This is a genomic window from Martinezella lusitana, assembly GCF_016901135.1.
Lineage (GTDB): Bacteria > Pseudomonadota > Alphaproteobacteria > Rhizobiales > Rhizobiaceae > Rhizobium > Rhizobium lusitanum_D.
Window position 1 is genome coordinate 283,464 of sequence record NZ_JAFEVL010000073.1, and the last position, 56,335, is coordinate 339,798.

Annotated in this window: 55 protein-coding genes and 4 tRNA genes (2 of these 59 only partly in view); 46 read left to right on the forward strand and 13 right to left on the reverse strand. The window is 59.3% G+C overall.

The features are described 5' to 3' along the window. Positions 1 to 1,339 carry the 3' portion of an Asp-tRNA(Asn)/Glu-tRNA(Gln) amidotransferase subunit GatA gene (gatA, locus tag JTP94_RS31010; protein WP_204854223.1) on the forward strand. The gene continues 143 nt to the left of window position 1, outside the view, so the window shows 1,339 of its 1,482 coding nt (coding positions 144-1,482); the start codon falls outside the window, past its left edge; the stop codon is at positions 1,337 to 1,339. A gap of 73 nt (positions 1,340 to 1,412) precedes the next feature. On the opposite strand, the gene JTP94_RS31015 is transcribed toward gatA, so the two are convergent. Then, the gene (locus JTP94_RS31015; protein WP_204854224.1) at positions 1,413 to 1,670 is read right to left on the reverse strand and encodes a YjhX family toxin; all 258 of its coding nucleotides are present in this window, start codon (positions 1,668 to 1,670) and stop codon (positions 1,413 to 1,415) included. A gap of 301 nt (positions 1,671 to 1,971) precedes the next feature. Here JTP94_RS31015 and JTP94_RS31020 point away from each other — a divergent pair, with 301 nt between their 5' ends. The 6 genes from JTP94_RS31020 (at position 1,972) to JTP94_RS31045 (ending at position 6,119) form a co-directional block, all read left to right on the forward strand. Next, complete coding sequence (locus JTP94_RS31020) at positions 1,972 to 2,481, forward strand: GNAT family N-acetyltransferase (RefSeq protein WP_204854225.1); 510 nt, start codon at positions 1,972 to 1,974, stop codon at positions 2,479 to 2,481. Between the two features lie 87 nt (positions 2,482 to 2,568). Beyond that, positions 2,569 to 4,074, forward strand: a complete 1,506-nt coding sequence (gene gatB / locus JTP94_RS31025) for an Asp-tRNA(Asn)/Glu-tRNA(Gln) amidotransferase subunit GatB (RefSeq protein ID WP_204854226.1) — start codon at positions 2,569 to 2,571, stop codon at positions 4,072 to 4,074. A gap of 3 nt (positions 4,075 to 4,077) precedes the next feature. Then, a complete protein-coding gene (locus tag JTP94_RS31030) occupies positions 4,078 to 4,581 on the forward strand; it encodes a GNAT family N-acetyltransferase (RefSeq protein WP_204854227.1) in 504 nt (167 codons plus the stop codon). 21 nt (positions 4,582 to 4,602) lie between these two features. Then, on the forward strand, positions 4,603 to 5,070 hold the full coding sequence (locus tag JTP94_RS31035) for a GNAT family N-acetyltransferase (RefSeq protein ID WP_204854228.1): 468 nt from the start codon (positions 4,603 to 4,605) through the stop codon (positions 5,068 to 5,070). Between the two features lie 106 nt (positions 5,071 to 5,176). Next, positions 5,177 to 5,575, forward strand: a complete 399-nt coding sequence (locus JTP94_RS31040) for an NADH:ubiquinone oxidoreductase subunit NDUFA12 (protein ID WP_204854229.1) — start codon at positions 5,177 to 5,179, stop codon at positions 5,573 to 5,575. A 103-nt stretch (positions 5,576 to 5,678) separates the two neighbouring features. Further along, a complete protein-coding gene (locus tag JTP94_RS31045) occupies positions 5,679 to 6,119 on the forward strand; it encodes a DUF2155 domain-containing protein (protein ID WP_204854230.1) in 441 nt (146 codons plus the stop codon). Positions 6,120 to 6,186: 67 nt separating this feature from the next. Here the strand turns inward: JTP94_RS31045 and JTP94_RS31050 are convergent, their stop codons facing one another. From JTP94_RS31050 to JTP94_RS31075, 6 genes are all read right to left on the reverse strand, one after another. Continuing rightward, on the reverse strand, positions 6,187 to 6,738 hold the full coding sequence (locus tag JTP94_RS31050) for a DUF1062 domain-containing protein (RefSeq protein ID WP_246755430.1): 552 nt from the start codon (positions 6,736 to 6,738) through the stop codon (positions 6,187 to 6,189). A 435-nt stretch (positions 6,739 to 7,173) separates the two neighbouring features. After that, complete coding sequence (aat, locus tag JTP94_RS31055; protein WP_204854232.1) at positions 7,174 to 7,803, reverse strand: leucyl/phenylalanyl-tRNA--protein transferase; 630 nt, start codon at positions 7,801 to 7,803, stop codon at positions 7,174 to 7,176. Positions 7,804 to 7,806: 3 nt separating this feature from the next. Beyond that, positions 7,807 to 9,159, reverse strand: coding sequence for an acetyl-CoA carboxylase biotin carboxylase subunit (gene accC / locus JTP94_RS31060; protein WP_204854233.1), 1,353 nt, complete (start codon positions 9,157 to 9,159; stop codon positions 7,807 to 7,809). A gap of 4 nt (positions 9,160 to 9,163) precedes the next feature. Then, positions 9,164 to 9,625, reverse strand: coding sequence for an acetyl-CoA carboxylase biotin carboxyl carrier protein (accB, locus tag JTP94_RS31065; RefSeq protein WP_204854234.1), 462 nt, complete (start codon positions 9,623 to 9,625; stop codon positions 9,164 to 9,166). Positions 9,626 to 9,648: 23 nt separating this feature from the next. Further along, the gene (gene aroQ, locus JTP94_RS31070; RefSeq protein WP_204854235.1) at positions 9,649 to 10,086 is read right to left on the reverse strand and encodes a type II 3-dehydroquinate dehydratase; all 438 of its coding nucleotides are present in this window, start codon (positions 10,084 to 10,086) and stop codon (positions 9,649 to 9,651) included. A 184-nt stretch (positions 10,087 to 10,270) separates the two neighbouring features. Further along, entirely contained in the window at positions 10,271 to 11,038 is a 768-nt protein-coding gene (locus JTP94_RS31075; RefSeq protein WP_204854236.1) for a DsbA family protein, read from the reverse strand. Between the two features lie 212 nt (positions 11,039 to 11,250). On the opposite strand from JTP94_RS31075, the gene JTP94_RS31080 reads away from it, so the two are divergent. Further along, positions 11,251 to 12,408 carry a pyridoxal phosphate-dependent aminotransferase gene (locus JTP94_RS31080; protein ID WP_204854237.1) on the forward strand — a complete coding sequence of 386 codons (1,158 nt, stop codon included), beginning with the start codon at positions 11,251 to 11,253 and terminating at the stop codon, positions 12,406 to 12,408. Positions 12,409 to 12,663: 255 nt separating this feature from the next. Here the strand turns inward: JTP94_RS31080 and JTP94_RS31085 are convergent, their stop codons facing one another. Then, positions 12,664 to 15,555 carry a ribonuclease E/G gene (locus JTP94_RS31085; protein ID WP_204854238.1) on the reverse strand — a complete coding sequence of 964 codons (2,892 nt, stop codon included), beginning with the start codon at positions 15,553 to 15,555 and terminating at the stop codon, positions 12,664 to 12,666. Positions 15,556 to 16,198: 643 nt separating this feature from the next. Here JTP94_RS31085 and JTP94_RS31090 point away from each other — a divergent pair. The 3 genes from JTP94_RS31090 to prfB all read left to right on the forward strand — a co-directional run bounded on the left by JTP94_RS31090 (position 16,199) and on the right by prfB (position 21,425). Continuing rightward, positions 16,199 to 17,449 carry an N-acetylmuramoyl-L-alanine amidase gene (locus JTP94_RS31090; RefSeq protein ID WP_409456645.1) on the forward strand — a complete coding sequence of 417 codons (1,251 nt, stop codon included), beginning with the start codon at positions 16,199 to 16,201 and terminating at the stop codon, positions 17,447 to 17,449. A 258-nt stretch (positions 17,450 to 17,707) separates the two neighbouring features. Further along, a complete protein-coding gene (locus tag JTP94_RS31095) occupies positions 17,708 to 20,167 on the forward strand; it encodes a penicillin-binding protein 1A (protein ID WP_204854239.1) in 2,460 nt (819 codons plus the stop codon). 126 nt (positions 20,168 to 20,293) lie between these two features. Beyond that, positions 20,294 to 21,425 (forward strand): peptide chain release factor 2 gene (gene prfB / locus JTP94_RS31100; RefSeq protein WP_204854240.1). Its coding sequence is split into 2 segments (ribosomal slippage): positions 20,294 to 20,362 and positions 20,364 to 21,425, totalling 1,131 coding nucleotides; the frame shifts between segments, so codons are not numbered across the junction. A 70-nt stretch (positions 21,426 to 21,495) separates the two neighbouring features. Here prfB and JTP94_RS31105 read toward each other — a convergent pair. Continuing rightward, a complete protein-coding gene (locus JTP94_RS31105) occupies positions 21,496 to 22,269 on the reverse strand; it encodes an NAD kinase (RefSeq protein ID WP_034507412.1) in 774 nt (257 codons plus the stop codon). A gap of 168 nt (positions 22,270 to 22,437) precedes the next feature. Here JTP94_RS31105 and JTP94_RS31110 point away from each other — a divergent pair. The 6 genes from JTP94_RS31110 (at position 22,438) to JTP94_RS31135 (ending at position 25,000) form a co-directional block, all read left to right on the forward strand. Further along, positions 22,438 to 22,513 (forward strand) — tRNA-Thr (locus JTP94_RS31110). 71 nt (positions 22,514 to 22,584) lie between these two features. Continuing rightward, the gene (locus tag JTP94_RS31115; protein WP_204854241.1) at positions 22,585 to 22,743 is read left to right on the forward strand and encodes a hypothetical protein; all 159 of its coding nucleotides are present in this window, start codon (positions 22,585 to 22,587) and stop codon (positions 22,741 to 22,743) included. Positions 22,744 to 22,824: 81 nt separating this feature from the next. Further along, positions 22,825 to 23,034, forward strand: coding sequence for a hypothetical protein (locus JTP94_RS31120; protein WP_204854242.1), 210 nt, complete (start codon positions 22,825 to 22,827; stop codon positions 23,032 to 23,034). Positions 23,035 to 23,172: 138 nt separating this feature from the next. After that, positions 23,173 to 23,949 (forward strand): hypothetical protein, encoded by a 777-nt coding sequence (locus JTP94_RS31125; protein ID WP_204854243.1) that lies wholly within the window; start codon positions 23,173 to 23,175, stop codon positions 23,947 to 23,949. A gap of 332 nt (positions 23,950 to 24,281) precedes the next feature. Continuing rightward, positions 24,282 to 24,551 (forward strand): hypothetical protein, encoded by a 270-nt coding sequence (locus JTP94_RS31130; RefSeq protein ID WP_204854244.1) that lies wholly within the window; start codon positions 24,282 to 24,284, stop codon positions 24,549 to 24,551. Between the two features lie 152 nt (positions 24,552 to 24,703). Further along, positions 24,704 to 25,000, forward strand: a complete 297-nt coding sequence (locus JTP94_RS31135) for a hypothetical protein (RefSeq protein ID WP_204854245.1) — start codon at positions 24,704 to 24,706, stop codon at positions 24,998 to 25,000. Here the strand turns inward: JTP94_RS31135 and JTP94_RS31140 are convergent. The 3 genes from JTP94_RS31140 to rlmB all read right to left on the reverse strand — a co-directional run bounded on the left by JTP94_RS31140 (position 24,997) and on the right by rlmB (position 27,549). Next, entirely contained in the window at positions 24,997 to 25,791 is a 795-nt protein-coding gene (locus JTP94_RS31140; protein WP_204854246.1) for a class I SAM-dependent methyltransferase, read from the reverse strand. The two genes, JTP94_RS31135 and JTP94_RS31140, sit on opposite strands and share 4 nt — an antisense overlap. Before the next feature lie 120 nt (positions 25,792 to 25,911). Then, positions 25,912 to 26,601: a protease inhibitor Inh/omp19 family protein gene (locus tag JTP94_RS31145; RefSeq protein WP_204854247.1), complete on the reverse strand. Its 690-nt coding sequence runs from the start codon at positions 26,599 to 26,601 to the stop codon at positions 25,912 to 25,914. Positions 26,602 to 26,640: 39 nt separating this feature from the next. Then, complete coding sequence (gene rlmB, locus JTP94_RS31150) at positions 26,641 to 27,549, reverse strand: 23S rRNA (guanosine(2251)-2'-O)-methyltransferase RlmB (RefSeq protein ID WP_204854248.1); 909 nt, start codon at positions 27,547 to 27,549, stop codon at positions 26,641 to 26,643. Positions 27,550 to 27,748: 199 nt separating this feature from the next. Between rlmB and JTP94_RS31155 the strand changes: the two genes are divergently transcribed. The 19 genes from JTP94_RS31155 (at position 27,749) to rpoC (ending at position 48,120) form a co-directional block, all read left to right on the forward strand. Then, positions 27,749 to 27,833 (forward strand) — tRNA-Tyr (locus JTP94_RS31155). 26 nt (positions 27,834 to 27,859) lie between these two features. Next, positions 27,860 to 27,933 (forward strand) — tRNA-Gly (locus tag JTP94_RS31160). A 210-nt stretch (positions 27,934 to 28,143) separates the two neighbouring features. After that, positions 28,144 to 28,566, forward strand: a complete 423-nt coding sequence (locus tag JTP94_RS31165; protein WP_204854249.1) for a DUF3597 domain-containing protein — start codon at positions 28,144 to 28,146, stop codon at positions 28,564 to 28,566. Between the two features lie 407 nt (positions 28,567 to 28,973). Then, on the forward strand, positions 28,974 to 30,149 hold the full coding sequence (gene tuf, locus JTP94_RS31170) for an elongation factor Tu (protein ID WP_034507401.1): 1,176 nt from the start codon (positions 28,974 to 28,976) through the stop codon (positions 30,147 to 30,149). 69 nt (positions 30,150 to 30,218) lie between these two features. Further along, a complete protein-coding gene (locus tag JTP94_RS31175) occupies positions 30,219 to 30,728 on the forward strand; it encodes an AAA family ATPase (RefSeq protein ID WP_204854250.1) in 510 nt (169 codons plus the stop codon). Between the two features lie 112 nt (positions 30,729 to 30,840). Further along, positions 30,841 to 31,734, forward strand: a complete 894-nt coding sequence (locus tag JTP94_RS31180) for an NAD(P)-dependent oxidoreductase (protein ID WP_204854251.1) — start codon at positions 30,841 to 30,843, stop codon at positions 31,732 to 31,734. A 721-nt stretch (positions 31,735 to 32,455) separates the two neighbouring features. Continuing rightward, complete coding sequence (locus JTP94_RS31185; RefSeq protein WP_204854252.1) at positions 32,456 to 32,974, forward strand: YfbU family protein; 519 nt, start codon at positions 32,456 to 32,458, stop codon at positions 32,972 to 32,974. Positions 32,975 to 33,026: 52 nt separating this feature from the next. Next, on the forward strand, positions 33,027 to 33,296 hold the full coding sequence (locus JTP94_RS31190) for a hypothetical protein (RefSeq protein ID WP_204854253.1): 270 nt from the start codon (positions 33,027 to 33,029) through the stop codon (positions 33,294 to 33,296). A 577-nt stretch (positions 33,297 to 33,873) separates the two neighbouring features. Beyond that, a complete protein-coding gene (locus tag JTP94_RS31195; RefSeq protein WP_204854254.1) occupies positions 33,874 to 34,560 on the forward strand; it encodes a glycosyltransferase in 687 nt (228 codons plus the stop codon). Between the two features lie 5 nt (positions 34,561 to 34,565). Next, positions 34,566 to 35,441 (forward strand): 3-deoxy-manno-octulosonate cytidylyltransferase, encoded by an 876-nt coding sequence (locus tag JTP94_RS31200; RefSeq protein ID WP_204854255.1) that lies wholly within the window; start codon positions 34,566 to 34,568, stop codon positions 35,439 to 35,441. A 214-nt stretch (positions 35,442 to 35,655) separates the two neighbouring features. Continuing rightward, positions 35,656 to 35,731, forward strand: a tRNA-Trp gene (locus JTP94_RS31205). Between the two features lie 198 nt (positions 35,732 to 35,929). Then, complete coding sequence (gene secE, locus JTP94_RS31210) at positions 35,930 to 36,130, forward strand: preprotein translocase subunit SecE (RefSeq protein ID WP_034513461.1); 201 nt, start codon at positions 35,930 to 35,932, stop codon at positions 36,128 to 36,130. An 18-nt stretch (positions 36,131 to 36,148) separates the two neighbouring features. Beyond that, positions 36,149 to 36,679, forward strand: coding sequence for a transcription termination/antitermination protein NusG (gene nusG, locus JTP94_RS31215; RefSeq protein WP_034513460.1), 531 nt, complete (start codon positions 36,149 to 36,151; stop codon positions 36,677 to 36,679). A gap of 212 nt (positions 36,680 to 36,891) precedes the next feature. Next, the gene (gene rplK, locus JTP94_RS31220; RefSeq protein WP_204854256.1) at positions 36,892 to 37,323 is read left to right on the forward strand and encodes a 50S ribosomal protein L11; all 432 of its coding nucleotides are present in this window, start codon (positions 36,892 to 36,894) and stop codon (positions 37,321 to 37,323) included. 4 nt (positions 37,324 to 37,327) lie between these two features. Beyond that, on the forward strand, positions 37,328 to 38,026 hold the full coding sequence (rplA, locus tag JTP94_RS31225; protein ID WP_204854257.1) for a 50S ribosomal protein L1: 699 nt from the start codon (positions 37,328 to 37,330) through the stop codon (positions 38,024 to 38,026). Between the two features lie 331 nt (positions 38,027 to 38,357). Further along, on the forward strand, positions 38,358 to 38,876 hold the full coding sequence (rplJ, locus tag JTP94_RS31230) for a 50S ribosomal protein L10 (RefSeq protein ID WP_034513455.1): 519 nt from the start codon (positions 38,358 to 38,360) through the stop codon (positions 38,874 to 38,876). A 58-nt stretch (positions 38,877 to 38,934) separates the two neighbouring features. Then, positions 38,935 to 39,312: a 50S ribosomal protein L7/L12 gene (gene rplL, locus JTP94_RS31235; RefSeq protein WP_034513454.1), complete on the forward strand. Its 378-nt coding sequence runs from the start codon at positions 38,935 to 38,937 to the stop codon at positions 39,310 to 39,312. Positions 39,313 to 39,575: 263 nt separating this feature from the next. After that, on the forward strand, positions 39,576 to 43,718 hold the full coding sequence (rpoB, locus tag JTP94_RS31240; RefSeq protein WP_204854258.1) for a DNA-directed RNA polymerase subunit beta: 4,143 nt from the start codon (positions 39,576 to 39,578) through the stop codon (positions 43,716 to 43,718). Between the two features lie 190 nt (positions 43,719 to 43,908). Further along, positions 43,909 to 48,120, forward strand: coding sequence for a DNA-directed RNA polymerase subunit beta' (gene rpoC, locus JTP94_RS31245; protein WP_204854259.1), 4,212 nt, complete (start codon positions 43,909 to 43,911; stop codon positions 48,118 to 48,120). A 119-nt stretch (positions 48,121 to 48,239) separates the two neighbouring features. Here the strand turns inward: rpoC and JTP94_RS31250 are convergent, their stop codons facing one another. Then, positions 48,240 to 48,533 carry a hypothetical protein gene (locus JTP94_RS31250; protein ID WP_047562197.1) on the reverse strand — a complete coding sequence of 98 codons (294 nt, stop codon included), beginning with the start codon at positions 48,531 to 48,533 and terminating at the stop codon, positions 48,240 to 48,242. 507 nt (positions 48,534 to 49,040) lie between these two features. Between JTP94_RS31250 and rpsL the strand changes: the two genes are divergently transcribed. The 10 genes from rpsL to rpsS all read left to right on the forward strand — a co-directional run. Beyond that, positions 49,041 to 49,412 carry a 30S ribosomal protein S12 gene (gene rpsL / locus JTP94_RS31255; protein ID WP_003507760.1) on the forward strand — a complete coding sequence of 124 codons (372 nt, stop codon included), beginning with the start codon at positions 49,041 to 49,043 and terminating at the stop codon, positions 49,410 to 49,412. A 79-nt stretch (positions 49,413 to 49,491) separates the two neighbouring features. Next, the gene (rpsG, locus tag JTP94_RS31260) at positions 49,492 to 49,962 is read left to right on the forward strand and encodes a 30S ribosomal protein S7 (protein WP_204854260.1); all 471 of its coding nucleotides are present in this window, start codon (positions 49,492 to 49,494) and stop codon (positions 49,960 to 49,962) included. A gap of 30 nt (positions 49,963 to 49,992) precedes the next feature. Beyond that, complete coding sequence (gene fusA, locus JTP94_RS31265) at positions 49,993 to 52,092, forward strand: elongation factor G (protein WP_204854261.1); 2,100 nt, start codon at positions 49,993 to 49,995, stop codon at positions 52,090 to 52,092. Positions 52,093 to 52,159: 67 nt separating this feature from the next. Beyond that, complete coding sequence (tuf, locus tag JTP94_RS31270; protein WP_034507401.1) at positions 52,160 to 53,335, forward strand: elongation factor Tu; 1,176 nt, start codon at positions 52,160 to 52,162, stop codon at positions 53,333 to 53,335. A gap of 162 nt (positions 53,336 to 53,497) precedes the next feature. Beyond that, complete coding sequence (rpsJ, locus tag JTP94_RS31275; RefSeq protein WP_003547547.1) at positions 53,498 to 53,806, forward strand: 30S ribosomal protein S10; 309 nt, start codon at positions 53,498 to 53,500, stop codon at positions 53,804 to 53,806. Positions 53,807 to 53,845: 39 nt separating this feature from the next. Next, positions 53,846 to 54,487, forward strand: a complete 642-nt coding sequence (gene rplC, locus JTP94_RS31280) for a 50S ribosomal protein L3 (RefSeq protein ID WP_204854262.1) — start codon at positions 53,846 to 53,848, stop codon at positions 54,485 to 54,487. 13 nt (positions 54,488 to 54,500) lie between these two features. Continuing rightward, a complete protein-coding gene (rplD, locus tag JTP94_RS31285; protein ID WP_037199975.1) occupies positions 54,501 to 55,121 on the forward strand; it encodes a 50S ribosomal protein L4 in 621 nt (206 codons plus the stop codon). After that, positions 55,118 to 55,411 (forward strand): 50S ribosomal protein L23, encoded by a 294-nt coding sequence (locus tag JTP94_RS31290; protein WP_007690755.1) that lies wholly within the window; start codon positions 55,118 to 55,120, stop codon positions 55,409 to 55,411. Before rplD ends, JTP94_RS31290 begins: the two co-directional genes overlap by 4 nt. 11 nt (positions 55,412 to 55,422) lie before the next feature. Beyond that, positions 55,423 to 56,259, forward strand: coding sequence for a 50S ribosomal protein L2 (rplB, locus tag JTP94_RS31295; RefSeq protein WP_204854263.1), 837 nt, complete (start codon positions 55,423 to 55,425; stop codon positions 56,257 to 56,259). A gap of 15 nt (positions 56,260 to 56,274) precedes the next feature. Next, positions 56,275 to 56,335, forward strand: partial view of a 30S ribosomal protein S19 gene (gene rpsS, locus JTP94_RS31300; protein WP_015339602.1) — the 5' end (the start) only. Its footprint extends 218 nt past the window's final position; 61 of the gene's 279 nt are visible here — the first part of the coding sequence; the start codon lies at positions 56,275 to 56,277; its stop codon lies beyond the right edge, outside the window.

Genomic DNA, 56,335 nt, shown 5'->3' on the forward strand with positions numbered 1-56,335 from the left:
GCCGGAAAAGGCGCGCGAGATGGCCAAGGCTTCGGACGCGCGGCTTGCCGCCGGCAACGCCGGTGCGCTCGAGGGCATTCCGCTTGGGATCAAGGACCTGTTCGGCACCGAAGGCATCCACACCCAGGCCTGCAGCCACATCCTCGACGGCTTTAAGCCGCGTTATGAATCGACTGTTACGCAGAACCTCTGGAACGACGGCGCCGTCATGCTCGGCAAGCTCAACATGGATGAGTTTGCCATGGGCTCCTCCAACGAGACCTCCTATTACGGCCCAGTCATCAACCCGTGGCGGGCCGAGGGCTCGAACCAGCAGCTGGTTCCGGGCGGCTCGTCCGGCGGCTCGGCCGCTGCCGTCGCAGCGCACCTCTGCGCCGGTGCAACGGCGACGGACACGGGCGGCTCGATCCGCCAGCCCGCTGCCTTCACCGGCACCGTCGGCATCAAGCCGACCTATGGCCGTTGCTCGCGCTGGGGCATCGTCGCCTTCGCTTCGTCGCTGGATCAGGCCGGCCCGATCGCCCGCGACGTGCGCGATGCCGCCATCCTCCTGAAGTCGATGGCAAGCGTCGATGCCAAGGACACCACTTCGGTCGACCTGCCGGTTCCGGACTACGAAGCCTCGCTCGGCCAGTCGCTGAAGGGCATGAAGATCGGCATCCCCAACGAATATCGCGTCGATGGCATGCCGGAAGAGATCGAGGCGCTCTGGCAGCAGGGTATCGCCTGGCTGAAGGACGCCGGTGCCGAGATCGTCAACATCTCGCTGCCGCACACGAAGTACGCGCTGCCGGCCTACTACATCGTCGCGCCGGCTGAAGCATCTTCGAACCTCGCCCGCTACGATGGTGTCCGCTACGGCCTGCGGGTTGACGGTGACAATATCGTCGACATGTACGAGAAGACGCGCGCTGCCGGCTTCGGCCAGGAAGTGAAGCGCCGCATCATGATCGGCACCTACGTTCTCTCGGCCGGCTATTACGACGCCTATTACCTGCGCGCCCAGAAGGTCCGCACGCTGATCAAGCGCGACTTCGAGCTTGCCTTCCACGCCGGCGTCGACGCCATCCTGACGCCCGCCACGCCATCTTCGGCCTTCGGCATCGCCGACGAAGACCTCGCTTCCGATCCGGTGAAGATGTACCTCAACGACATCTTCACGGTGACGGTCAACATGGCTGGTCTCCCCGGCATCGCCGTCCCCGCCGGCCTCGACCCGAAGGGCCTGCCGCTCGGCCTGCAGCTCATCGGCAAGCCGTTCGACGAAGAAACGCTGTTCAAGACCGCCCACGTCATCGAGCAGGCCGTCGGCAGGTTCACGCCGGCAAAGTGGTGGTAAGAGCGATACCCTCCCCATGAAGGAAGCAGTTTTGTTGCTGCGTTTCACTTCAAGGGAAGGAATTTCAGCCGTTTTACCTATTATCCAACTGCGCCCTCACCAGCCTCAGGCCCCTGTCCGTGATCCGGTAGGGATGCCCTCCCGAGGATTTGATGGCCCTCAGCTGTTTGAGCTTGCGGAAGAGCTCGAGGCCGAAACCGGGATAGAGCCAGCCGTCCCGCGTGTAGCAGTTGACGGTCTCGATTTTCTTGTTTTCGGTGCGTTCGATTTCGATGCGCCCGCCCTGGGCGAGCAGATGCAGGATGCGCTGTTCGGCGCGGGAAATGTCCATGGTCTTCAAGATCCGGAAAGCGCCACAAGGCGCAACAAAACGATCCGACGCTCCCTTTAGGGAAGTCGGGGCTTCGTTTTCGGGCCCAGCACGCAAGAAGGCTTGCGGGCAGGGCCTTTACCGGGTCTGAGAAAAGGTAGACATCAAAACTCCATTGACACGGCAGTTTTAAAACAGGTTGCAGCCGGCGGTCAAGTTTCACTCTTGTTGGACTTGGGCCGCTATTGCGCGCTTGCTTTTTATCTCATCGCTGGAAAAAGCCGTTTTCTGGTGCTTTACTGCTGAAAATGGCGGGGGCCTGATGATCCATATTCGCAATGCGCATGAAGGTGAGACGGAGGTGCTGGCCAGTATCGGCCTACGCTCCTGGCAGAAGGCCATGGGCTCGATCGGGAGTCCGAGCGAGCTTCTGGAAAGCGCCAGCGACGCCTTTACGAATTTCACGCGCAATGTCTGGCTGACGATCACGGTCATCGAGCTGAATGGGGAGGTCGTCGGCTGGGCGGCGCGCGAGGGGCTGGATGAGACCATCTCCGATTTCTGGATCGACCCGGGTTTTCTCAGGCGAGGTCTCGGTTCGGCGCTCCTGGCGCGCATCGAGCAGGACGTGCGCGAACAGGGGCTGGAAAAGGTTTCCCTGCACACTCATGCCGGCAATGTCGACGCGATCGGTTTCTTCAAGGCTCGTGGCTATGAGATCAACTGGCTGTCGATCGTCTATTCTCCGAAGCTCGATAGCGACGTCCCGACCATCGGGCTTTCGAAAGCGCTGGTCGAGGATGGGGACGGCGTCTACGGTCCAGGCATATAGCGCGCCGGCGATGCCGAAAGCCTTGCGCCATCTCGCCAATTGCTCTACCTCACAGAGTTCAGAAGAACAGCATTTCAAGAGCTTCCCATGACCCTTGTCGACGTCCGTACGCCAGATCCGAAACGCTTCATTCCCGGTGCCACCGGCGATTGGGAAATCGTTATCGGCATGGAAGTCCATGCCCAGGTGTTGAGCAATTCCAAGCTCTTCTCCGGCGCCTCGACCGAGTTCGGCAAGCCGCAGAATTCCAACGTCTCGCTGGTCGATGCCGCCATGCCCGGCATGCTGCCCGTCATCAACGAGGAATGCGTCAAGCAGGCCGTGCGCACCGGTCTCGGCCTGAAGGCGCAGATCAACAATCGTTCGATCTTCGACCGCAAGAACTATTTCTATCCCGACCTGCCGCAGGGCTATCAGATCTCGCAGTTCAAGGATCCGATCGTCGGCGAGGGCAAGATCGTCATATCCCTTGGTCCGGACCGTCAGGGCCAGTTCGAGGATATCGAGATCGGCATCGAGCGACTGCATCTGGAGCAGGACGCTGGCAAGTCGCTGCATGATCAGCACGCCACCATGTCCTATGTCGATCTCAACCGTTCCGGCGTGGCGCTGATGGAGATCGTCTCCAAGCCGGACATCCGCTCGTCGGACGAAGCCAAGGCCTATATGACCAAGCTCCGATCGATCGTGCGTTATCTGGGCACCTGCGACGGCAACATGGACGAAGGCTCGATGCGCGCCGACGTCAATGTCTCCGTGCGCCGCCCCGGCGGTGAGTTCGGCACGCGCTGCGAGATCAAGAACGTCAACTCCATCCGCTTCATCGGCCAGGCGATCGAATACGAAGCGCGCCGTCAGATCGGCATTCTGGAGGACGGCGGTAAGATCGATCAGGAGACGCGCCTGTTCGATCCGAACAAGGGCGAGACGCGCTCCCTGCGCACCAAGGAAGATGCGCATGACTATCGCTATTTCCCCGATCCGGATCTGCTGCCGCTCGAATTCGACGATGCCTTCGTCACGGAGCTTGCGGCGCATCTGCCGGAGCTGCCAGATGACAAGAAGGAACGCTTCGTCCGCGAGCTCGGCCTTTCGGTCTATGATGCTTCCGTGCTCGTCTCCGAAAAGGCAATCGCCGACTATTACGAGGCGGTCACCGCCGGTCGCGACGGCAAGATGGCGGCGAACTGGGTCATCAACGACTTGCTAGGCGCCTTGAACAGAACAGGCAAGGATATTGAAGAGACTTCGGTTTCGCCCGCCCAGCTCGGCGCGATCATCGATCTCATCAAGGCCGAAACCATCTCCGGCAAGATTGCCAAGGATCTGTTCGAGATCGTGCTCACCGAAGGCGGCGACCCCGCCGAGATCGTTGAAGCCCGCGGCATGAAGCAGGTGACCGACACCGGCGCCATCGAGAAGGCCGTCGACGAGATCATCGCCGCCAATCCGGACCAGGTCGCCAAGGTCAAGGCCAAGCCGACGCTCGCCGGCTGGTTCGTCGGCCAGGTGATGAAGTCGACCGGTGGCAAGGCCAATCCGCAGGCCGTGCAGGCCCTCGTCAAGGCCAAGCTCGGCATCGAAGAAGAATAACCGGTGTTTTTCGTGCGCACCGCCGGCGAGCAGGACCTGGAAAAGGTCCGTGCTCTGTTGCGCGAGACTTGGCATGCGACCTACGACCATATCTACGGTCCCGACAAGGTCAGCGAACTGCATGCTTCATGGCACTCGCTGGCGTCGCTGAAGGCGCGGCTGGCGAACAAGAATGCCGAATTCCTCGTCGCCGACGACGGCAGGACAATTGGCGGCATGGGCTATGCCGTCATGTCCACCGAGATGGCCAAGACCGTCATGCTCTACATGCTCTATGTGAGCCCCCGCTACCAGCGCCAAGGCATCGGCCGCGATATCTTCGCGGAGCTGGAAACCTGTTTCCCCGATGCCGAAGTCATGCGCCTGGAGGTCGAACCGCAAAACGAGCCGGCGATCGTCTTCTACAGGGCGCATGGTTTCATCGAGGTTGGCCGCACGGAAAATTGTGGGCAGGGAAAATCGGGCATTCCGGCGCTGGTGTTCGAAAAGCCGCTGGCGAGTAACTAAAACAGTTGCGCGAGATCAATCATGGAAAGTGCACGCTTGATTATCCGCGAAGCCCAGGAATCTGATCTCCCTTCGTTGATCGCGCTCTTCGCCGCAGATACTATGGGCGGCCACGGCGACACCACCGATCCCTCTGCATATGACGATTACCTGCGTGCCTTTCGCGCGATCGCCGCCTCGCCGGACCAGACGCTTTATGTCGCCGAGCTCGCCGGCGGGGTCGTCGGCACCTTCCAGACGATGGTGATGACGTCGTTGAACGCCCGTGGATCATCGGTGATGATCATCGAGGCGGTGCAGACGCGCGGCGATTTGCGAGGGCAGGGGATCGGGGCTCAGATGATCAACTTCTGCATTGCCGAGGCAAAAGGCCGCGGCATGCGGCTGGTGCAATTGACCTCGAATGCGGTGCGCAAGGATGCCCACCGTTTCTACGAGAGATTGGGTTTCAAGCCGAGCCATCTTGGTTTCAAGATGGCATTGAAATGACGGCGTTTGCCCGCTGGAATCACTGGACAAGCCCGTCCGGGGGCGGCATAAGCAAACGATCGAATTCTGGTATCGCTCGCCCCTCAGCGGGTATCGAGGAAAAGACATGTGGAATCTCATCGTACAAACCTTCACCTGGTGGAATGGTCAGACAATGGGGACGCGGTTCGCGACCTGGCGTTTCGGCAAGCGCGTCGGCGAGGATGAATTCGGCAATGTCTATTACGTAGGCGGCATGTCCTCCTACGGTCTCCAGAAGCGCTGGGTGATCTACAAGGGTTACGCGGAAGCCACGGCAATTCCCCCGGGCTGGCATGGCTGGATGCATCACCGCACCGACGTTCCGCCGACCGAGGAAAACTATGTCGCCAAGGAATGGGAAAAGGGGCATCGCGCCAACCAGACCGGCACTCCGCAGGCTTACCGCCCGCCGGGTTCGCTTGCCGTTGCCGGCGAGCGTCCGCGCGTGACCGGCGACTATGACGCCTGGACCCCGGGCAACTGAGCAGAAGGGCCGGCTCGTCCTTTGGCCACAATTGGCCGTTAGGCGCGAGAGATGCCGGCTCTTGCTCGGCGCTTTGACCGAGACCAAGCGGAGATTGCCGGATATGACGTTTTTCACGCGGAGCGCTTCTTTGCGTGTAATGGCGGGAGCAGCGATCGCTCTCTTGGCTGGCATCATTTCGCCGCCTACCGCAGAGGCGGCCCGCATCGCCAATCCCGTCGCCGTTTTCTCCGGCCTCGACAAGATCACCGGCCGCATCACGACATTCGATGTTTATATGAACGAGACCGTGCAGTTCGGCGCGTTGCAGGTGACGCCGCGGGCCTGTTACTCGCGTGACGAAACCGAACAGCAGAAGGTGGACGGTTTTGTCGAAGTTGATGAGATCACGCTGGATCGCCGCATCCGCCGCATCTTCACCGGCTGGATGTTCGCCGACAGCCCCGGCCTCAACGCGGTCGAGCATCCGATCTACGACGTCTGGCTGAAAGAGTGCAAACAGAAGTCCGACGTCCCGCCGCCGGATACCGCTGGCGCGAAGTAGTCAATCCCTGGAGAATTCGCAGCCGTGCTGGCTTGTCCGCAGGAGCATCGCTCCCGCGGACGATTTGCTATTTTGCTTTCGGATTTGAGGCTGCCTCGCCGATCGCATCGCGATCATCTTCATCACACAGATCGATGACGATGCGCATGCCGGCCTTGATGCGATGACGTAGAACGTCGCTGCGGTCCGGATGACCTCTCAGCTTGCCGCAGCCATGCAGCACCTTGAGCCTGGATCTCGAAATGGCCAGCTCGGACGCAAGCAGGCGATCGAGGCGAAGGTTTAAGGCGAACACGCTCGCAAGCTCGATTTCCAGTGTTGTCCAGCTCGCTTTCCCCTGTGCTACTTCCTTCCGGACAATGGCGTCAGGCGATTCATCGATGCACAGCGCCTTGCGCTTCAGTCCGTCGAGATCGAATTCCTGAAGTCGTACCCATTCCGGATCGTTGCCTTGCAAAGCTTCCAGGGTGGCAGGGCTGAGATCACGAATGGTCCGCCGCTCGAAGAGCGTCCGATTCCACGTCTTCTCGCAATCGGAGCATTTGTAGACGAGCCAGGCATCAAGCCTTTTGCCATTGGCATTGAGCCTGATCTTGCCGCTCGATTTGAAGGGTTTCAAGCATCCGCAGCCGCTGCAGGCGATCCATGGCTGGGGTGCGGTCTGAGGATAGATGGTCCATCGGACCCGGAGAATATTGCACATACCGTCTTGGTCTTCCGTCTGGAAGTTCACCAAGCTGATGGCGGGACAAGCCCTTTACGGGCACGGTATGGCGATGTTGCGGGACGGCTTGAAGAGCTGAGACAGCAATGGCTGCGCTGGGCGCGTTGTGACAATGCCAAACCGGTCTCAGACCACCACCCGATGAACATGAACATGCATCGGACGGCGATACGCTTCCCTCATGCATGGGGTGAAACTGGATGAGACCGGTATTTACGACGGCAAAGTGGAACCTCTATGCACCAACACTCTTCGCGTCGAGCGATAGCAAATAACAACCGAAATTTGAAGTCTTCGGCGCACGAATACCCTCGATACGCTCCGCGGGGCTTAGCTCGGATCGTTTGAGAAGCTCAGATTGGGTGATTCCATCGCCTTTTCGAGCATTTTCGCATAATCGTCCTTCGGTACGTCGATCGCGCCAAACGTCTTCAGGTGCTCGGTCGTGAACTGCGTGTCGAGCAGTGTGAAGCCCCGTTGCCGCAGGCGCTCGACCAGATGGACGAGGCAGATCTTCGAAGCGTCGGTGCGGCGGGAGAACATGCTCTCACCGAAGAAGGCGGACCCCAGCGAGACCCCGTAAAGCCCACCGACCAGTTGGTCGTCCTCCCAAGCCTCGACCGAATGCGCATGGCCGATATGGTGCAGCGTCGAATAGAGCGCACGGATGGTCTGGTTGATCCAGGTGCTGGGACGACCGCTCGTCTGTTCGGCGCAGGCGGCGATGACGGCCTCGAAATCCGTGTTGAAGCGGATATCAAACGGCCGGTGGCGGATGGTCTTCGCCAGGCTCTTCGAGACATGAAAGGTATCGAGCGGCAAGACACCGCGAATTTCCGGCTCGACCCAGAAGATCTCCGGGTCGTCGGCCGATTCGGCCATCGGGAAGAGCCCGATGGAATAGGCGCGCAACAAAATCTCCGGGGTAACGCCGGGACGTCTGCTGCGCGTTCCTGGCACGGCTTAGGCCGATGTCTTGGCCAGGTAGTCTTCCAGCCAATGGATATCGTAGTCGCCGTTGGCGATATCCTGGTTGGAAACCAGATCCTGGAACAGCGGCAGGGTGGTCTTGATACCGTCGACCACGAATTCGTCGAGCGCGCGGCGCAGGCGCATCATGCATTCGACGCGGGTGCGGCCGTGCACGATCAGCTTGCCGATCAGGCTGTCGTAGTACGGCGGGATCTTGTAGCCCTGATAGGCGCCCGAATCGATACGCACGCCAAGCCCGCCGGGCGCATGGAAATGCGTGATCGTGCCGGGTGAGGGGATGAAGGTGCGCGCGTCCTCGGCATTGATGCGGCATTCGATGGCGTGGCCATGGAAATGCACTTCATCCTGCGTCACCGAAAGACCGCCGCCGGAGGCGACGCGGATCTGTTCGTGCACGAGGTCGATGCCGGTGATGGCCTCCGTCACCGGATGCTCCACCTGCAGGCGGGTGTTCATTTCGATGAAATAGAACTCGCCGTTCTCATACAGGAACTCGATCGTGCCGGCGCCGCGATACTTCAGCTTCATCATGGCGTCGGCGCAGATCTGGCCGATCTTCATGCGCTGTTCGACATTGAGCGCCGGGGAATTGGCTTCTTCCCAGACCTTCTGGTGGCGGCGCTGCAGCGAGCAGTCGCGTTCGCCGAGATGCACGGCATTGCCTTCGCCGTCGCCGAACACCTGAACTTCGATATGGCGCGGCTTGCCGAGGTATTTTTCCATATAGACAGAATCATTGCCGAAGGCAGCGCCCGCTTCCGTGCGCGCCGTCGACCATGCTTCGACCAGATCCGCTTCCGTGCGCGCCACCTTCATGCCGCGACCGCCGCCGCCGGCGGTTGCCTTGATGAGCACCGGATAGCCGATCTCGCGCGCCGTCTTCAGCGCGTCTGCCTCGGTCTTCACTTCACCATCGGAACCGGGGACGACCGGGATGCCGAGCTGCAGAGCGGTGGTCTTGGCGGTGATCTTGTCGCCCATGATGCGGATATGATCCGCCGTCGGACCGATGAAGGTGATGCCATGCGCCTCGAGGATGTCGGCGAACTTGGCATTTTCCGACAGGAAGCCATAGCCGGGATGCACGGCGTCGGCGCCGGTGATCTCACAGGCGGCAACGATCTGGTGGATGTTGAGATAGCTTTCGCGCGACGGCGGTGGGCCGATGCAAACGCTCTCATCCGCAAGCCGTACATGCATCGCATCGGCATCGGCGGTGGAATGAACCGCCACGGTAGCAATGCCGAGTTCCTTGCAGGCGCGCAGCACCCGCAGGGCGATCTCTCCGCGATTGGCTATGAGAATCTTCGAAATCATGGGCATGGGCTTACTCGATGACGACAAGAGGTTCGCCGTACTCGACCGGGCGTCCGTCCTGAACGACGATTTCGGTGACCGTACCGGATTTAGGCGCAGGGATCTGGTTCATCGTCTTCATAGCTTCGATGATCAGCAGCGTCTGGCCTTCCTTGACGACCGAGCCGACCTCAATGAAGGCGGCCGAGCCCGGGGCCGGCGCCAGATAGGCGGTGCCGACCATGGGCGCGCTGACGACGCTATCGGGATTGCGCACCTTGCCTGCGGGTGCGGCGGCCGCAGCGGGAGCAGCGGCTGCTGCATAAGCAGGTGCTGCGATCGGCGCCTGAACATACTGCGGCGTGCCGGCGCGAGACACACGAATGCGCAGATCTTCCTGCTCGACTTCGATCTCGGTCAGATCCGTCTCGTTGAGAATATTGGCGAGGTCGCGAATGAGCGCCTGGTCGATACCCGATTTCTTTTCAGCCATGGATTTCTTGCCCTGTATTTTTGTTATTGGGTGATGGATTTCAGCGCGTGCAGCGCCAGGATGTAACTATAAGGTCCGAAACCGCAGATCATGCCCTTGGCAGCGGGCGCGATCATCGATTTGTGTCGAAATTCTTCTCGCGCGTGGATGTTGGAGATATGCACCTCCACCACGGGAATGGAAATGGCGCGGATCGCATCGTGCAGCGCGATCGACGTATGGCCATAGGCGCCGGGATTGATCGCGACGCCGGCGGCGGTATCGCCGGCTTCATGCATCCAGTCGACCAGCACGCCTTCATGATTGCTCTGGCGGAAATCGATGATGAAGCCCAGGCTTTCGCCCGCGGACTTGCAGTCTGCTTCGATATCCTTGAGCGTCTTGCCGCCATAGATGCCCGGCTCGCGCTTGCCGAGAGCGTTCAAATTGGGTCCGTTGAGGACAAAAATAGTTTGCGCCATCAGAGGTTCCGTCAAAGTGCAGCGCAACCTATAGACTCCCGAGGCCTTGTAGGAAAGCCCCGGAGCGTAGGTTGCGCGTCTCTAGGTGTGGAAACGCCGCGATTTTGGCAATTTTGAGCCCTGTCGAAATCCACGTGGTTTCGATGGTGCCTCAAATGCAGCGCGCGACGCGGAGATGTTGTTATCAGCAGGTGGTCTTGCCGCAGCTGCGGACATTGGCAATCTTCTGCTGAATGGCCTCGAGCCCGATTGCGCCGGAAATGGTTTCGTTGCCAATGACATAGGCGGGCGTGCCCGTGACGTTGAGATCGGTGGCAAGCTGGTAGGTCGCCTTGATCATATCGTTGTTCGGGCTCTTTGCCATTTCCGCGCGGATGGCCGCTTCATTGACGCCGAGCGAGGCGGCAACCTCAATGGCGCTGTCCTCCGATGCACGGCCGTCGCTGCTCAGCAGCGCATGATGGAACTCGGCGTATTTTTCAGGCGCAAGCTTGCGGAATGCATCGGAAACCCGCGACGCGGCAACCGAATCCGCCCCGAGGATCGGGAATTCCTTCAGGACGAAACGCACGTCCTTGTCCTGCTTCAGCAGCGTGTCCATGTCGCCGAGCGCATGCCGGCAATAGGTGCAGTTGTAATCGAAGAACTCCACGACGGTGATGCTGCCCTTCGGATTGCCGATCGCGATATCATCCTTGGAGTTGAAGATCGCGTCCTTGTTCTGGGCGATCACCTGGGACGACTGGGCGAGGCGGGCTGCGTCCTGCTTCTTCTCGAGCGCTGCCTGCGCATCCAGCAAGACTTCCGGATGTTCGACGAGGTATTCCTTGATGAATTCCCCGATTTCCTTTTTCTGCTGATCGTCCAGCGCGGCGGCGGGCTGGATTGTGGCGAAGGACGCTGTGAGGGCAATCGCCGCAACCGTCAGCAGGCTTTTGAAAGAAAAGGTCATTGGGTCCTCGTTTGGATCTATGCGGAGACTTCATTCTCGGATGCGGCATAGCATCGTCGGGCTAACTTCCGCAAATACGGATCAGCAACTTACGGCGCAAGCTTACTTCCAGAAACAGGAATTTTCGCGACAAAGCCGCAATCGCGGGATTGTGAATGAACCGTTATTGCGGCAAATGTCGCACGGCGATCCGATCCGAGAGAGAATTGATCTTGTTTTCCCTATCCAAGCGCAGCGATGTCGAACCCTTCCACGCCATGGATGTACTGGCCGAGGCGACGCTTCGGCGTCAGGCCGGGCATCCGGTCATCTCGATGGCCGTCGGCCAGCCGTCCCATCCGGCGCCCCAGGCGGCACTTGAGGCGGCGCGTGCAGCCCTCGGCCACGGCCGCATCGGCTATACGGACGCACTCGGGACGCTGGCGCTGCGCCAGGCGCTCTCCGCGCACTACCAGGCCCGTCACGGCTTGTCGGTCGATCCGAAGCGCATCGCCATCACCACCGGCTCGTCGGCCGGCTTCAATCTTGCCTTCCTGACCTTGTTCGATGCCGGCGACAGCGTCGCCATCGCTCGCCCTGGCTATCCCGCCTATCGCAATATCCTCGCGGCATTGGGGCTCGATGTCATCGAGGTGCCGGTGACCGAGGAGACGCAGTTCACGCTGACGCCGGAAAGCCTGGAGACGGCACAGGCGGTGAGCGGCAAGCGGTTGAAGGGCGTGCTGCTTGCAAGCCCCGCCAATCCCACAGGCACTGTCACGGGCAGGGCGGCGCTGAAGGCGCTCGCCGATTATTGCGCTGATCGTTCCATCGCCTTCATTTCCGACGAGATCTATCACGGTCTCACCTTCGTCGGCGAAGAGACGAGTGCGCTGGAACTGACTGACGAAGCGATCGTCATCAATTCCTTCTCGAAATATTACTGCATGACCGGCTGGCGCATCGGCTGGATGGTCTTGCCGGAGCGGTTGGTGCGCCCCATCGAGCGTGTTGCCCAGAGCCTATATATCTCCGCGCCGGAACTGTCCCAGATCGCCGCCGAGGCAGCGCTTGGCGCAGGCGCCGAACTCGATGTCTATCGCGAAAGCTATGGGCGCAACCGCGATTTCCTGATGCGGCGGCTGCCCGAAATCGGCTTCCGTATCGCTTCTCCGATGGATGGCGCTTTCTACGCCTACGTCGATGTCAGCCGCTTCACCAATGACAGCATGATCTTCGCCCCCAAGATGCTCGCCGAAATCAACGTCGCGGCCACGCCCGGTCTCGATTTCGACCCGGCCGACGGGCATCGCGCGATGCGGATCTCCTACGCCGGCTCCAATGCAGAGATCGAGGAGGCGGTGGAACGCATCGCGGCCTGGCTGAAATAGAATCTGATATCAGTGGCTTATGATGGATTTTGAAGGTACTTTAGGAAGTCCTTGAATCAAGCCGTGAGGAGCAGGAGCAGCGCCATTTGGGCCGCTCGCCCTTCGACGCACCTCACCCTGAGCTTGTCGAAGAGCGAGGGTGGGTTCGGGAAACGAATGCTCCGTTTGCGGCACTCTTTCCGCTCCTCAAAACAAAAAAACGGCCGTGTCACCACGGCCGGTTTTTTTTGATCAATTCATTCCAAACAGCAGTGCTCAGAAGAAACCGCGGCGCTGCCACCAACCAGCCTTCTTCGGCTTGGTCGGATCGCCGTCACCGTCGCTGCCCTCGTTGGTGCGGGTGGATTTGACCACCGGCTCGGAGGACGAGACGTTCGACTCGCGATTGGCGCGTGCCGGCTTGGCCACGGCTGTTTCGGGTTCCGCCGCAGCTACCGGTTCTGGTTCTACGGGGCTGTCGAGATCAGCGGCAATTTCGGCGACCGTCTCGGCTTCGGTATCAGTTGCAGGTGCCGCTTCGGCGACCGGTGCTTCGACCGGCGATGCTTCCGCCTTCGGCTTGCGACGGCTGCGGCTCTTGGCGGGCTTCACGTCTTCGGTGACGACGGACGCCGTCTCGACGGCAGCCATGGCGGGCTGGCCTTCGACGGCTGCTTCGCCTTCGGCAACGACGATTTCGGCAACGGTCACAGCGACATCGCTTTCGCCGTCATCCTCATTATCAGCGCCTTCGTCGGAACCGGCCTCGTCGCCGGCAGCCAATTCATTGCCCTCGCCATCGCGATTGCGGCGACCGCCACGCTTGCCGCGGCGGCGGCGCTTGCGCTTCTGCTGCGCATCGTCGCTGCCGGATACGGCGGAGATTTCGGTGTCGCCGCCGTTGTCGTCTTCGTCGCCTTCATCCCCGTCCTCATCGCCATCTTCCGTAGAGGTGTCGGCGGATGATTCGGAGGCTGTCTGGGCATCGCCGCTACGGCCGCGACGACGGCGACGACGCTTGCGCTTGCGGTTGCCGTCATTGTTTTCGGAAGAGCGGGCGGCGGGCTGCTGCTCGACGCTTGCAGCCTTTTCTTCCAGCTCCTCGTCTTCATCCTCATCGGCCTCGATGACGATATCGTCGTCATCATCCTCCGGAATGGCGGCGAAGTTGAAAAGGCTCTCGATCTTCACCGGATTGGCCACCGGCTCACCGCGGTCAATCGCGAAGTGCTGTGTGCCCACGGCATTATCGGCGCCGATGACGATCGAAACGCCGAAGCGGCTTTCGTAATCGGTGATTGTCTGGCGCTTGTGATTGAGCAGGTAAAGCGCAATGTCCGGCGTCGTCCGCACGATGATGTCGTGCGTCGTGTTCTTGAGCAGGTATTCCTCGATGCCGCGCAGGACATGCAGCGCGACGGAGGACTGCGAGCGCACATGGCCGGTGCCGCCGCAATGCGAGCAGATCTGCGTGGTGCTTTCGAGAACCGATGCGCGGATGCGCTGGCGCGACATTTCCAGCAGGCCGAAATGCGAGATGCGGCCGACCTGGATGCGGGCGCGGTCGTTCTTCAGGCATTCCTTCAGCTTCTTCTCGACGGCGCGATTGTTGCGCTTTTCTTCCATGTCGATGAAGTCGATGACGATCAGGCCGGCAAGGTCGCGCAGACGAAGCTGACGGGCGACTTCATCGGCGGCCTCGAGGTTCGTCTGAAGCGCAGTGTCCTCGATCGAATGTTCGCGGGTCGAGCGGCCGGAGTTGACGTCGATCGAAACCAGAGCTTCCGTCTGGTTCATGATCAGGTAGCCGCCGGACTTCAGCGTGACCTGCGGCTGCAGCATGCGGTCGAGCTGCGCCTCGATGCCAGAGCGCGAGAAGATCGGATGGATGTCGCGATAGGGCTGAACCACCTTGGCGTGGCTCGGCATCAGCATCTTCATGAAGTCTTTCGCTTCACGATAGCCTTCCTCGCCGGAGACGATGACTTCGCTGATATCCTTGTTGTAGAGGTCGCGGATCGAGCGCTTGATCAGGCTGCCTTCTTCATAGACGAGGCAGGGGGCGGTCGAAGCGAGCGTCAGCGTGCGGACGTTTTCCCACAGGCGCATCAGATATTCGAAGTCGCGCTTGACCTCGACCTTGGTGCGGTTGGCACCGGCGGTACGCAGGATGACACCCATGCCCAACGGCACTTCGAGTAGCTTCGCGATTTCCTTGAGACGCTTGCGGTCCTGCGGATTGGTGATCTTGCGGGAGATGCCGCCGCCGCGTGCCGTGTTCGGCATCAGAACCGAATAACGGCCTGCGAGCGAGAGATAGGTGGTCAGCGCCGCGCCCTTGTTGCCGCGTTCTTCCTTGGCAACCTGCACCAGCAGGATCTGCCGGCGCTTAATGACTTCCTGAATACGGTACTGCTTGCGCGGCTTGCGCTGCACGCGGTCCGGAACCTCTTCCATCGCGTCTTCGGCGCCGACGGATTCGATCACTTCCTCTTCGTGGTCGTGATCATCATCGTCGTCATCGTCGTTGCGGCGCTTGGAAAGGTCGACATTTTCGGAGATCGAATCAGTTTCGACCATCGCGGCCATTTCGCCGGACGGGCCTTCCTCTTCTTCGCTCGGCGCGTCGACGGCGGCCGTTGCCTCGTCGGACGGAGCGGTCGCGACCGGCTTCTTGCGGCTGCGGCGAGGCCTGGCCTTCTTTGCCGGAGCCTCTCCCTCAGGGGTAGCGATTGCTTCGGCGGCAGGGGCTTCTTCGGCGATCGCGGCAGGCGCAGCGTCGTCGTCGCCGTCCTTCGCAAGGATGCCGACATCCGGCTGCTCCTGCTGGGAGAGGTCGAGCGCCGTTTCCACATGCTCGACATCGTCGTCGCGGCGATGTTCCTCTGCTTCCGCCCTCAGCAGCGCTTGCCGGTCGGCGAGGGGGATCTGGTAATAATCAGGGTGAATTTCGGCGAAGGCGAGGAAGCCATGCCGATTGCCGCCGTAATCAACGAATGCGGCCTGAAGCGAGGGCTCGACCCTCGTTACTTTTGCGAGATAGATGTTGCCGCGTATCTGCTTCTTGTGCTGCGACTCGAAGTCAAATTCTTCTATGCGGTTCCCGCGAACGACAACGACGCGCGTCTCTTCCTCGTGAGACGCATCGATAAGCATTTTGTCTGCCATGAAAGCTGTGCTCCTCGGCGCGGGCAACCGGATGGGGGCCTGCCTGTCGCTGGGACAAGCCGGACGCGATCCGCCGTTGCTGCACCGGATAATGAAAGTCGCGATTGGTTGTGCGGCGATGACAGCATCCAGACGGCAGCCGGGGCATTACTTCCCTGGGGTCTGTTCACTTCCTGAAAAAGCTGCTGCGGTAACATCCGTAACCAAGCGAGATCAACTATGCCTTAGACCCAACCGGGTCCGATGAATTTGCTCTCTAAAGAGCGTTTGGTGGCTCTCCACCGATGAATTTCCCACCTGAGGCCGAAAATTCAGATATCCACTGTTGGAGCAGAAGCTCTTGTAGACGGCGGATGACTGCCGCTTATGGCGCCTAGTACTCGAGGCGGCTGCCTTTGCGGCGACTCTATCCCGTCAACACTTCTACCCTAATATGCGTTGTATGTTTTATCTGTCACAATAGCAAGGGAAAAGCCAAGTATGCCATAATATTGATGGATTCGTCGGATGAGGAGAATGAGGGAGGGCGTCTTCCGATTCTTCTCCCGGCGCATCGCCAGGCGGCGGCCATCACGTCAGACCTGGTTCCCATTATTGGGACTTCAAAAACAACGTCGAAACCAATATGGGGCGCGTTGGACACGTGTTAAAGGGATTGCGGCATGCGGCGGAGACTGGCGTGAGGGCTTTGCGACTTGCGGTGGCGACTTTCGCCCTCATGATGCTTGCAGCGCTTTTGCCGTTCGCGGCGGCGAATGCGACGGCCGATTCCTTGCTGGCGTACGGTGCACGTATCGCAGGCGACGATGCCCGCACGCGCATCGTGATCGATATGGATCGCGAGCCGACCTTCTCGGTTCATTATCTCGACAATCCGGTTCGCGTCGTCGTCGATCTCCCGGCGACTGCCTTCGGTTTTCCGGCTGCGGATCTGAAGGCTACCGGTCTCTTCAAGGACATTCGTTACGGCACGATGGACGCAGACAGCGCCCGAATCGTTCTGACGGCGAAAAAGCCCGTGAAGCTGGTCATGGCCAAGGTGCAGGCCAACGAAAGCGGCAAGGGGAGCCGCCTCGTGCTCGATGCCGAAATGCTGCCCGCCGAGCAATTCGCCGAACTCGTGAAAAAGCAGAGCTGGACGAGCGATGATACCGCAAAGGATGTCGGCCCGGTCGAACCGGCTGAAAAGGCCGATCCGAATACCTTCCTTGTGGCTGTCGATGCCGGTCACGGCGGCATCGACGCCGGCGCGACCGGCAGCGATGGCGTCACGCAGGAAAAGGACATCACGCTCGCCTTTGCAAAGATGTTCGCCGACAAGCTGAATGCCCAGCCCGGGATCAAGGCGTTTCTGGTACGCGACAAGGATCAGTATCTGTCGCTGTCGGAACGAGTGACCATCGCCCGCCAGAATCACGCCTCGCTTTTCATTTCCCTTCATGCCGACACGCTCAAGCAGAAGGATATTCGCGGCGCGACTGTTTATACGATCTCCGACAAGGCTTCGGACAGGCTCGCCGGCGAAGTGGCCGACCGCGAAAACAATTCCGATCAGATCGCCGCCGCTGACACACAGGCTCAGCCGGCCGCCGTTACCGACATCCTGATGGACTTGACCCGGCGGGAGACGCAGGCCTTCTCCATTTCACTGGCTCAGGATGTGCTGTCGTCCTTCAATGGACAGGTCTCGATGATCAACAATCCGCATCGCCACGCGGGCTTCCGCGTGCTGCAGGCGCCGGATGTTCCGTCCATTCTGCTTGAACTGGGGTTTCTCTCCAATAAGGACGACGAGAAATTGCTGCTTGATCTCGACTGGCGGCAAAGGGTAGCCGATCGGCTGACGGAAGCCGTGAAGCAATATCGCGTGTCGATCATCGCGAATGGTGGCTAACCGCGTCATGGATCCGGTCGTGCGTGGCTTCCATGTAACAGCTGCTATTATTAGCACCTAATGAAACTGGGAATACCGGAGGCAAGCCCTATTTTGCTCACATTCCCGCCTTTACAGCGAAGTATTATCTGCTCACGAACGACGCACGGCTTTGTCTCATTGCCGTCTTGCATTAACACCGTGAGCGTGCAAAACGCCCCTGGTTATGCGATGATCTCGCAGACGTGCCGCATGAAGAACAAGCACCGGTAGTATCACATGGTCAGACTGATTGGATATTTCTTTGGGCTGGGCTGCCTCCTGTTTCTGGGTGCGGCTGCGGCTGCGGCTATCTATCTGAGCGTCGTTTCCAAGGAACTTCCCGACTACGAAGTGCTTGCGAAATATGCGCCGCCGGTGACCACCCGCATTCATGCCGGTAACGGCGCGCTGATGAAGGAATATTCGCGGGAAAATCGGCTGTTTATTCCGATCCAGGCCATTCCTGACCGCGTCAAGGCCGCCTTCCTCTCCGCTGAAGACAAGAATTTCTATAATCATCCCGGCGTCGACGTCGGCGGCCTGGCACGCGCCGTTGTGGTGAACCTGCAGAACATCGGCTCCGGCCGCCGCTTCGTCGGAGCGTCGACGATCACGCAGCAGGTCGCCAAGAATTTCCTGCTATCCGCTGACCAGACCTTCGACCGCAAGATCAAGGAAGCGATTCTCTCGTTCCGCATCGAGCAGGCCTATAGCAAGGACAAGATCCTCGAGCTCTACCTCAACGAGATCTACTTCGGTCTCAATTCCTATGGCATCGCCGGCGCTTCGCTCACCTATTTCGATAAGTCCGTCAACGAGCTGACCATCGCCGAAACGGCCTATCTCGCGTCGCTTCCCAAGGGTCCTTCCAACTATAATCCGTTCCGCCGTCCCGAGGCAGCGATCACCCGCCGCAATTGGGTGATCGACCGCATGGTGGAGAATGGTTATGTCAGCCAGAGCGATGGCGAGGAGGCCAAGAAGCAGCCGCTCGGCGTCGTACCGCCAAAGAGCGGTCCGTCGCTGTTTGCCTCGGACTATTTTGCCGAAGAAGTACGTCGGCAATTGATCGACCAATATGGCGAAAAGACCCTTTATGAAGGCGGTCTCTCGGTTCGCACCTCGCTCGATCCGCAGATGCAGCTCGAAGCGCGCAAGGCTTTGCAGGATGGTCTCGTCGATTATGACGAGCGCCGCGGCTATCGCGGCCCGATCAAGCAGATCACGACGTCGCAGGATTGGGGCGTTGAGCTCGCCAAGGTCCCGACCTTGAGCGACGTTCCCGAATGGCAGGTCGCCGTCGTGCTCTCCGTGTCCGATCAGGCCGTTGACATCGGCTTGCAGCCGAGCGTCGATGCTGGCGGCAAGGTTTCGACGGATCGCACGCGTGGCACGATCGCCGCTGCCGACATGCGCTGGGCTTTCCGCTCGGCCGGCGGCAAGGCAGTGAAATCACCCAGCGGCGTGCTGAACCCGGGCGATGTGATTTTCGTGCAGAAAACCGGTGGTGCCGATTCCAGCACCTATCGCTTGCGTCAGCCGCCGAAGGTGCAGGGTGGCCTGGTTGTCATGGATCCGCATACGGGCCGCGTGCTCGCCATGGTCGGCGGCTTCTCTTACGCGCAATCCGAGTTCAACCGCGCAACCCAGGCAAAGCGCCAGCCGGGTTCGTCGTTCAAGCCCTTCGTCTACGCAGCGGCGATGGACAACGGCTATACGCCGGCCTCGGTCATTCTCGATGATCCGCTGCAGATCACGCTCAGCAATGGCGATGTCTGGAAGCCTACGAACTATGAAGGCGAGGGCGGAGGCGTTCACACGCTGCGCTTCGCCATCGAACATTCCCGTAACCTGATGACGGTTCGTCTCGCCGCCGACATGGGCATGCCGCTGGTTGCCGAGTATGCCGAACGCTTCGGGATCTACGACCATATGAATCCGGTGCTCGCCATGTCGCTGGGCGCCGGCGAAACGACAGTGCTGCGTATGGTTTCGGCCTATTCGGTCATTGCCAATGGCGGCAAGCAGATCAAGCCGACACTGATCGACCGCATTCAGGACCGCTACGGCAAGACCATCTTCAAACATGAAGAGCGCGTCTGCGACAGCTGCAATGTCAGCGGCTGGCAGAATCAGGACGAACCCGTGATCGCCGACAATCGCGAGCAGGTGCTCGATCCGATGACCGCCTATCAGGTCACGTCGATGATGCAGGGCGTCGTCATTCGCGGCACGGCGGCTGGCAAGATCAAGCTCAACACCGATGTCGCCGGCAAGACTGGCACGACCAATGATGAAAAGGATTCCTGGTTCGTCGGCTTCACGCCGAGTCTCGTTGCCGGCCTCTACATCGGCTACGATACTCCGGCCACGCTGGGCAGGGGTGGCACGGGCGGCGCTCTCGCCGCGCCGATCTTCAACGAATTCATGCAGGCTGCCACGAAAGATGAGGCGCCGGAGAAATTCCAGGTTCCGGCTGGCATGACAATGATGGCGGTCAATCGCGCGACCGGCATGGCGGCAGAACCAGGCGATCCGAGCGCCATCATGGAAGCCTTCAAGCCCGGCACCGGGCCGGCCACGAGCTTGACGGTCATCGGCGGCGGCGATGCTGCGCAGGTTGCGCCGGAGGAAATTCTGAGGACGTCGCCGCAGGCGAACCAGGCTGTTACCTCCGGATCGGGCGGCCTCTTCTGATCCCATCCTATTTGTCCGATCATCATGCCGCGGGGCTTTACACTCGCGGCATGTATATCTATGTCACCAGCATTCTTTGAATTGAACAACGGTTCACATCGAACCGCCGAATAAAGAAGCAGGATTATGCGAGCGGAAATCGAGAAAATAGTCGACGAAACCAAGCAGGCCATAAGCCTGCTGAGGAGGCATCTTTGACTGGGACCAGGCGGTAAGACGACTGGACTGGTTGAACAACAAATCAGAGGATCCAACCCTCTGGAACGATGCTGCCGAAGCGCAGAAACTGATGCGCGAGCGCCAGCATCTCGATGATGGCATCAGCGGCGTACGCGCCCTCGAAGCGCAGCTTAACGACAATATCGAACTGATCGAGCTTGGCGAGGAAGAGGGCGATGATGACGTCGTCCGCGAGGCCGAAGAGGCTCTCAAGAGCCTGAAGGCGGAAGCTGCGCGCCGGCAGGTAGAGGCTATGCTCTCGGGCGAAGCCGATTCCAACGATACCTATGTCGAAGTCCATTCGGGCGCCGGCGGCACCGAGAGCCAGGACTGGGCGAACATGCTGCTGCGCATGTACACCCGCTGGGCCGAACGCCAACGTTTCAAGGTGGAGCTGCTCGAAGTCCATGACGGCGAAGAAGCCGGCATCAAGTCGGCAACGCTTCTGGTCAAGGGCCACAATGCCTATGGTTGGCTGAAGACCGAATCGGGCGTTCACCGCCTGGTCCGCATCTCGCCCTATGACAGCAATGCGCGTCGTCACACGTCCTTCTCGTCGATCTGGATCTATCCGGTCGTCGACGACTCGATCCAGATCGATATCAATGAAGGCGATTGCCGCATCGATACCTACCGTTCGTCCGGCGCCGGCGGCCAGCACGTCAACACGACCGACTCGGCCGTGCGTATCACGCACATCCCGACCGGCATCGTCGTGCAGTGCCAGCAGGAACGCTCGCAGCACAAGAACCGCGCCAAGGCGTGGGACATGCTGCGCGCCCGTATGTACGAGGCGGAATTGATGAAGCGGGAAGAGGCGGCCAGCGCCGAAGCTGCGTCAAAGACCGATATCGGCTGGGGCCACCAGATCCGCTCCTACGTCCTGCAGCCCTACCAGCTCGTCAAGGACCTGCGTACTGGCGTTACCAGCACCGCTCCGGACGACGTGCTCGACGGCGATCTCAACGAGTTCATGGAAGCAGCACTCGCCCACCGCATCAGCGGTGCGGCCGATGCGGCCGTGGACGACGTGGATTAAGATCAGGACTTGTTCGATCAATAAAAAGCCCCGGAAACGGGGCTTTTTTCATGCCGGCATCCGATGAGCTTCAGTCCGAAAACTGTTCGGCCAGTATCCGCTCGGACCATGAGCGATCCGGATCGGAGAGGATGCGCGCGGTCGTGTCCTCGGTCTGGGCGATTCGCACGCTCAGTACCGACTTGACCTCCGCATTGTCGGCAACGGCGTTAACCGGTCTTTTTTCCGGCTCCAGCACGGTGATGTCGATCGACACCTTGTTCGGCAAGAGGGCGCCACGCCAGCGGCGGGGGCGGAAGGCGCTGACGGGGGTCATGGCAAGCAGCGGCGCTTCCAGCGGAAGAATCGGGCCGTGCGCCGAAAGATTGTAGGCTGTCGAGCCGGCAGGCGTCGTCACCATCAAGCCGTCGCAGATCAGTTCCGGCAGGCGCACATGCCCGTCGATCTCGACCTTGAGCTTTGCCGCCTGATAGGATTGGCGAAACAACGACACCTCGTTGATGGCAAGCGCGATCGAGGTGCTGCCATCCTCGTTACGGGTGCTCATCTGCAGCGGATGAAAAGCATTTTCGACAGCTGCATCAATGCGCTCCGCCAGGCAATCCGTGCGGTAGTCGTTCATCAGGAAGCCGATGGAGCCGCGATTCATGCCATAGACACGCTTGCCGGAATTCATCGTCTTGTGCAGCGTCTGCAGCATGAAGCCGTCGCCGCCGAGCGCCACAACGATATCCGCCTCCTGCTGCGGCGTCTGGCCGTAGAGGCGAATCAGCTCTTCCTGTGCCTCCAGTGCTTCCGGCGCAGGCGAGGCGAGAAAACAAACAGATTGAAAACTACGCGACATGCAATGTCCTTTTAATGATCGTACTAGGTAATGATATTCCCCCTATGCGACAAGACGTTTTGTAAAGACTGGTGAATCCCCAACCCGCTCTTGTGCGCGGGATCATGAAGAAGGCGGCCGATTTTCTCTTTACAGGAAATCAAAATCTGCTACTTGGCATGCCGATGTGCCCTTGTAGCTCAGTTGGTAGAGCACCTGATTTGTAATCAGGGGGTCCCGGGTTCGAACCCTGGCGGGGGCACCATCATGATCGTGAGTTCCCTGATCTTTTGGCAATCCTCTGAAATTTACGACTAATTTTGCGACGCGCGACTTTTGAAAAGATCGCATGAAAGTCGCACGACCTACCATTTGCCGATCGCCATCTTGCCGCGCCGGGGGATCCGCGGCGCCGCCAAGGGCATCAAGTCCGATTTCATCGTCTTCAACGAGCACGGCAAGGCGCCGTTTAATGCCGGTTTCTATTCCCATTAGCTGCTGGACGTCCGCAAAGCGGCAGCCGCCAGCCTGCCGGACGCGCTGGACAATCCCACGGTCGCGCCGATGCCGAGCTTGATGACGATCACCAATCAGGATTTTCGCGACACGGCCGTGACCTGGCTTGCCCGCGCCGGCGCCACCATCCCCGAGATCTGCGCCATCACCGGCTACAGTTTCAAGACCGCCAACGAGATCCTCAAACACTACCTCGCGCTCGACGAAGAGATGGCCGACACCGCGATCGACAAGCTCACCATCTGGTACGAGAAGGAGCGAGCACAATAAGCTGGCGCTGTATTGTAATATCCAAGCACTGAGCGCTCGCCGCTCAGCAACTGAAACCTAGCGCTGCAAATTGAGATATTTTCGGTAAAACTAATTCAGTATATGCTATATTTCGCGCTTTCTTCGGGGGAAGGGACAATGGCAAACGGTGAGCAGTTTGGAAGCGGCCCAGGCACGACTAATTCCGCGATGCCGTTACCGCGTTACGTGCGGTTTGCAATAGGCGGTGCTGGTGGCCTTCTGCCGGTTCTGGCATTGCTCGTGAGCGCTGACATCGACGCAATCCAAAAGGTTTATGATAACCATTTGTGGACAACAGGGCTTTGTATCGGCTGGGGAATACGGACGATTGCGCTGTTTGTTTTAGGCGGCCTCATGGCGCTTTTAAACTCTGATATCATCAAACCATTTGCGTTGGTCCAGATTGGCATAGCAGCGCCGGCTCTGGTTGCCTCCTATGCAAGCGGAAACGCACTGATGGATGCAAGGGATGCGAAACCCGCCATTGTCGCGCCCGGTCAAACAAGTACAATTGAACAGCTATTTTTTTCAACTGCCTATGGAGCCAACAACAATCAACGAGCGCAGCCCCAAGTCGAGGTCGCCGGCTTTTTCAACGATGTAAGTAGAGGGCTGACGCCGGGTTTTGCTCTTCCCCGTCGGGATGTTCCCGCTAATAAGCCGGTTGACCTTCCATCGGTCCTTCCAACTCTACCGCCGCCTCAGAACGTCCCGACACAGGCTCCGACAGAGGTGGATTTCAGCATAGTAAGAGTTGCTGATGGCGTATGCTTACAGGCGCACTATCCTTCCGACAAGTTAGCCGCACTGCAAGCGTATTATCCTCCGCCAATATATCGGATCCAATTCGGACCTTGTGAACACAATGACAGCTCCGGAGGGACGAGCAATTGACGTTCGGACGGACATCAAAGGCTATTCGGGTCCGCCAAGTTCGATGCTTGTTGTTCTTGCTGCTTAAAAAATCCAATCGAGCGTAAAGTCTCCAGGATCATGCATTTCGACTGCGAAGGAATCTTTAATTATTTGAAAACATTAGTCTTCGCACTGATTTGTAATCAGAGGGTCCCGCGTTCGAGCCCTGGAGGGGGCACCAGTTTTTTAGGAATTTGGTGGCAGTGTCATCACTGGTATGGAAAACCGGCTCCAGCTGCATAATATGTGAACGTTGACGCCTTCGGGACGTTCGCAACGATCATCAACATAATATCGTTCCTTGGAAAAACATGACCATCAAGCCCAAGAAGCCTAAACTCGAACACTCCGAGCTGTCGGGTGAGTTCACCGATGACGATGTGACCGTTTTGGTCGATATCTTTCGTCCGGCCGGCAGCAATGCCGACTGGCGGATGGAGGTCATCACGCCGGAAGAGGATCTGATCGAATGGGAAGAACCTTTCGCGACCGACCGTGAAGCTTTCGACGAATTCCTGGCAACGATTGCACGCGATGGCATCAGGTCATTCTTTGACGAAGCGGATCCCGCTGTACACTGAGCCTGCCCTAGTGTTTCAGTCGGCTCCGTCGTGGCGCGCCTCTGGTTTTCCAGCCGGAGCTTCAGTAGGCAATGCCCTGAAAACGCGTACTCATTTACAATGTCTGAAATGGGCATACACTCCTCTCGTCAATGGCGGGTGAGGATAGGTTCATGCGCAAGACATCGAAGTATGTCGTCTTGGGGTTGCCACTTGTCGTGGTGACGGTAATGGCAAGCGTGTCGGCGTTAGCCGGCGAGAATTGCTACTGCAAGAATACGGATGGTAAGCAGCATGCGGTCGGCGAGGTCGCCTGCATGACCGTGGGCGGCAAGAGCTATCTCGCGCAATGCGAGATGAACCTCAATGTCACCTCGTGGTCGAAGCTGCAGGAGGGATGCCCCGTCACCGAGAGATCGCTTTGGCGGCAATCGGCTTGGCACGTGACGCCGAGAACATTGCCGCTCTAGTGGCAGCGGTAGGCGCGTTCGGAAATGGCGCCCATGCCGGAACGGGTCATGAGCTCGTAGAGAAGACGCCGGCTGAAAGGATTGTGCACGCGCACGGCGTCCGAGCCCAGAAAATGCGTTTCCGTCAATTCGAAGGCTCCGAGGTGCGGCGCCTGTTCTATCGCCGCCCGATAGAAATCGTGAAATTCCCGCCGGCAGACATAGGTCTTGTATTTGGTCATGCAGAAGGCGGAGAAGATCTCGTCATTCTCGCGGAGGAAATCGGCGACCCCGACTGTCACTTCCGGCCAGGCGGGATTGAAGGTGTCGTCGAAGATAATGACGCCGTGATCGGCGAGGGTGTCCTTCGCCAGGCCGCTATCGCTGACCAAATTGGACAGGCTGTGCCCACCGTCGACACTGAAGAAGCGCACCGCGCCGACTTTGTCCACGATTTCGCCTGGGGACACGTCCGTGCTGTCGCCGACAACGAGCAGCGCCTCGTCCACGGGCAGGCCGAGCCGGTCTCCGTTTTCGAGGAAAAGGCGATACTGCTCGGAGATGCCCTCAGACATCTCCCCGATATCGAAGAGGTCGATACCGAGCACGCTGGCGTCAGGCCCGGCGATCTTCTTCAGCAGAAAATAGGAGCGGCCGAAATAGATGCCTATTTCCGCGATGCCGCCATCAAGATTGTTCTGGTTTTGCCATTCCAGGAGTGAAAGATAAACAAGGGCATCGGGCGGATCGATATATCCCTCCACGCTGCGTAGATCGTGGAAAATGAACTTGCGGATATTCGGTAGTACCATGCGCGCCGCACCAACCTTGCGTTATGTGACAATCGTTTCCAGCCTTTGAGCTGGTTCCATAACACATAGTCACATTTCCGGTAGGTCAACCCATGGCGCGTTTTCAGGCCCTCAGCCGCCCTATTTGCGCACCAGCAAAAGCGGCTCGCCTTCCTCTTCGTCGGACTTCTGGAAACTGCCGTCCGGCTTCATATCGAAGGAAAGCGAGGAGCCGTCATTGCCGAGCATCACCAGGCCGAAGCCTTCGGTTGCCCAGAGCGAAAGCTTGAGATCGCCGACTTCGCTTGCGCAGTCTCCGCTCGGTGACATCTTGGCAGTGCCGTCCGGATCCTTGTCGGTGGTCAGCGTGATGTCGCAGACGGGTTTGCCGTCCGGCCGCTGGATGCGCCACGCTCCAGCAAGGCTTGCGACGGTCGGTACGTGATCGACGTCGTCGAGCGCCGGCAACAGCCAAGTGGGATCGCCCGCGTCGCTCTCCCACGGGGAGCCTTCTTCCTGCTGAAACTTGATGAGCGTCTTCGCTGCGGCATCGACGATGGTGAGTGAACCATCGTCGGCGAAATTCCAGGCGCTTGCCTTGGAGAGAGCGGGCAGGGCCGCCGCACAGGCTTCCGCCCCGCTTATGGCATAGCCGCCGGAGATTGCGCTCGTCTCGAAGGTCAGGCGGCAGCCTTTGGCGCCGTTTTCGGGCGCAACCAGCCATGCACCGGCTTGAGCCTTGACGAGTTCCTCGTCAGCTGCGCGTGCCGGTTGACCGATTGCGAGAACAAGGGCGGCGGAGAGCGCCGTAAGGCCAAGAATGCGGATCAAAGCAAATTCCCCCAACTTGCCGCGCCAGCCGCGGTGCCGTTAGATTTTCAGATAGGACCGCGCCGCATAGAGCGCGATCGCAGCTGCGTTCGAGACATTGAGCGATTTGATCGCGCCCGGCATGTCGAGCCGCGCCAGCGCGTTCACCGTTTCCCGTGTTTTCTGGCGCAGCCCCTTGCCTTCGGAGCCGAGCACCAGGGCGATCTTGTCGCCGCTGAAGGTGCCCTCGAGCGGCGCGGGTCCTTCCGAATCAAGCCCGATGGTGGTGAATCCGAGGCGATGCAGCTCGCTGAGCGCATCGGCGAGATTGGTGATCTGTATATAAGGTATGAGTTCGAGCGCGCCCGAGGCCGATTTTGCCAGCACGCCCGATTCGGTCGGGCTGTGGCGCTGCGTGGTGATGACAGCGCCCGCATCGAAGGCCACGGCCGAGCGCATGATCGCTCCGACATTGTGCGGGTCGGTCACCTGGTCGAGAACCAGCAGCAGCGGGCTGTCCTTCAGCGCCTCGAGGCGGCGCACGGGCAGGGGACGCGTTTCCAGCATCGCGCCCTGGTGGATTGCTTCAGGGCCCAGCACCTTGTCGATATCCTGCGGCGAGACGATCTCGACGGGAATGCCAAGCGCGTCGGCCGGGCCGATCTCGAGCCGCACCAGCGCATTCTGCGTCGTCGACAGCTTGATGTTCTTGCGCTCGGGATTGCCGAGAGCGGCGCGAACCGTATGCAGGCCGTAAAGAAGGACCTGATCGGGCGCGAGCGCCGGAGGCTTCCAATCATCCGCGCCCGGCCGCTTTCGCTTCTGCGGCTGTGGCGTCGGGATTTCGCCGCGCTCGCGCTTGGCATCGCGATGTGCACGACGCAAGGTGGCGTAATGCGTGTCCTTGGCCGACTTGTCGTCGGCGGTGTTGTCGGGGCCGGAGGGGCCGGATGTTTTGTCTTTGCTCATGCGGCTTTATAACCAGCGCCTTCCCGGGCGCATAGCCCTCTTTCAGCGCCGTGCTTTTCTCACAGGCTGAAATTTTTTCGTCATTTTTGGCAATTCCTTATGTTGACAGACGGAAGTCGTCCGGTCATATACGCGGCGCAGATCACGGCGGCGACGCCAAGGTCGAGCAAACTTGGTCGCAAGATCCAGTCGGAATACTGGAGGGATGCCCGAGTGGTTAAAGGGGACGGACTGTAAATCCGTTGGCTCAGCCTACGTTGGTTCAAATCCAACTCCCTCCACCATTCCGGACCGGATCTTGACCACCCGCGCGGGTATAGCTCAATGGTAGAGCAGCAGCCTTCCAAGCTGAATACGCGGGTTCGATTCCCGCTACCCGCTCCAGTCTTTTCAATTTGTTAGATTATTCGCCACAGCGTTCGCCGCTGGACGATTTAGCGCACCTTCGCTGGCCGCAGCTCTTTAGCGGCAGTGGCACATCCGCGTACCGTACCAATGCTCCTGACACCCGTCTTTGCATAGTTGTCATGAAGGGTTGCTTATATCAGCACGAGCGTTAGATATTGCTCAGGCAACCGAAACGGGAGAGCGCAAATGGGTATTTTCGACAAGATCAAGGGTGCAATCTGGGGAGAGGCAAAGGCTGCTCCGGCACCGACGCAGACCACAGCGGCTACCGCCAACCCGGCCCCTGCGCCGACGCCGGCCCCTTCATCGACCACGGCAGCAACATCGCCCGCGACCAGCGCGCCGGCTGCTCCGGTCGATATCGCCACGATCCTCGATGCGGCCGTCAAGAAGAGCGGCCAGAAGCTCGACTGGAAACATTCGATCGTCGATCTGATGAAGGCGCTCGGCATGGATGCGAGCCTTTCGGAACGCAAGGAGCTGGCGCAGGAACTGGGTTATACCGGTGATGCCGGCGATTCCGCCAAGATGAACATATTTCTCCACAAGGCGCTTCTGAAGAAGCTCGCGGACAACGGCGGCAAGGTGCCGGCCGAGCTTCTCGACTGACAAGCGCCGGGCTTCGGTCTTGACGGCACCGGACATCGATCGTTGTAGACGACGATTTGTCGTTGCCTAATTGCTCTGCGCCCTTTCCCACTGGGAGAGGGCGCTTTGCATTGATGACTACCATTACCCCGATGGATGCTTCCATTCCTGCATCCGGCACTGGAATTCATTCCGGGGCGTCCCTATCTAAGCCACTGAACCGGCAAACGCTTTTATGTCTTTCCGGATCGGCCGGCGAACCTTGGGCGGCGAATGAATATCGAGGGCTGCGGATCCCGCGCCATCGACCAGGCTTCGCCCGGAATAGGCCCTGCAATTAAGTCTTGCGCAAACGCGACGAAAGCCTTAAACGGCGGCACTAAACCGGTTCGCCGGGGTCACTCATTACGTTCATAGGAAGCATTCAAATGGCAAAGAGTAAGTTTGAGCGCAATAAGCCGCACGTTAACATTGGTACGATTGGGCACGTTGACCACGGCAAGACGTCTCTGACGGCAGCGATCACGAAGTACTTCGGCGAGTACAAGGCGTATGACCAGATCGACGCTGCTCCGGAAGAAAAGGCACGTGGCATCACGATCTCGACGGCGCACGTCGAATACGAGACGCCGGCCCGTCACTATGCGCACGTCGACTGCCCTGGCCACGCCGACTATGTGAAGAACATGATCACCGGTGCCGCACAGATGGACGGCGCGATCCTGGTTTGCTCGGCCGCCGACGGCCCGATGCCGCAGACGCGCGAGCACATCCTGCTTGCTCGCCAGGTTGGCGTTCCGGCGATCGTTGTGTTCCTGAACAAGGTCGACCAGGTTGACGACGCCGAGCTTCTGGAGCTGGTCGAGCTCGAAGTTCGCGAATTGCTGTCGTCCTACGACTTCCCGGGCGACGACATTCCGGTCGTCAAGGGTTCGGCACTTGCTGCTCTTGAAGACAGCGACAAGAAGATCGGCGAAGACGCGATCCGCGAGCTGATGGCAGCTGTTGACGCCTACATCCCGACGCCTGAGCGTCCGATCGACCAGCCGTTCCTGATGCCGATCGAAGACGTGTTCTCGATCTCTGGCCGTGGTACGGTTGTGACGGGCCGCGTCGAGCGCGGGATCGTCAAGGTTGGTGAAGAAGTCGAGATCGTCGGCATTCGTCCGACGTCGAAGACGACGGTGACCGGCGTTGAAATGTTCCGCAAGCTGCTCGATCAGGGCCAGGCCGGCGACAACATCGGCGCGCTGATCCGCGGTGTGAACCGTGACGGCGTCGAGCGTGGCCAGATCCTGTGCAAGCCGGGTTCTGTCAAGCCGCACAAGAAGTTCATGGCCGAAGCCTACATCCTGACGAAGGAAGAGGGCGGCCGTCATACGCCGTTCTTCACGAACTACCGTCCGCAGTTCTACTTCCGCACGACGGATGTGACCGGCATCGTGACGCTTCCGGAAGGCACGGAAATGGTCATGCCGGGCGACAACGTCACGGTTGCTGTTGAGCTGATCGTGCCGATCGCGATGGAAGAAAAGCTGCGCTTCGCTATCCGCGAAGGCGGCCGTACCGTCGGCGCAGGCATCGTCGCCTCCATCGTCGAGTAATCCTCGGATTATTCCTTTATAAGAAGGCCCCGCTGGAAACAGCGGGGCCTTTTTCATTGGGGAAGTGCCATGGGATTGATCATTCTGACGGGCGCGTCGGGCTCGGGCAAGACGACGATCGCGCAGGCGATAGCGAGGGATCATGCGTCTGAGGTGGCCGTCCATCATTTTGACAGCATCGGCGTCCCCGCGCTTGACGTCATGATCCGGGATCGTGGCTCGCCGGAGGCCTGGCAGCGTGCCAAGACCATGGAGTGGCTGGCGCGTCTTGCCCCGCATGTCCGGAAGGGCGAGGCGGTGCTGCTCGAGGGGCAGATGCGAATGTCCTTCGTCGTCGAAGCCATAACCGCGGCAAAGATCAATGAATACAAACTGCTATTGGTCGATTGCGACGATGCGGCGAGAACGCGTCGGCTGACGATGGAGCGCGGCCAACCCGAGCTCGCCAATGCGGATATGATGAGCTGGGCAACCTATCTGCGCGGTGAAGCCTTGACGCAAGGCTGCGAGATTCTCGATACCAGCCGCCTTTCGATCGAGCAGAGTGCCGTGCGGGTTTTGCAGCGTCTGCATAGTTAATGCGGATTGTCACCATCTGGTGACGAGTTGCGCTTATTCACCGCCGCACGTCACCTTGCGAAACGGCCGAAAGGGTCTATCTATCGCTCGATTTTATTCGGAGGAGATTTCCATGAGGAAACGCATTCTGTTTACCGGCGGCAGCGGCAAGGCCGGACGCCACACCGTGCCCTGGCTGGTCGAGGCCGGCTACGATGTCCACAACATCGATCTCGTGCCGTTGAACAGCCCTGGCGTCACCAATCTGCAGGCCGATGTCACCGATGCGGGACAAGTCTATAACATCCTGACCATGCATCGGGATTTCCCTGATCTCGATCAGGGCAGGGGCGTGCAGCCCTTCGATGCCGTCGTGCATTTCGCAGCCGTCCCGCGCATCCTGTTGAAGCCCGACAACGAGACGTTCCGCATCAACACGATGAGCACCTACAATGTCATCGAGGCGGCGGCGAAGCTCGGCGTGAAGAAGATCATCGTTGCGTCAAGCGAAACGACCTATGGCGTCTGCTTCGCTGAAGGCCATCGTGATTTCCACCAGTTCCCGCTGGAGGAGGACTATGACGTCAACCCGATGGATTCCTATGGCCTGTCCAAGGTTCTGAACGAAAAGACCGCGCGCGCCTTCGCCGAGCGCTTCGGCATCGACATCTATGCGCTGCGCATCGGCAATGTCATCGAGCCCCATGAATATGAGCGCTTCCCGGAATATTTCGCCGACAGCGGGATCCGCAAGCGCATCGCCTGGAGCTATATCGACGCCCGCGACCTCGGCCAGATCGTTCACCTCTGCATCGAGAAGAGCGGCCTGGGCTTCCAGGTGTTCAACGCCGCCAACGACACGGTTTCGGCCAACACGCCCTCGCGCGAACTCGCCGCCAACCACTATCCGAACGTGCCTTTCACGCGTGAGATCGGCGAATATGAGGGCTTGCTTTCCAACCGCAAGATCCGCGAAGTCCTCGGTTTCAAGGAAGAGCACGACTGGCGGAAATATGTGAAAGTCTGAGGCGTGCCCGCACTTCCATGCGGGCCAGGGCACGCTGCACAGGTGAGATTTCATTGTCCCGGGGTGGCACGTTGATCAGCAGGCGGTTGATGTCGCCCTTGGTCACCGTCTCGAGATGCTCGCAGATAGCGTCGATATGCCAGCCGTGCGTGCACGTACGGTATCGAAGGTTCGATGACGTGCCATGCTTCCCGAACGAAGCCGGATAGTGACTTGCACCGCGCCTTGATACGTTTGGCATCAAAGGCGACACGCTGCCTTTCGCGGTCGGCCTGCTCTAGCCGCTCGCGCTCCGCCCGTTTTCTGTTTCGGGTGCCCAGTAGGGCCAGGTATTCACGCTTCTACTGAAGGCTCATCCTCGCTAGCGCCAACGACAATTGCGGCGATGCGAGCATCAATCTCTTCCTCTGTCATGTTGGCGTATTCGATTGGGCCGTTGTTCCGCCCGGTGTGCTGATGGGCGGCAAGCTTCGGATGGACATATGGGGCAGCTGCCTTTGCCATATCGTCACGTCGCGCGGCGTCGGCCTTGGGGTTCCTCATAACCTTGAGCATGTACTCAAGAGGGAAGTTGTCCCGGACTTGGAGATTTCGCGCGCACGGCGCGCTGTGGCCCGATTAGGGGTGCCTTTGGCGCGGCCTCCAGTCTTTTTCCCAATCGCCATCTACTTTTCTTCTATTTTAGATTACCGTACAACTTGCGCAACGTGGAGGAAAGCGCATGAGACTATCACAGGGCGAAAAACTCATTTTGATGGCTCTTGCGGCCGCGAAAGACGGCAAGGACGAGCTGGATCTGGATTTCATTCGTCGGGCCATCTACAGCGGCAACACATGGGCGCTAACCTGGGAATTCTCAGGTATACCAGCTGAAGATACCGAGCCCGGGATCGCGGACGAGACTGCAGAGATAATGAGCATGTGGTCTTACATTGAGCGTAGCGTCGGCGAACTCCCGGTTGCGGAGCGGGAGCAATTGGAAAAAGATGCCTATCCCCACTCGCTAAGCTTCTCCGGTTTTGATGGTAATCACGACCCCCATTACTCGGTAGCATCGTTCCTTGTTAAGGACATGGGCCGATTCGAGGAATTCAAAGAGCGCTCTTTGAATTCTCACACTCAAAGCAGTCTACCAACGTACAGAAGGATGCTTTCGGCCTACAAAGCCGAGCTCCGAAACCTCGGATTCACCTCGCGATCACTACCTGCTGACAAGATACTAGGGATTGTTAAGCCGTAAGTTCATGCCGGACGTTTTTCAAGACTGGCATGGGTTAACCTTGGAGTATGTGATGACAGACACTGATCGACTTAACGATCCATTCTACGACCGCATTCACCACTTCCTCGACCAGTTCGATCCCGGCACCCCGGAGTACGGGATAGCCTTGATGGTTGCAGATCAAGGCATTCAGTCCCTGAAGGGCAACCAGATCTACATCTGGGAAAAGCGGATCGTTCCGGTTATCAGCAGACCGATGAATGACGAGGAGCGCCTAGAGGCCGCCCTCCATGACGATCGCGAGGCAGAGGCGCGTGATATGCAGCAGCTCCAGGAGTAGCCGCATGGGAAAAAAGAAGAAGTCGAAAGTAAAAGTGAAGCCGAAGCGGAACCCCGCAGCCTTCTCGCTCCCCGGTAGCTCGGGCGCTCTCGCCTCGATAGACATGAGGCAATTCAAATTCGCCCCGAAACCATACGAAGGCGGTGCGCCCGGCCTTCGATCCCAGAACAAGAAATAACCGGCTGACCCACCTGGCGCTGTTATGATGAGGCTGGCGAGCCCGGAACGGCGGTACGGCATCTTCTGCCACGAATGAGGCCATGATCTTGGCGCCGGATGTGCTCATGCTATCCGGCAGCGGCGTCGACCCAGGTACGGCGCCTCTCCATTTGTTACGCAGCATAACCAAAAATGCTTCCGCAAACACTCGACAAATAGCCCCGTTTATTTAAGTAGGGTTGCGTATGCTGGGTATCTCCTTGAGATTGCAGCGCGTGGTACGGTGTAATCGCGCCCCTGTTTCAGACGAACATCCCCCTGGCCCTGGTGCTTTGAGGATGGAACCGGGGCGGTTTGCGTCGCTACGAAAAATGGTTTGCCGGCTGGCTCTCAAGGGGTCAGCCGTTTCGGAGGTGTCATGAAGGATAGTGTTGCACGTATTTTTGTTGGGTTCGATTCCAAGGAGGTCGTGGCCTATCACGTCCTCGCCCAGAGCATCATCGAGCGGTCCTCGATCCCGGTGGTGTTCTCGCCGATCGTGCTCAACAATCTGAGCGGCATTTTCACGCGTGAGCGCAATGCGTTGCAGTCGACCGAGTTTTCCTTCTCGCGCTTCCTCGTGCCCTACCTCAGCGACTATGAGGGCTGGAGCATCTTCATGGATTGCGACATGCTGGCCCGCACCGATATCGCCGAGCTCTGGGCGCTGCGCGACGACCGCTATGCGGCCATGTGCGTCAAGCACGATTACCAGCCGAAGGTCGAAACCAAGTTCCTCGGCCAGACGCAGACCAAGTACGAGAAGAAGAACTGGTCGAGCATGATCCTGTTCAACAATGCCAAGTGCAAGGCATTGACGAAGGACTTCGTCAACACCGCCACCGGCCTTGAGCTCCATCAGTTCAAGTGGCTGGAGAGCGACGACCAGATCGGCGAGGTGCCGGTGACCTGGAACTATCTCGTCAATGAATACGACCGCCGGGAAGACGCCAAGCTTGTGCATTTCACCGACGGCGGCCCGTATTTTGACGAGTATCGCAACGACGATTACGCCGACGAGTGGTTCGCCATGCGCGACCGCATGCTGCACGTCCAGCAGAAGTGAACGGGTTGGGGCAGAAGACGACAGGGGCCGCGGATGCCGGCCTCCCGGCTGCGGGCTCCGCGGCTGGCCTGAACAGCGCCGACGAGTGGCGCGCCTTGCTGGCGGCTTATTCTCATATCGTGCTGGTCGCCAACAGCGACGCAGTCGACATGGGTAGCTTGCAGACACAGTTTCCGCCGACAGCGCTCTTCGTCTTCTTCAACAAGGTCTACAAGGTTCTAGACCGTCCTTTCCCCGGGCACTCGCTGCTGATCTCGCGCGGTCAGCCGCGCGGGGCCAATATCGTCTATCGGGGCGAGGTGGGCGAGGTCGTCAAATTCTTTCCGACGGAATATTTCCTTGGTATCATGAACATCCGCCTTGGCCCGGAGGAGAAGCTCAATCCGGCAGCGGATTTTCAGGGTGCGCCCACCGGCCATCTCGATCTGGTCGGTTTCTGCTCCGATTTCTATACGGAAGGCAAGACGCCGACGAGCGGCTTTGCTATGGCGCTCTGGCTCAGCGATCTGAAGCTGCCCGGAGCCATCGTTCTTGCCGGCTTTTCGGCGAGACGCAGCCAGAAGTGGAGGGTGGTCTCCGCCCATGACTGGACGTTCGAGCAGACCTTCCTGCGCCTCTTCGCGCGTCTCGGGAAGATCACTATTCACGGCGGCGTTTCCCTTAATCCCTATATCAGGCTCGCCGAACGTTTTTCCGAAATACCATCGGCCGAGATTTCGCTGGCCGCGGCGGAAGTGCTGTCCGAGCGACTGGGCAACGCGGATGCCGAAGTGGACAAGCTGATTTCGCTGACCAATGTGATTCGTTCGACGGATAATTTCCTGCGCCGCCTCAGGCCGAAATTTCTGAAGCGGAAGCCGAAGGGTTCGCCTTCGGAGTAGCGGCGCAGTGGGAGGCGCCTCTTCGGCGCCTTCCGCAATGGTTCTGCGCGGCTGCGTTATTGACCGCGCGGGGCTGCATGCCGCGAAGCTGCGGGCTCGATTGGGAAAAAGCGAAAAACGCTCTTGCCAATCGTTTCGTCCCGTCTTAAAGGGAGCGCCATGTCTTCGAACTGCTCAGGCGGTCCACCGCTTGATGCAAATACTCGAAGAATGAAGGGGTATAGCTCAGTTGGTAGAGCGGCGGTCTCCAAAACCGCAGGTCGTAGGTTCGAGCCCTGCTGCCCCTGCCACTTTCCTTTGATTTGATTGGCGCGGTTATTACGCTGCTTTTCAAGTTGAGGGAGCATGCCGCTTTGACGGCAAATTTTCGAAAACACTGGATTGCCTCTTGTTAAATTGGGAATCGGTGTTTATGTAGGGTTCAACAGACACGCGGTGCGTGGGGCTGATATGTTCAGCTTTACGCGCCGTAATTGCGTGGGCAGTCAATGGCATCCAAAACGAATCCACTAGCGTTTCTGCAGCAAGTTCGCTCCGAGACGTCGAAAATCACTTGGCCATCACGCCGTGAGACGATGATCTCGACGGTGATGGTGCTTGTCATGGTTGTTTTCGCCTCGTTGTTTTTCTTTGCTGCCGACCAGCTCATTGGCTGGATACTCAGCTATGTGCTGAATACCGGCAACTGATATCGGGTGGAGATGAACATGGCGGCACGTTGGTACATCGTCCACGCTTATTCTAATTTTGAAAAGAAAGTGGCTGAATCCATTGAGGAGAAGGCTAGGCAGAAGGGTCTCGGGCATTTGTTCGAGCGGATTCTGGTACCAACTGAAAAGGTCGTTGAAGTGCGTCGCGGTCGCAAGGTCGATAGCGAGCGTAAGTTTTTCCCGGGTTATGTGCTGGTTCGCGCCAACCTGACGGATGAAGCTTACCACCTGATCAAGAATACGCCGAAGGTCACTGGCTTCCTAGGCTCCGACAATAAACCCGTTCCGATTCCGGATTATGAAGCTGAGCGTATTCTCGGTCAGGTTCAGGAAGGTGTCGAGCGGCCGAAGGCTTCGGTGTCCTTCGAGATCGGCGAGCAGGTCCGCGTTTCCGATGGTCCGTTCGCCTCGTTCAATGGCACGGTTCAGGATGTGGACGAAGAGCGTTCGCGCCTGAAGGTGGAAGTCTCGATCTTCGGCCGCGCTACGCCGGTCGAGCTGGAATACAGTCAGGTCGAGAAGGTCTGATCGTTTCCGTCCGGAAAGGTCAGTTTGATTGCTGATCTTTCCAATGAGTTTGGATATAAGTAAATGCTTACTTATATCTCGCGGCGCAGCCGCAATCCGCGTGGAAGGGTGGGGCCTTAGCCAGGTCTTTAATCCGCACCACGCAACCGCAGCCGCCGGAGTGATCCGGCATCGTGGGCCGGGCGACCGGTCATTCAGAAAGGCAGAGAGAAATGGCTAAGAAAGTTGCAGGCCAGCTCAAGCTGCAGGTTAAGGCCGGCTCGGCGAATCCGTCGCCGCCGATCGGACCTGCGCTTGGTCAGCGTGGCGTTAACATCATGGAATTCTGCAAGGCGTTCAATGCCGCCACGCAGGAATTGGAAAAGGGTATGCCGATCCCGGTCGTCATCACCTACTACCAGGACAAGTCCTTCACCTTCATCATGAAGCAGCCGCCTGTCAGCTACTTCCTGAAGAAGGAAGCAAAGATCCAGTCCGGCTCGAAGACCCCAGGTAAGGGCGCCAAGGCTGGCACTCTGACCAAGGCTCAGGTGAAGTCTATCGCCGAAGCCAAGATGAAGGATCTGAATGCCGCCGATATCGAAGGCGCAATGGCCATGATCGAGGGCTCCGCCCGCGCCATGGGCCTGGAAGTGGTGGGTTGAGACCATGGTAGCAAAGCGTATTCAAAAGACTCGTGAAGGCGTTGATCCGACCAAGCTTTATGCTCTGGATCTGGCCATCAACATGGTCAAGGAACGTGCCGTCGCCAAGTTCGACGAAACCGTCGAAATCGCGATGAACCTCGGCGTTGACCCGCGTCACGCCGACCAGATGGTTCGCGGCGTCGTCAACCTGCCGAACGGCACAGGCCGTACGGTTCGTGTTGCCGTCTTCGCTCGCGGCGTCAAGGCTGATGAAGCCAAGGCTGCAGGCGCTGACATCGTCGGCGCGGAAGACCTGGTCGAAATCGTTCAGGGCGGCAAGATCGACTTCGATCGTTGCATCGCGACCCCGGATATGATGCCGCTCGTCGGTCGTCTCGGTAAGGTTCTCGGCCCGCGCGGCATGATGCCGAACCCGAAGGTCGGAACCGTCACGATGGACGTCAAATCTGCCGTCGAAGCTTCCAAGGGTGGCGCTGTCGAGTTCCGCGTCGAGAAGGCTGGTATTATCCATGCCGGTATCGGCAAGGCTTCGTTCGACGCCAAGGCTCTGGAAGAAAACATCCGCGCCTTCGCCGACGCCGTCATCAAGGCAAAGCCGGCTGGCGCCAAGGGCAACTACCTGAAGCGCGTAGCGATCTCCTCGACCATGGGTCCTGGTGTCAAGATCGAACTCGCAACGGTTACGGCGACGAACGCCTGATGTTTTAGCCGGGCATATTGCCCGGCTTTCTAAGAATTCCCAGCCTTTCGAGGCTGGGATTTCCGGAGAAATCCGGAATTCCTGTCCGAGATTGCAGGTGGTTATCCCTTAATCACTTAAGCCTGCATGAGACGGGTAAGACCCGAATTTTGAAGAAGTTTCTGCTTCGATGAACTCGGTTCGAGCCTTGGATGCCTTGTGCCTTGGAGCCGTCAGGCTCGAGCGCGAGGGGACAGGATCCTCAAGCGTCGCTTGGGATCTACTTGATCCCAGGAGGCAAAAGGCAACCCGGCAGGTCCGTTAACCCGGTCCTGTCAACTGGAGAAAAGCAGTGGAAAGAGCGGAAAAACGCGAATTCGTCACGGAACTGAACGAAGTCTTCAAGGCTTCGGGCTCAGTTGTCGTGGCCCACTATGCTGGTGCTACAGTCGCTCAGATGAACGATTTTCGTTCGAAGATGCGCGCTGCTGGCGGCACTATCAAAGTCGCGAAGAACCGCCTGGCCAAAATTGCTCTTCAGGGCACGGACGCGGAAGGGATTTCCGATCTCTTCACCGGTCAGACGCTGATCGCATACAGCACTGATCCGATTACCGCTCCGAAGGTCGTCGTGGATTTCGCCAAGGGCAACGACAAGATCGTTGTCTTGGGCGGCGCCATGGGAACAACAACACTCAACCCCGAAGGTGTGAAGTCGCTCGCGACCCTGCCTTCGCTGGACGAGCTGCGCGCGAAGCTGCTGGGCATGATCCAGACTCCGGCTACCCGCATCGCAGGTGTTGTTGCAGCGCCGGCAAGTCAGCTTGCTCGCGTGTTCTCGGCCTACGCCAAGAAGGACGAAGCCGCGTAAGGCGGTTTTTCGCTGTTCATAATCAACCAGTTCGAACCGAACAAAAGGAACTACAAAAATGGCTGATCTCGCAAAGATCGTAGACGACCTCTCCTCGCTGACCGTTCTCGAAGCCGCAGAACTGTCCAAGCTTCTCGAAGAAAAGTGGGGCGTTTCCGCCGCTGCTCCGGTAGCTGTTGCTGCCGCTGGCGGTGCTGCTGCTGCTGCTGTCGTTGAAGAAGAAAAGACCGAGTTCGACGCCATCCTCACGGATGTCGGCGCAAACAAGATCAACGTCATCAAGGAAGTCCGCGCTATCACCGGCCTCGGCCTCAAGGAAGCTAAGGACCTCGTCGAAGCTGCTCCGAAGGCTGTCAAGGAAGCTGTTTCCAAGGCTGAAGCCGCTGACATCAAGAAGAAGCTCGAAGACGCCGGCGCAAAGGTCGACGTTAAGTAAGCTTGAAACTGCTTTGGGAGGTGGCTTTTTGCCGTCTCCCATTTGCCGTTTTTCTGAACGAATTACCCAAAAGCCGCAGGCAAACCGGCTTTTGGGTAATGGGTTCTTCAAGAGGATGGTCTCAAATCGAACCGCGACGCAATCCGTGCCGAGCGGTTTTCGATTAGTTAGACGAGATTGAACTACTCATTGATTGATGGGATCGCCTGGCCAGCGGTTCCCATCCGTTGCAGGCCCGGGTGCAGGATTTTAAAGGAGCGACGATGGCTCAGACCCTTTCGTTCAATGGGCGCAGGCGCGTACGCAAGTTTTTTGGTAAGATTCCCGAAGTCGCAGAGATGCCGAACCTCATCGAGGTTCAGAAGGCGTCCTACGATCAGTTTCTGATGGTCGAAGAGCCGAAGGGCGGCCGCCCGGATGAAGGTCTTCAGGCCGTTTTCAGGTCGGTTTTCCCGATCACCGATTTCTCCGGCGCTTCGATGCTGGAGTTCGTATCCTATGAATTCGAACCGCCGAAGTTCGACGTCGACGAGTGCCGCCAGCGCGACCTGACCTATGCCGCGCCGCTGAAGGTCACTCTCCGTCTGATCGTGTTCGATATCGATGAGGATACGGGCGCGAAGTCCATCAAGGACATCAAGGAACAGAGCGTCTACATGGGCGACATGCCGCTCATGACGAACAACGGTACCTTCATCGTCAACGGTACCGAGCGCGTGATCGTTTCGCAGATGCACCGTTCGCCGGGCGTCTTCTTCGATCACGACAAGGGCAAGAGCCATTCTTCCGGCAAGCTGCTCTTTGCCGCCCGCGTCATCCCGTATCGCGGTTCCTGGCTCGACATCGAATTCGACGCCAAGGACATCGTCTACGCCCGTATCGACCGCCGCCGCAAGATTCCGGTGACGTCGCTGCTGATGGCGCTCGGCATGGATGGCGAAGAAATCCTGTCGACCTTCTACACGAAGTCGCTCTACGAACGCTCCGGCGATGGCTGGCGCATTCCCTTCAACGCGGAAACGCTGAAGGGTGCCAAGACCGTTACCGACATGATCGACGCCGACACCGGCGAAGTCGTGGTCGAAGGCGGCAAGAAGCTGACCCCGCGTCTGCTGCGTCAGCTGCAGGACAAGGGCCTCAAGGCCCTGAAGGCGACGGACGAAGAGCTTTACGGCCTGTTCCTGGCGGAAGATATCGTCAACCTTCGGACCGGTGAGATCTATCTCGAAGCCGGCGACGAAATCGACGAGAAGACCCTGCCGGTCATCCTGAAGGCTGGTTTCGAGGAAATCCCGGTTCTGGGCATCGACCATATCAATGTCGGCGCCTACATCCGCAACACGCTGTCTGCCGACAAGAACGAGAACCGTCAGGACGCTCTGTTCGACATCTATCGCGTCATGCGCCCGGGTGAACCGCCGACCATGGAGTCGGCCGAAGCCATGTTTAACTCGCTGTTCTTCGATTCGGAGCGTTACGACCTCTCCGCCGTCGGCCGCGTCAAGATGAACATGCGCCTCGACCTCGAAGTTGCCGACACCGTTCGCGTCCTGCGCAAGGATGACATCCTGGCCGTGGTCAAGATGCTGGTCGAACTGCGCGACGGCAAGGGCGAAATCGACGACATCGACAACCTCGGCAACCGCCGCGTCCGTTCGGTCGGCGAGCTGATGGAGAACCAGTACCGTCTCGGCCTACTGCGCATGGAGCGCGCGATCAAGGAACGTATGTCCTCGATCGAAATCGACACGGTCATGCCGCAGGATCTGATCAACGCGAAGCCGGCTGCTGCCGCCGTTCGCGAATTCTTCGGTTCCTCGCAGCTGTCGCAGTTCATGGACCAGGTGAACCCGCTTTCGGAAATCACCCACAAGCGCCGTCTTTCGGCTCTTGGCCCGGGCGGTCTGACCCGCGAGCGCGCCGGCTTCGAAGTCCGCGACGTTCATCCGACGCACTACGGTCGTATTTGCCCGATCGAAACGCCGGAAGGTCCGAACATCGGTCTTATCAACTCGCTAGCGACCTTCGCCCGCGTCAACAAGTACGGCTTCATCGAAAGCCCTTATCGCCGTATCATCGACGGTAAGGTGACCAACGACGTGCTCTACCTCTCCGCCATGGAAGAGGCGAAGTACTATGTTGCCCAGGCGAATGCCGAGCTGGATGCGACCGGTGCCTTCACGGAAGAGTTCGTGGTTTGCCGTCATGCCGGCGAAGTCATGCTCGCCCCGCGCGACAACATCAACCTGATGGACGTCTCGCCGAAGCAGCTGGTTTCGGTCGCAGCCGCGCTGATCCCGTTCCTGGAAAACGACGACGCCAACCGTGCTCTCATGGGCTCGAACATGCAGCGTCAGGCCGTGCCGCTCTTGCGCGCCGAAGCTCCGTTCGTCGGCACCGGCATGGAGCCGGTCGTCGCGCGTGACTCGGGTGCGGCCATCGGCGCCCGCCGCGGCGGCGTGGTCGACCAGGTCGACGCGACGCGTATCGTTATCCGCGCTACGGAAGACCTCGATCCGTCGAAGTCCGGCGTTGATATCTATCGCCTGATGAAGTTCCAGCGTTCGAACCAGAACACCTGCGTCAACCAGCGCCCGCTGGTCACCGTCGGTGACGTGGTCAACAAGGGCGACATCCTGGCGGACGGTCCCTCGACCGACCTCGGCGATCTGGCGCTCGGCCGTAACGTGCTCGTCGCGTTCATGCCGTGGAACGGCTACAACTACGAAGACTCGATCCTGCTCTCCGAGCGTATCGTTGCCGACGACGTGTTTACCTCCATCCACATCGAGGAATTCGAAGTGATGGCGCGCGACACCAAGCTCGGTCCGGAAGAAATCACCCGCGACATTCCGAACGTTTCGGAAGAAGCGCTGAAGAACCTGGACGAAGCCGGTATCGTTTACATCGGCGCCGAAGTTCAGCCGGGCGATATCCTCGTCGGCAAGATCACGCCGAAGGGCGAAAGCCCGATGACGCCGGAAGAAAAGCTTCTGCGCGCCATCTTCGGTGAAAAGGCGTCCGACGTTCGCGACACCTCCATGCGCATGCCGCCCGGCACCTACGGTACGGTCGTCGAAGTTCGCGTCTTCAACCGCCACGGCGTTGAGAAGGACGAACGCGCCATGGCGATCGAGCGCGAAGAGATCGAGCGTCTCGCGAAGGACCGTGACGACGAGCAGGCGATTCTTGACCGCAACGTCTACGGCCGCCTGGTCGAAATGCTGCGTGGCCAGGTTGCGCTTGCCGGTCCGAAGGGCTTCAAGAAGGGCACGGAACTGTCGAACGCTGTCGTTTCGGAGTATCCGCGCTCGCAGTGGTGGATGTTCGCCGTCGAGGACGAGAAGGTCCAGGGCGAACTCGAAGCCCTGCGTGGCCAGTACGACGAATCCAAGTCGCGCCTCGAACAGCGCTTCATGGACAAGGTCGAGAAGGTCCAGCGCGGCGATGAAATGCCTCCGGGCGTCATGAAGATGGTCAAGGTCTTCGTCGCTGTGAAGCGCAAGATCCAGCCGGGCGACAAGATGGCCGGCCGTCACGGCAACAAGGGTGTCGTATCGCGTATCGTGCCTGTCGAAGACATGCCGTTCCTCGAAGACGGCACGCATGTCGACATCGTGCTGAACCCGCTCGGCGTTCCCTCGCGCATGAACGTCGGTCAGATCCTCGAGACGCACCTCGGCTGGGCTTGCGCCGGCATGGGTCGTCAGATCGGCGAGCTGATCGAAGCCTACAAGGCGAGCGGCAACATCGAACCTCTACGCAAGACGATCGACATGGTCGTCGGCGACGGTCCGAAGAGCGACGACGTTCACGAGTATGACGATGCATCGGTACTGCGTCTGGCCGAGCAGTGGAAGCGTGGCGTGTCCATCGCGACCCCGGTCTTCGACGGCGCCGGCGAAGCCGATGTCAACGAGATGCTGGTCATGGCAGGTCTCAAGCAGACCGGTCAGTCGACGCTGTACGACGGTCGTACCGGCGAGCAGTTCGACCGTCAGGTCACGGTTGGCTACATCTACATGCTGAAGCTGAACCACCTTGTCGACGACAAGATCCACGCCCGTTCGATCGGTCCGTACTCGCTCGTCACCCAGCAGCCGCTGGGCGGTAAGGCGCAGTTCGGCGGTCAGCGCTTCGGCGAAATGGAAGTCTGGGCGCTCGAAGCTTACGGTGCAGCCTACACGCTGCAGGAAATGCTCACGGTCAAGTCGGACGACGTGGCCGGCCGCACCAAGGTCTACGAAGCCATCGTTCGTGGCGACGATACCTTCGAGGCGGGCATTCCGGAAAGCTTCAACGTTCTCGTCAAGGAAATGCGTTCGCTGGGTCTCAGCGTCGAGTTGGAAAATTCCAAGATCGACGATCTGCAGACGGCGAACCAGCTTCCGGACGCAGCCGAGTAACAGTCGATAGGGTGCGCGCTGTCTGTCAGCGCGCACCGTTCCAGCCGACGCCCCATTTCGGGTAGCGCCAGGCAGGGACGGTTTCGCCGCATTTTGCGGTTATTGTCGTTTTAACGCGTCAGTCCGGTTCCCGGGAATTTGCCGGCACTGATTGCAGTTCGAGGGCGCTTCGCCCCAAAAGGAGACAGGCATGAACCAAGAGGTCATGAATCTTTTCAATCCGCAGGTGCCTGCACAGAATTTCGATTCCATCCGGATTTCGATCGCATCGCCGGAGAAGATTCTTTCCTGGTCTTATGGCGAGATCAAGAAGCCGGAAACGATCAACTATCGTACGTTCAAGCCGGAACGCGATGGTCTTTTCTGCGCACGAATCTTCGGGCCGATCAAGGATTACGAGTGCCTGTGCGGCAAGTACAAGCGCATGAAGTACAAGGGCATCATCTGCGAAAAGTGCGGCGTCGAAGTCACGCTGTCGCGCGTTCGCCGTGAGCGCATGGGCCATATCGAGCTCGCCGCTCCCGTTGCCCATATCTGGTTCCTGAAGTCGCTGCCGAGCCGTATTTCCACGCTGCTCGACATGACGCTGAAGGATGTCGAGCGCGTCCTCTACTTCGAAAACTACATCGTCACCGAGCCGGGCCTCACCGCCCTGAAGGAGCATCAGCTTCTCTCGGAAGAAGAGTACATGCTCGCCATCGACGAATATGGCGAAGACCAGTTCACCGCCATGATCGGCGCTGAAGCGATCTACGAGATGCTGGCCAGCATGAACCTCGAAAAGATCGCGGGCGACCTGCGCGCCGAGCTTGCCGACACCACGTCGGATCTCAAGCAGAAGAAACTGATGAAGCGCCTGAAGATCGTCGAGAACTTCATGGAGTCGGGCAATCGTCCGGAATGGATGATCATGAAGGTCGTTCCGGTCATCCCGCCGGACCTGCGCCCGCTGGTTCCGCTGGATGGCGGCCGTTTCGCGACCTCGGATCTGAACGATCTGTATCGCCGCGTCATCAACCGTAACAACCGTCTGAAGCGCCTCATCGAACTGCGCGCTCCGGGCATCATCATCCGCAACGAAAAGCGCATGCTGCAGGAATCTGTCGATGCGCTGTTCGACAACGGCCGCCGCGGCCGCGTCATCACCGGCGCCAACAAGCGTCCGCTGAAGTCGCTGTCCGACATGCTCAAGGGCAAGCAGGGCCGCTTCCGTCAGAACCTGCTCGGCAAGCGCGTCGACTATTCCGGCCGTTCGGTCATCGTGACCGGTCCGGAATTGAAGCTGCACCAGTGCGGCCTGCCGAAGAAGATGGCGCTCGAGCTGTTCAAGCCGTTCATCTATGCCCGCCTTGATGCGAAGGGTTATTCCTCGACCGTCAAGCAGGCCAAGAAGCTGGTCGAAAAGGAAAAGCCGGAAGTTTGGGATATCCTCGACGAGGTCATCCGCGAACATCCGGTGCTGCTGAACCGTGCGCCGACGCTGCACCGCCTGGGCATCCAGGCCTTCGAACCCATGCTGGTCGAAGGCAAGGCTATCCAGCTGCACCCGCTCGTCTGCACGGCCTTCAACGCCGACTTCGACGGCGACCAGATGGCCGTTCACGTGCCGCTGTCGCTGGAAGCCCAGCTTGAAGCCCGCGTGCTGATGATGTCGACCAACAACATCCTGCATCCGGCAAACGGCGCGCCGATCATCGTTCCCTCGCAGGACATGGTTCTCGGCCTGTACTACCTGTCGATCCTGAACCAGAACGAGCCGGGCGAAGGCATGGCCTTCTCCGACCTCGGCGAGCTGCATCATGCTCTCGAAAACAAGGTTGTGACGCTGCATTCGAAGATCCGCGGCCGCTTCAAGTCGATCGACGAAGAGGGCAAGGCCTATTCGAAGATCTACGAAACGACGCCTGGCCGCCTGCTCATCGGCGAACTGCTGCCGAAGCATGGCAAGGTGACCTTCGACATCTGCAACCAGGAAATGACCAAGAAGAACATCTCCAAGATGATCGACACGGTCTACCGCCATTGCGGCCAGAAGGACACGGTCATTTTCTGCGACCGCATCATGCAGCTCGGTTTCTCCCATGCCTGCCGCGCCGGCATTTCGTTCGGCAAGGACGACATGGTCATTCCGGATACCAAGGTTAAGATCGTTGGCGACACCGAAGCCCTGGTGAAGGAATACGAGCAGCAGTACAATGACGGCCTGATCACTCAGGGCGAAAAGTACAACAAGGTTGTCGACGCCTGGGGCAAGGCCACGGAAAAGGTCGCCGAAGAAATGATGGCCCGCATTAAGGCCGTCGAATTCGATCCGGCGACCGGTCGTCAGAAGCCGATGAACTCGATCTACATGATGAGCCACTCGGGCGCCCGCGGTTCTCCGAACCAGATGCGCCAGTTGGGCGGCATGCGCGGCCTCATGGCCAAGCCGTCGGGCGAAATCATCGAGACGCCGATCATCTCGAACTTCAAGGAAGGCCTGACCGTGAACGAGTACTTCAACTCGACGCACGGTGCCCGTAAGGGTCTTGCTGACACCGCCCTGAAGACCGCGAACTCGGGTTACCTGACCCGCCGTCTCGTCGACGTCGCTCAGGACTGCATTGTCACCCACGTCGATTGCGGTACCGACAAGGGCCTCACCATGACTGCCATCGTCGATGCCGGTCAGGTCGTCGCTTCGATCGGCGCCCGCATCCTCGGCCGTACGGCGCTCGACGATATCGATCATCCGGTCACGGGTGAGCGCATCGTCGATGCCGGCAGGATGATCCTCGAGCCGGATGTCATCGAGATCGAGAAGGCTGGTATCCAGTCGATCCGCATCCGTTCGGCGCTGACCTGCGAAATCCAGACGGGCGTCTGCTCGGTCTGCTACGGCCGCGACCTGGCTCGCGGCACGCCTGTCAACCTTGGTGAAGCTGTCGGTGTCATCGCCGCGCAGTCGATTGGTGAACCGGGCACGCAGCTGACCATGCGTACCTTCCACTTGGGCGGCACGGCCACCGTGGTCGACCAGTCGTTCCTGGAAGCCTCCTACGAGGGCACGGTTCAGATCAAGAACCGCAACATGCTGCGCAACTCCGATGGCAATCTTGTTGCCATGGGCCGCAACATGACGGTCCAGATCCTGGACGAGCGTGGTGTCGAGCGTTCCTCGCAGCGCGTCGCTTACGGCTCGAAGCTCCATGTCGACGACGGCGACAAGGTGAAGCGCGGCCAGCGTCTGGCGGAGTGGGATCCCTATACCCGCCCGATGATGACGGAAGTGGCCGGTACGGTTCACTTCGAAGACGTCATCGACGGTCTTTCGGTTCTCGAAGCGACCGACGAGTCCACAGGCATCACCAAGCGTCAGGTCTTCGACTGGCGTTCGACGCCGCGTGGCTCGGATCTGAAGCCGGCGATCATCATCAAGGACGCCAGCGGCAATGTTGCTAAGCTGTCGCGCGGCGGTGACGCTCGCTTCCTGCTCTCGGTCGACGCGATCCTGTCCGTCGAGCCGGGCCAGAAGGTGTCGCAGGGTGACGTTCTCGCCCGTTCGCCGCTGGAAAGCGCCAAGACCAAGGACATCACGGGTGGTCTGCCGCGCGTTGCCGAACTGTTCGAGGCTCGTCGTCCGAAGGACCATGCCATCATCGCAGAGATCGATGGTACGATCCGCCTCGGCCGCGATTACAAGAACAAGCGCCGCGTCATCATCGAGCCGGCGGAAGACGGTGTCGAGCCGGTCGAGTACCTGATCCCGAAGGGCAAGCCCTTCCATCTTCAGGATGGCGACTATATCGAAAAGGGTGATTACATCCTCGACGGTAACCCGGCTCCGCACGACATCCTGGCGATCAAGGGCGTGGAGGCTCTGGCTTCCTACCTGGTCAACGAAATCCAGGAAGTCTACCGCTTGCAGGGCGTTGTCATCAACGACAAGCACATCGAAGTGATTGTCCGTCAGATGCTGCAGAAGGTGGAAATCACCGATGCGGGCGACAGCCAGTACATCGTCGGCGACAACGTCGATCGTATCGAGCTGGAGGACGCCAACGACCGCCTGATCGAGGTAGGCAAGAAGCCCGCTTACGGCGATCCGGTTCTGCTCGGCATCACCAAGGCGTCGCTGCAAACGCCGTCCTTCATCTCGGCCGCCTCCTTCCAGGAAACGACGAAGGTGCTGACGGAAGCTGCGATCGCCGGCAAGACCGATGGCCTGCAGGGTCTGAAGGAAAACGTCATTGTCGGCCGTCTCATCCCGGCCGGTACCGGCGGCACCATGACCCAGATCCGCCGCATCGCCACGGCTCGCGACGAGCTCATTCTGGAAGAGCGTCGCAAGGGCACGGACGCTGGCGTTGCCACGCCCATGCTTCAGGACATGGCTGGCGAGAAGGCTCCCGCCGCCGAATAAGGGGCAGCAAGCCTGCTAGAAATCAAAAGCCGCCCGGAGTGATCCGGGCGGCTTCTTTTTTGTTCGGTGATGGAGCGAAACGGGGCAGGGCGGTTGCCCGGCCTCCGGAGGACTACCCGTCAGCGGAACCGGATGATCGCCACTTCTCCTTCGAGCGCACCCTGATAGGCCGATGCATGCGGCTCCTCGTCCGGTACGTCGGTCAGCAGGCCGATTTGATCGAGGTCGGCTTCGATGAAGCCTTCTTCGGCAAGCGCATTAAGCGCTTCGCGCACGGCGGAGTCGTCATCAGGCGCTTTCAGCATGACATGGAGGTCGACGCCTTCGCCGCCGTCGGTCTCGTAGCCCTTGCCGATGATGATGAAGACCATGGGGCCGTCGGAATTGTTGTCGTTGTCTGGCGCAGTAATCATGAGTCTTCCCTCGGGGTGTCGAATCGACCAGGCGATTCCTTTTGGTCGCACGGGTCATCTGATGGAATTGTCTTTCCGTGATTTCTTATAGGGATTTTAACGAAATACCAAAGTCCATCTTGCCGAAGGGACGGCATTTCCGTATCCAAAGCGCCAAATGGCTGGTTTGCCCGGCCTTTCAGGCCTTTGTGACAAAGATAATTTCTTAACCGGCCTTGACGAAGCGGCGGGAAACCAGTAGTACCGCCGCCATCAGGACCCATGTGAGGCATGGCCGTTCGGAGCGACGCGCTCTGGAGTTCACCTCAAACAAGGTTCTAAAACGCACGTTGAAGACACGAATGCTGCACGCAAGACGCCATATCGGCGTCCTCTGCTTTTCTGTGGTCCATCTGCGAAAGCGGATCGGGCCACGTTTTGCGCATTGAGACGATCGTGTGTCGTTGCCGGAGACGGCGATAGTCATGCCCGCAAGGGTGTCGAGATAGATTTATAAGGGATGGTTGAATGCCTACCGTAAACCAGCTGATCCGCAAGCCTCGCCAGGCGCAGGTAAAGCGTAACAAGGTTCCCGCTCTTCAGGAGAACCCGCAGAAGCGCGGCGTTTGCACGCGCGTCTACACGACGACGCCGAAGAAGCCGAACTCGGCTCTGCGTAAGGTCGCAAAGATCCGCCTGACCAATGGCTTCGAAGTCATTGGCTACATTCCGGGTGAAGGTCACAACCTTCAGGAACACTCTGTCGTCATGATCCGTGGCGGCCGCGTAAAGGACCTTCCGGGTGTCCGTTACCACATCATCCGCGGCGTTCTCGATACCCAGGGTGTCAAGAACCGCAAGCAGCGCCGTTCCAAGTACGGTGCAAAGCGTCCGAAGTAATTCGGTTTCAGATAATCCGGTGCTGCGCGAGGTTCTCCGCGTGTTAAAGCGCCGCTAAAAGTTGAGAGACGAGAAGTACATGTCCAGACGTCACAGAGCAGAAAAGCGCGAGATCAACCCGGACCCGAAGTTCGGCGATCTGGTCGTCACCAAGTTCATGAATGCCATCATGCTCGACGGCAAGAAGTCCGTGGCTGAAAACATCGTATACGGGGCATTCGACTCCGTGCAGGGCAAGGCAAAGCAGGAACCGCTCGGCGTGTTCCACCAGGCTTTGGATAACATCGCTCCGCACGTTGAAGTTCGTTCGCGTCGTGTCGGTGGTGCCACCTACCAGGTTCCGGTCGATGTTCGCCCGGAGCGTCGTCAGGCTCTTGCCATTCGCTGGCTGATCGCTGCTGCTCGCAAGCGTAACGAAACGACGATGGTCGACCGCCTCAGCGGCGAACTTCTCGATGCCTCCAACAACCGCGGCGCTGCCGTTAAGAAGCGCGAAGACACGCACAAGATGGCTGATGCCAACCGTGCGTTCTCGCATTATCGCTGGTAATCCCGAACGGTTTCGGAAAGGCAGTCCATTATGGCTCGCGAATATAAGATCGAAGACTACCGCAATTTCGGTATCATGGCGCACATCGACGCCGGCAAGACCACGACCACCGAGCGTATTCTTTACTACACCGGCAAGTCGCACAAGATCGGCGAAGTGCACGATGGCGCTGCCACCATGGACTGGATGGAGCAGGAGCAGGAGCGTGGCATCACGATCACCTCCGCTGCTACCACGACCTACTGGAAGGGCCGTGACGGCAAGACCCGCCGCTTCAACATTATCGACACTCCCGGCCACGTCGACTTCACCATCGAAGTCGAGCGTTCGCTGCGCGTTCTCGACGGCGCCATCGCGCTGCTCGATGCCAACGCCGGCGTTGAGCCGCAGACGGAAACCGTCTGGCGTCAGGCCGAGAAGTATAATGTCCCGCGGATGATCTTCTGCAACAAGATGGACAAGACCGGCGCTGATTTCTATCGCTCGGTCGAGATGATCAAGACCCGCCTCGGCGCCACCGCTGTCGTCATGCAGCTGCCGATCGGTGCTGAAACCGAATTCAAGGGCGTCGTCGATCTGATCGAGATGAATGCTCTCATCTGGCGCGACGAATCGCTCGGCGCTCAGTGGGATGTCGTCGAAATTCCGGAAGACCTGAAGGCCAAGGCTGCTGAATACCGCGAAAAGCTGATCGAGACCGTTGTCGAGATCGACGAAGCCGCGACTGAAGCCTACCTCGAAGGCAACCTGCCTGATAACGATCAGATCCGCGCGCTCGTCCGTCGCGGTACGATCGACGTCAAGTTCCATCCGATGTTCTGCGGCACCGCCTTCAAGAACAAGGGTGTTCAGCCGCTGCTCGACGCCGTTGTCGACTACCTGCCGTCGCCGGCTGATATTCCGGCGATCAAGGGCATCGATTTCAAGACCGAAGCCGAGATCGAACGTCATGCTGACGACAGCGAGCCGTTGTCCATGCTGGCATTCAAGATCATGAACGACCCCTTCGTCGGTTCGCTGACCTTCGCCCGCGTCTACTCCGGCAAGCTCGAAAAGGGCGCGTCGGTCATGAACACGGTCAAGGACAAGCGCGAGCGTGTCGGCCGTATGCTGCAGATGCACTCGAACTCGCGTGAAGACATCGAAGAAGCCTTCGCTGGCGACATCGTCGCTCTGGCCGGCCTCAAGGAAACCACCACTGGCGATACGCTCTGCGATCCGCTGAAGCCGGTTATCCTCGAGCGCATGGAATTCCCCGAGCCGGTCATCCAGATCGCGATCGAGCCGAAGACCAAGGGCGACCAGGAAAAGATGGGCCTCGCGCTCAACCGCCTGGCTGCAGAAGACCCGTCCTTCCGCGTGAAGACGGACCAGGAATCGGGCCAGACGATCATCGCCGGCATGGGTGAACTTCACCTCGACATCATCGTCGACCGCATGCGTCGTGAATTCAAGGTTGAAGCAACTGTCGGCGCGCCGCAGGTTGCTTACCGTGAAACCATCACGCGTCAGACGGAAAAGGACTACACCCACAAGAAGCAGTCGGGTGGTACCGGTCAGTTCGCTCGCGTCAAGATCGTGTTCGAACCGAACCCGGAAGGCGACGATTTCAAGTTCGAGTCCAAGATCGTTGGCGGTTCCGTTCCGAAGGAATACATCCCGGGCGTTCAGAAGGGCATCGAAAGCGTTCTGTCTTCGGGCCCGTTGGCTGGCTTCCCGATGCTCGGCGTCAAGGCGACGCTCATCGATGGTGCCTACCACGACGTCGACTCGTCGGTTCTGGCCTTCGAAATTGCCTCGCGTGCTTGCTTCCGTGAAGCAGCCCGCGAAGCTGGCGCCCAGCTCCTCGAGCCGATGATGAAGGTCGAAGTCGTGACGCCGGAAGACTACGTCGGCGACGTCATTGGTGACCTGAACTCGCGTCGTGGTCAGATCCAAGGCCAGGAAAGCCGCGGTGTCGCTGTTGTCATCAACGCGAACGTCCCGCTGGCGAACATGTTCAAGTACGTCGATAACCTGCGTTCCATGTCTCAGGGCCGTGCACAGTACACGATGACCTTCGATCATTACGCGCCGGTTCCGTCGAACGTCTCACAGGAAATCCAGGCAAAGTATTCCGGTCAGAAGTGACCGGAATACCAATTGACCGATAACAAAAATTGATCCCCTCGGGGACAGGAAAAATGGAGAGCCGAAAATGGCAAAGAGTAAGTTTGAGCGCAATAAGCCGCACGTTAACATTGGTACGATTGGGCACGTTGACCACGGCAAGACGTCTCTGACGGCAGCGATCACGAAGTACTTCGGCGAGTACAAGGCGTATGACCAGATCGACGCTGCTCCGGAAGAAAAGGCACGTGGCATCACGATCTCGACGGCGCACGTCGAATACGAGACGCCGGCCCGTCACTATGCGCACGTCGACTGCCCTGGCCACGCCGACTATGTGAAGAACATGATCACCGGTGCCGCACAGATGGACGGCGCGATCCTGGTTTGCTCGGCCGCCGACGGCCCGATGCCGCAGACGCGCGAGCACATCCTGCTTGCTCGCCAGGTTGGCGTTCCGGCGATCGTTGTGTTCCTGAACAAGGTCGACCAGGTTGACGACGCCGAGCTTCTGGAGCTGGTCGAGCTCGAAGTTCGCGAATTGCTGTCGTCCTACGACTTCCCGGGCGACGACATTCCGGTCGTCAAGGGTTCGGCACTTGCTGCTCTTGAAGACAGCGACAAGAAGATCGGCGAAGACGCGATCCGCGAGCTGATGGCAGCTGTTGACGCCTACATCCCGACGCCTGAGCGTCCGATCGACCAGCCGTTCCTGATGCCGATCGAAGACGTGTTCTCGATCTCTGGCCGTGGTACGGTTGTGACGGGCCGCGTCGAGCGCGGGATCGTCAAGGTTGGTGAAGAAGTCGAGATCGTCGGCATTCGTCCGACGTCGAAGACGACGGTGACCGGCGTTGAAATGTTCCGCAAGCTGCTCGATCAGGGCCAGGCCGGCGACAACATCGGCGCGCTGATCCGCGGTGTGAACCGTGACGGCGTCGAGCGTGGCCAGATCCTGTGCAAGCCGGGTTCTGTCAAGCCGCACAAGAAGTTCATGGCCGAAGCCTACATCCTGACGAAGGAAGAGGGCGGCCGTCATACGCCGTTCTTCACGAACTACCGTCCGCAGTTCTACTTCCGCACGACGGATGTGACCGGCATCGTGACGCTTCCGGAAGGCACGGAAATGGTCATGCCGGGCGACAACGTCACGGTTGCTGTTGAGCTGATCGTGCCGATCGCGATGGAAGAAAAGCTGCGCTTCGCTATCCGCGAAGGCGGCCGTACCGTCGGCGCAGGCATCGTCGCCTCCATCGTCGAGTAATAAGCAGGCGGCTGGGTCAAGGCCCGCAAATGAATGATGGGGACGCCGGTGAATTCGGTGTCCCTCTCGATCTTTGAAACCGGTGGCCCGCCTCAGGTAACTAAAGCTAAAGACGTGTCTTTTAGAGAGACGCGCGGATAACAAACACAAGGATAAAGTCGAATGAACGGCCAGAATATCCGCATCCGCCTTAAGGCGTTCGATCATCGGATTCTCGACGCTTCCACGCGCGAGATCGTATCGACGGCTAAGCGCACCGGTGCTAGCGTCCGGGGCCCCGTTCCGCTTCCGACCCGTATCGAGAAGTTCACGGTTAACCGGTCCCCGCACATCGACAAGAAGAGCCGCGAGCAGTTCGAGATGCGCACGCACAAGCGCCTTCTCGACATCGTTGACCCGACCCCGCAGACGGTAGATGCGCTGATGAAGCTCGATCTCGCCGCCGGTGTCGATGTTGAGATCAAGCTCTGAGACCTTGGGTTCTCGAGCTGAATGAGAAGGATTGAACCGATGCGTTCAGGTGTGATTGCACAGAAGGTGGGAATGACGCGCGTCTACAACGACGCCGGCGAGCACGTCCCGGTTACCGTATTGCGTATGGAAAGCTGCCAGGTCGTGGCCCAGCGCACAGTTGAAAAGAATGGCTACACCGCAGTACAGCTCGGTGCCGGCCAGGCGAAAGTTAAGAACACGACGAAGGCCCTGCGCGGCCATTTCGCCGTCGCAAGCGTAGAGCCGAAGGCCAAGCTCGCAGAATTCCGTGTCACGGAAGACAATCTGCTCGACGTTGGCACCGAGCTCAGCGCGGGTCACTTCACGGCGGGTCAGCTCGTCGACGTGACCGGCACGACGGTCGGTAAGGGCTTTGCCGGCGCCATCAAGCGCCACGGCTTCGGCGGTCTGCGTGCCACGCACGGTGTGTCGGTTTCGCACCGCTCGCACGGTTCGACCGGCTCGCGCCAGGATCCGGGCAAGGTGTTCAAGAATAAGAAGATGGCTGGTCACATGGGCCAGACGCGCGTGACGACGCAGAACCTTGAAGTGGTATCGACCGATGAAAATCGCGGTCTGATCCTCGTCAAGGGCGCGGTTCCCGGCTCCAAGGGTGCCTGGATCATCGTGCGCGACGCCGTCAAGTCGGCATCGAAGTAAGGGAGCCAAACCAATGGAATTGAACGTCAAGACCCTCGAGGGCAAAGACGCTGGGAAGGTTTCCCTTTCTGATGCGATTTTCGGCCTCGAACCGCGTGAAGATATCATCGCACGCGTCATTCGCTGGCAGCTTGCCAAGAAGCGCCAGGGCACGCACAAGGCTAAGGGCCGCGCAGAAGTGTGGCGCACCGGCGCCAAGATGTACAAGCAGAAGGGTACGGGCCGCGCTCGTCACCATTCGGCTCGTGCTCCGCAGTTCCGTGGCGGTGGTAAGGCTCACGGCCCGGTCGTGCGCAGCCATGAACATGACCTGCCGAAGAAGGTTCGCGCCCTCGGCTTGCGTCTTGCTCTCTCCGCTAAGTTCAAGGCCGAGGATGTTATCATTCTCGACAGCCTCGTTGCAGCTGATGCCAAGACCAAGGTTCTGGCCGGCGCTTTCGAGACGCTGGGCCTGACCAATGCGCTCTTCATCGGTGGTGCCGAGCTCGACAGCAACTTCAAGCTCGCAGCCGCCAACATCCCGAATATCGATGTTCTGCCGGTTCAGGGCATCAATGTTTATGACATCCTGCGCCGCGGCAAGCTCGTCCTGTCCAAGGCTGCAGTTGAAGCTCTAGAGGAGCGATTCAAGTGACGGATCTTCGCCATTACGATGTGATCGTTTCTCCTGCGATCACCGAAAAGTCCACGCTGCTTTCGGACAATAACCAGGTTGTTTTCAACGTTGCCAAGACCGCGACGAAGCCAGAAATCAAGGCTGCCGTCGAAGCGCTGTTCGGCGTCAAGGTTACGGCCGTCAACACTCTGCTGCGCCTGGGCAAGACCAAGCGGTTTAAAGGTCTCGTCGGCAAGCAGAAGGACGTGAAGAAGGCTATCGTGACGCTCGCCGAAGGCCAGTCGATCGACGTCTCCACCGGTCTCTGAGGAATAAGAAAATGGCATTGAAAACATTCAATCCGACGACCCCGAGCCAGCGCCAGCTGGTCATCGTCGACCGGTCTTCGCTTTACAAGGGCAAGCCGGTCAAGACCCTGACCGAAGGCCTGTCCTCCAAGGGTGGTCGCAACAACCTGGGCCGCATCACCGTGCGCTTCCAGGGCGGTGGTCACAAGCGCACCTATCGTCTGGTCGACTTCAAGCGTCGCAAGTTCGACGTCGAGGGCACTGTCGAGCGCATCGAATACGATCCGAACCGTACCGCTTACATCGCTCTGGTGAAGTACACGGACGGCGAACTGGCCTATATCATCGCTCCGCAGCGTCTCGCTGCCGGCGACAAGGTCATCGCTTCCGAGAAGGCTGTGGACGTGAAGCCAGGCAACACCATGCCGCTTCAGTTCATCCCGGTCGGCTCCATCATCCACAACGTGGAAATGAAGCCGGGCAAGGGCGGCCAGATCGCTCGCTCCGCTGGCTCCTACGCCCAGCTCGTCGGTCGTGACCAGGGCATGGCGATCCTTCGCCTGAACTCTGGCGAACAGCGCCTCGTGCATGGCACTTGCCTTGCAACGATCGGCGCGGTTTCGAACCCGGACCACGGCAACATCAACGATGGCAAGGCCGGTCGTTCGCGTTGGCGCGGTAAGAAGCCGCACGTCCGCGGCGTCGTCATGAACCCGGTCGACCATCCGCACGGCGGCGGTGAAGGCCGCACCTCCGGTGGTCGCCATCCGGTGACCCCATGGGGTAAGCCGACCAAGGGCAAGCGTACGCGGTCGAACAAGTCGACCGATAAAATGATTATGCGCTCGCGCCATCAGCGCAAGAAGTAAGAGAGGAAGTCTCAAGTGGCTCGTTCAGTATGGAAAGGTCCGTTTGTTGACGGCTATCTTCTCAAGAAGGCTGAGA

Excerpts from the sequence above, each read along its gene's own strand:
- JTP94_RS31035 (WP_204854228.1), top strand. The coding sequence starts at position 4,603 with ATGGAAAGTGCACGCTTGATTATCCGCGAAGCCCAGGAATCTGATCTC.
- accB (WP_204854234.1), bottom strand. The coding sequence starts at position 9,625 with ATGGCTGAAAAGAAATCGGGTATCGACCAGGCGCTCATTCGCGACCTC.
- JTP94_RS31120 (WP_204854242.1), top strand. The coding sequence starts at position 22,825 with ATGACGATCACCAATCAGGATTTTCGCGACACGGCCGTGACCTGGCTT.
- nusG (WP_034513460.1), top strand. The coding sequence starts at position 36,149 with ATGGCGGCACGTTGGTACATCGTCCACGCTTATTCTAATTTTGAAAAG.
- rplK (WP_204854256.1), top strand. The coding sequence starts at position 36,892 with ATGGCTAAGAAAGTTGCAGGCCAGCTCAAGCTGCAGGTTAAGGCCGGC.
- fusA (WP_204854261.1), top strand. The coding sequence starts at position 49,993 with ATGGCTCGCGAATATAAGATCGAAGACTACCGCAATTTCGGTATCATG.
- JTP94_RS31105 (WP_034507412.1), bottom strand. The coding sequence starts at position 22,269 with ATGTCGCGTAGTTTTCAATCTGTTTGTTTTCTCGCCTCGCCTGCGCCG.
- JTP94_RS31190 (WP_204854253.1), top strand. The coding sequence starts at position 33,027 with ATGACAGACACTGATCGACTTAACGATCCATTCTACGACCGCATTCAC.
- JTP94_RS31095 (WP_204854239.1), top strand. The coding sequence starts at position 17,708 with ATGGTCAGACTGATTGGATATTTCTTTGGGCTGGGCTGCCTCCTGTTT.
- JTP94_RS31165 (WP_204854249.1), top strand. The coding sequence starts at position 28,144 with ATGGGTATTTTCGACAAGATCAAGGGTGCAATCTGGGGAGAGGCAAAG.
- rplL (WP_034513454.1), top strand. The coding sequence starts at position 38,935 with ATGGCTGATCTCGCAAAGATCGTAGACGACCTCTCCTCGCTGACCGTT.
- aroQ (WP_204854235.1), bottom strand. The coding sequence starts at position 10,086 with ATGGCGCAAACTATTTTTGTCCTCAACGGACCCAATTTGAACGCTCTC.
- rpoC (WP_204854259.1), top strand. The coding sequence starts at position 43,909 with ATGAACCAAGAGGTCATGAATCTTTTCAATCCGCAGGTGCCTGCACAG.
- tuf (WP_034507401.1), top strand. The coding sequence starts at position 28,974 with ATGGCAAAGAGTAAGTTTGAGCGCAATAAGCCGCACGTTAACATTGGT.
- rplA (WP_204854257.1), top strand. The coding sequence starts at position 37,328 with ATGGTAGCAAAGCGTATTCAAAAGACTCGTGAAGGCGTTGATCCGACC.
- accC (WP_204854233.1), bottom strand. The coding sequence starts at position 9,159 with ATGCCCATGATTTCGAAGATTCTCATAGCCAATCGCGGAGAGATCGCC.
- rplB (WP_204854263.1), top strand. The coding sequence starts at position 55,423 with ATGGCATTGAAAACATTCAATCCGACGACCCCGAGCCAGCGCCAGCTG.
- rpsG (WP_204854260.1), top strand. The coding sequence starts at position 49,492 with ATGTCCAGACGTCACAGAGCAGAAAAGCGCGAGATCAACCCGGACCCG.
- tuf (WP_034507401.1), top strand. The coding sequence starts at position 52,160 with ATGGCAAAGAGTAAGTTTGAGCGCAATAAGCCGCACGTTAACATTGGT.
- rlmB (WP_204854248.1), bottom strand. The coding sequence starts at position 27,549 with ATGAGCAAAGACAAAACATCCGGCCCCTCCGGCCCCGACAACACCGCC.
- JTP94_RS31020 (WP_204854225.1), top strand. The coding sequence starts at position 1,972 with ATGATCCATATTCGCAATGCGCATGAAGGTGAGACGGAGGTGCTGGCC.
- JTP94_RS31085 (WP_204854238.1), bottom strand. The coding sequence starts at position 15,555 with ATGGCAGACAAAATGCTTATCGATGCGTCTCACGAGGAAGAGACGCGC.
- JTP94_RS31250 (WP_047562197.1), bottom strand. The coding sequence starts at position 48,533 with ATGATTACTGCGCCAGACAACGACAACAATTCCGACGGCCCCATGGTC.
- rpsL (WP_003507760.1), top strand. The coding sequence starts at position 49,041 with ATGCCTACCGTAAACCAGCTGATCCGCAAGCCTCGCCAGGCGCAGGTA.
- JTP94_RS31015 (WP_204854224.1), bottom strand. The coding sequence starts at position 1,670 with ATGGACATTTCCCGCGCCGAACAGCGCATCCTGCATCTGCTCGCCCAG.
- gatB (WP_204854226.1), top strand. The coding sequence starts at position 2,569 with ATGACCCTTGTCGACGTCCGTACGCCAGATCCGAAACGCTTCATTCCC.
- JTP94_RS31195 (WP_204854254.1), top strand. The coding sequence starts at position 33,874 with ATGAAGGATAGTGTTGCACGTATTTTTGTTGGGTTCGATTCCAAGGAG.
- rplD (WP_037199975.1), top strand. The coding sequence starts at position 54,501 with ATGGAATTGAACGTCAAGACCCTCGAGGGCAAAGACGCTGGGAAGGTT.
- JTP94_RS31130 (WP_204854244.1), top strand. The coding sequence starts at position 24,282 with ATGACCATCAAGCCCAAGAAGCCTAAACTCGAACACTCCGAGCTGTCG.
- JTP94_RS31180 (WP_204854251.1), top strand. The coding sequence starts at position 30,841 with ATGAGGAAACGCATTCTGTTTACCGGCGGCAGCGGCAAGGCCGGACGC.
- rplC (WP_204854262.1), top strand. The coding sequence starts at position 53,846 with ATGCGTTCAGGTGTGATTGCACAGAAGGTGGGAATGACGCGCGTCTAC.
- JTP94_RS31135 (WP_204854245.1), top strand. The coding sequence starts at position 24,704 with ATGCGCAAGACATCGAAGTATGTCGTCTTGGGGTTGCCACTTGTCGTG.
- JTP94_RS31185 (WP_204854252.1), top strand. The coding sequence starts at position 32,456 with ATGAGACTATCACAGGGCGAAAAACTCATTTTGATGGCTCTTGCGGCC.
- JTP94_RS31140 (WP_204854246.1), bottom strand. The coding sequence starts at position 25,791 with ATGGTACTACCGAATATCCGCAAGTTCATTTTCCACGATCTACGCAGC.
- JTP94_RS31040 (WP_204854229.1), top strand. The coding sequence starts at position 5,177 with ATGTGGAATCTCATCGTACAAACCTTCACCTGGTGGAATGGTCAGACA.
- JTP94_RS31125 (WP_204854243.1), top strand. The coding sequence starts at position 23,173 with ATGGCAAACGGTGAGCAGTTTGGAAGCGGCCCAGGCACGACTAATTCC.
- rpsJ (WP_003547547.1), top strand. The coding sequence starts at position 53,498 with ATGAACGGCCAGAATATCCGCATCCGCCTTAAGGCGTTCGATCATCGG.
- JTP94_RS31175 (WP_204854250.1), top strand. The coding sequence starts at position 30,219 with ATGGGATTGATCATTCTGACGGGCGCGTCGGGCTCGGGCAAGACGACG.
- rpoB (WP_204854258.1), top strand. The coding sequence starts at position 39,576 with ATGGCTCAGACCCTTTCGTTCAATGGGCGCAGGCGCGTACGCAAGTTT.
- JTP94_RS31075 (WP_204854236.1), bottom strand. The coding sequence starts at position 11,038 with ATGACCTTTTCTTTCAAAAGCCTGCTGACGGTTGCGGCGATTGCCCTC.
- secE (WP_034513461.1), top strand. The coding sequence starts at position 35,930 with ATGGCATCCAAAACGAATCCACTAGCGTTTCTGCAGCAAGTTCGCTCC.
- JTP94_RS31045 (WP_204854230.1), top strand. The coding sequence starts at position 5,679 with ATGACGTTTTTCACGCGGAGCGCTTCTTTGCGTGTAATGGCGGGAGCA.